Source organism: Streptomyces flavofungini, from assembly GCF_041028215.1.
GTDB lineage: Bacteria > Actinomycetota > Actinomycetes > Streptomycetales > Streptomycetaceae > Streptomyces > Streptomyces flavofungini_B.
Genome location: NZ_JASKYR010000001.1, coordinates 1 through 57,671, shown reverse-complemented (window position 1 = coordinate 57,671; position 57,671 = coordinate 1). Strand labels below are relative to the sequence as shown.

Genomic DNA, 57,671 nt, shown 5'->3' with positions numbered 1-57,671 from the left:
CGTTTGGCCAGCGCGGCCAGTTCACCGACCAGAGCGGGCGGCAGGTCGACGGGGACCGAGCCCCCCTTGAAGCCCTGGACGGGCGGGCGGGGACGGTCGGTGGGCAGGTCGAGCACGGCTGGAGCGCCGGCGAGGTGCTCGCGCCAGTAGGCAAGGCCCCGCTGCCAGTCGGCCTGACCGGTCTGCTGCTGCTGCCACGAGGCGAAGTCCCCGTACTGGATGGCGAGTTCGGGCAGGGAGGAGGGCCGGCCCGCGGCGAACGCCTCGTACAGCTCGGACAGTTCATTGAGGAAGACGGCTATGGACCAGCGATCCGAAACGAGATGGTGCATGGCGACGACGAGCACCGACCGGTCGGGACCGGTGCGCAGCAGCCGCACCCGCAGCAGGGGGCCGGTGTCGATGTCGAAAGGTTCGGCGAGGGCGTCGTCGATCCACTTCTGGTGATCGGCGTCCGTATGGCACGGGCCGCTGAGATCGGTCTCGGGGACATCGACGGCGAGGTGGTGGTGGACGATCTGGACCGGGGTTCCGGCACGCGGCTGGAAGGTGGTGCGCAGCGCCTCGTGACGGCGGACGATCTCTGCGACGGCGCGACGCAGCAGGCCGCTGTCGAGCGGGCCTTCCACACGCACCGCACCGGGCACGATGTAGCCGGGATTGCGGGGCCGGAGCTGTTCGAGGAACCAGGTGCCGCGCTGCAGGACGGCCAGCGGGAAGGTGACCTCGGCCGAGCGTTCGGCGAGCAGGGCGTCGAACCGGGCCCGCTCCTCAGGGGGGAGGGCGGCGAGGCGCCCGGCGAGATCGTCGCTCACGACTGCTTCTCCCGGGTCACAAGGGCCGCGGAACCGGTCAGCTCGTCGAGGAGTGCCGTGGCGGCATCGACGGCCCGGGGCAGGCGCTGGATCGCAGCCGGTGCCCCGGAGCCGTCGTGCCCTGTGCCCGTCAGGCCGCCGCCACCGGTCGTGGCGAGCTCCCTGACGATGCCCTCGGCGACGCTCGCGATGGTCGCGCCGCCGAGGAAGTCGGTGATCCGCAGGGTCAGGCCGAGCCTGCTCTGGATCTCGTTGCGCAGCTCGACGGCCATGAGGGAGTCCAGGCCGAAGCCGGTCAGCGGCTCGTCCACGCCGACGTCGGTGGAGACGGAGCCGAGGACGTCCTTGACGCTGAGCACGAACTGGGCGCGCAGGGTGTCCAGACGCTCGGATTCACTCAGCTCCAGCAGCTCGGCCGCCGTGGGGATACGGCTCGCCCGGCGCCGGCCGCGGGAGGAGCGGCGGGCACGGCGGTCGCCGGAGCCGCTCCCGGCCGACGGCTCGCCCGCCTCCCCGGCCGGCGCCGTCGCTGTGCCGTCCCACGGGCGCGGAGGCTGCCAGCACCGGACCGGATCGAAGGGGTAGGTGGGCACGGCCGTCCTGACGCGGGTGTAGTCGCGGTCGAAGCCCGTCCAGTCGATGGGGGCGCCGGCCGTGTACAGCTCGGCGACCGTGCCGAGCAGGACATCCCAGTCGTCCTGCTGGGGCCGCAGGCTGGGCAGGAGCAGGTCCTCGTGGCCGGGCGGAAGGGCGTCGCTGATCACCCCCAGCAGGGTGGGGGCGGGGCCCACCTCGACGAAGATGCGGTGCCCCATGGACCGCAGGGTCCGCACCCCGTCGGTGAACCGGACGGTTCCCCGGACGTGCCGGCACCAGTAGTCGGGATCCGGCGCCTCGTCCCAGGACCACAGCTCGCCGGTGACGTTGGAGACCAGGGGGATGCGCGGGGCGGTGAAGGAGATCCGCCGTGCGGCGCGGCGCAGCGGTTCGAGGACCGGGTCCATCAAGGGGGAATGTCCGGCCGAGGCGATGTGCAGCCGCTTGGTCTTGACCCCGCGGGCGCCGAACGCGGCGCACACGGCGTCGACGAGATCGCTGTCGCCGGAGACCGCTATGTTCGCGGGGCCGTTGACCGCGGCGATGGCGATCCGCCCCGGATGCGCGGCGAGCTCCGTGGCGACCTCCTCCTCGGAAGCGAAGACCGCGGCCATGCTGCCGGGGAGCGAGAACTCCTGGATGAGGCGCGCGCGCTCCACCGCGAAGGCCAGGCCGTCCCGCAGGGACATGGCACCCGCCACACAGGCCGCGACGCACTCGCCGAAGCTGTGACCGAGCACGGCGGCGGGCGTGATGCCCCAGGAACGCCACAGCTCGGCCATGGCGTACTCGACGACGAACGTCGCGGGCTGGGCGTAGGCGGTGTCGTTGATCCGCCGGTCGTCGGGGTCGTCGGGAAACAGGACGGACAGCAGCGGTAGATCCAGCAGCGGGCGCAGGATCTCGGCACACTCATCGACCGCACGCCGGAAGGTGGGTTGCGTGTCGTACAGTCCGCGGGCCATTCCGGGGCGCTGGGCTCCCTGGCCCGTGAAGACGAACACGACCTCGGGGCTGTCGCCCTCCCCGCGCACGAGGCCCGAAGGCTCCTCGCCGTCCACGAAGGCCCTGAGCCGGTCGGCGACCTCCTGCCGGCCGGTGCCGATGGCGGCGAGCCGGTGGCGGAAGTGGGAGCGGCCCGTGCCCGCCGCGTGGCACACGTCCGCCAGCGGGGTGTCGTCGGCGGTGAGGCGTTCGGCGTAGCGGCCGGCGAGCGCGGTCAGCGCGCTCTCGCTGCGGGCTGACAGCGCCAGCACCGAGGCGGGCCTGCGGTCGTCCGGGGCGGGCGGCGCCGGTGCCGCGGGCGCCTCTTCCAGAATCAGGTGGACGTTGGTGCCGCTGAGCCCGAAGCTGCTCACCGCGGCCGTCCGGCGGCCGTCGGTGTGCGGCCACGGCGTCACGGCGGTGGGCACCTGGAAGGTCGTGCCGTCGAAGGAGATGTTGGAGTTGAGCCGGTCGAAGTGGAGGTTCGGGGGGATCTCGCCGCGGTCCAGGCAGACGGCGGCCTTGATGAGGCCGGCGATGCCCGCCGCCGCCTCCAGGTGACCGATGTTGGTCTTGACGGCGCCGAGGTAGACCGGTGATCCGTGGTCACGGCCGTACACATCGGCGAGGGCCTCGGCCTCGATGGGGTCTCCGAGGCGGGTGCCGGTGCCGTGGGTCTCGATGTAGCCGACCTGATCGGCGGTCACCCCGGCCGCCCGCAGCGCACGCTCGAAGACATCACGCTGCGCGGCGCCGTTCGGTGCCGTGATGCCCGCGCTGCGGCCGTCCTGGTTGACCGCACTGCCGCGTACGACCGCGAGGACGCGGTCCTTGTCGCGCACGGCGTCGGACAGCCGCTTGAGCACGACCACACCGCAGCCCTCGCCGCGCACATAGCCGTCGGCGCTGTCGGAGAAGGTCCTGGCGCGGCCCTGCCGGGACACCGAGCCGAACTGTGACTGGGAGATCATCAGCATCGGCGAGAGCACCACGTTCACACCGCCGGCCAGGGCCATGTCGCATTCACCGAGCCGCAGGCTCTGACAGGCCTGGTGGACGGCCAGCAGCGAGGCGGAGCAGGCGGAGTCGACGGCGAGGTTCGGGCCGCGCAGGTCGAGGAGGTAGGCGATACGGGCCGGGATGAAGGACATCGCGGCCCCGGAACTCGTGTACGCGCTGACATCGTCGGGGTGGCGCAGCTGGGCGGTGATGTAGTCCCAGGAAGCCGCGCCCATGAACACTCCGGTGCGGCTGCCGGCCAGCCCCGACGGCGCCTGCCCGGCGTTCTCCAGGGCTTCCCAGCACACGCGCAGGCTCAGCCGCTGGGCCGGGTCCATCGCCACGGCCTCGCGCTGGGAGATGCCGAAGAAGTCGTGGTCGAAGTGGTCGAGATCGTCGAGAAACGCACCGGCCCGGGTGTAGATCTTCCCCGGCTTCCCGGCTTCCTCGTCGTAGAACGACTCGTGGTCCCACCGCCCGGCGGGTATCTCCCCCACCGCGTCGGTGGCCTGCGCCAGCATCTGCCAGTAGGAGGCGGTGTCGGTGACGCCGCCGGGGAGGCGGCAGCCGGTACCCACGATGGCGACGGGCTCGGCATGTGCCCGCTCGTACTGCGCCACCTGCTGCTGGATGCGCTCCATCGTCAGATAGGCGCGCTTGAGCGTGTCGGCCGCTGTCAGGTCCTGTCCCGGAGTCATCGCTGGGCCCCCTCGTCGATCTGTGTGGTCTTGGCCATCAGGAGTGCTTCAAGTTGTGCGGCGGACAGGGCATCGAGGTCCACGGACGTGTCCGGGGCGCTCCCGCCGGCGCTCCCGGTGCCCGGCCGGCCCTCGTCCGGGTGCCGGTCCGCCTCGAGCGCGATCTCCATCCGGTCGGCGAGGTAGGGCACAAGAGCGTCGAGGGTGGGGAAGCGCCAGGTGACGGTGGAGGGCAGCTTGACGCGCAGTGATGCCTCCAGCGACTTGCGCAGTTCCAGGGAGAGCAGCGAGTCGAATCCCATGCCGGTGAGGGGGGCGCTGGTGTCGATCCTGGCGGGGTCGGCCCCGAGGACGTGGGCGGCGACCGTCCGGCAGTGCTCGGTCAGTACGGCCCTGCGGCGGCGGCCCGGTTCGACCGCGAGCATCGAACGCCGTATCTCATCCCGTGGGTCCGCGGCGCTCTCCGCCTGCTCGGCGTGGTCCTCGACGAGCGTGCGCAGCAGGCCGCCGCCATGGTGGTCGCGGACCTTCGCGCGGTCCAGGGGCAGGACGCACACCTGGGCGGCGGAGCTGCTCAGCACACGGTCGAGGGCGGCGATGCCCTTCTCGGGACTGATGCTCTCGATGCCGCGGGCGGCCAGGGCCCCGCCGCGTTCGGGGCGGGCGGCGAGCCCGATCTCCGCCCAGGGCCCCCAGTCGATGCTCAGCGCGGGCAGGCCGAGGGAGCGCCGGTGGTGGGCCAGTGTGTCGACGAAGGCGCTCGCCGCGGCGTAGTTGCCCTGGCTGGCCGAGCCGAGTACGGCGGCGGCCGAGGAGTACAGCACGAAGAAGTCGAGGTCACGGCCGAGGGTGGCCTGGTGCAGATGCCAGGCCGCGGCCGATTTCGGACCGGAGACCGACCGGAACCGTTCCTGGTCCAGTCCGGTGAGCAGGCCGTCGTCGAGAACGCCCGCGGCGTGCACGACGCCCGCCAGCGGAGGCAGGGAGCGGTCCAGGCGGTCCAGTACGTCATCCACCGCACCGCGTACGGACAGGTCGGCGGCGACCACCACCACCTCGGCCCGGCCGCGCAGCGCGGCGAGGGCTTGTTCGGCCCGTGGCCCGGGGGCGCTGCGGCCGGCCAGGACCAGGTGCCGGGCCCCCCGCTCCACCAGGTAGCGCGCCGTCTCCAGACCGAGCGCGCCGAGCCCGCCGGTGATCAGATAGGTGCCCGAGGGACGTACGGGCGCGGCGCCCACCGCAGTGGTCACCGGTTCACGCGCCGCCGGCACCAGGACGAGCTTTCCGGTGTGACGGGCCTTGGCCATCGCGGTGAAGGCGGCGGGGGCGTCGCCGAAGGTGTGCGTGGTGACGGGCAGGGCCGTGAACTCGCCGCGGCCGAACCCCTCCAGGACGTCGGCGAACAGGTCCGCGACCCGGGTCGGGTCCTCACGGATGGTCTGTTCGAGGTCGACGGCGAGGAAGGCCCGGTTGTCCTTGAAGAACTCCAGGCCGATGGGGCTGTTGTCGTAGATATCGCGTTTGCCGATCTCCACGAAGCGCCCGCCGGGTGCCACCAGTTCCAGGGAGCGGACCAGTGTCTCGCCGGAGGCGGAGTTGAGGACCACATCGATCCCGCGGCCGTCGGTGAGCGCCCTGATCTCGTCGGCGAAATCGAGGGTGCGGGAGTCCATCACATGCTCGACACCCAGGCCGCGCAGCAGCTCGCGCTTGGGCGCCGTGCCGGCGGTGGCGAAGACCCGGGCACCGCGGCGGCGCGCGACCTGGAGTGCGGCCAGGCCGACACCGCCGGTCGCGGAGTGGATGAGGACGCTCTCACCCTCGCCCAGCCGTGCCAGCCGTTCCAGGCCGTGCACGGCGGTGAGGAAGGCGATCGGCAGAGCAGCGGCCTGCTCGTCGTCGAGGCCCGCGGGAGCCGCGGCGACCAGACGCGCGTCCAGGGTGATGAAGGCCGCCATGCTGCCGGGTGCGGCAGCGATGACGCGGTCGCCCACCCGGAGCTCGGTGACGCCGTCACCGACGGCGACGATCCGGCCGGCGCATTCGGCGCCGAGGGGGACGGTTCCTTCCGCGCCGGGGTAGGAATCGAGGGCCTTGAGTACGTCACTGAAGTTCAGGCCCGCGGCGGTGACCTCGACCTCGACCTGGCCCGGGGCCGGCGCGGTGCGGTGCCACCACGTGGGGCGCAGGCTCGTGAGGCTGCCGGGACGGGCGGCCAGCAGATGGTGATTGCCGTCGCGGGCGGCGTCGAAGTCCCATGCCGGGCGCGGGCGCTGGGCATCACCGGTGTGCTGCCAGGGCCGCAGGGCGGGTGTCAGCCGGGCGGTGCCCCGCAGGGCTGCCTGGTCGTCGTCGGATCCCAGCACCTCGGCGAGCAGCAGGCCGGCCTCCTCCGCGGGCCTGGCCGGGTCCAGGTCGATGACGGAGCCGCGCAGTTCGGTGTGTTCCAGTGCGATCACCCGGGCCAGGCCCCACAAGGGGGCGTGCCCGACGTTCAGCTCGTCCCCGTCGGCGACGTGCTGGGCGCCCCGGGTGAGCAGGACGAGGCGGGGGGCGGGGTCCTGTCCGGCCAGGGTGAGTTCCTGCACGAGATGGAGAACCGGCAGGCAGGCGTCCCCGGTCGCGCTCCCCGGGACCCCGTCGCCGCCGTCCTCGGGCGGGCCGGTGTCGAGGGACGAGGCGTGCACGATCCCGTCCGGGCGGATGCCCGAGGCGGCGAGATCAGCCAGCAGGGCGGCGATGTCCTCCCGGCTGCCGGGATCGAGTTCGTAGTGGTCGGCGCCGAGCTTTCGGTAGGCCGGTCCAGGGGTGACGGTCCGGCAGGTGGCGCCGTGCGCGCGCAGTGCGTCGGTGAGGTCGGCGATGGTGCGGCCCCGGTCGGCGAAGAGGAGCCAGTCGCCCGGCACCCGGCCGGGGGCGACAGGGGGCGCGGGGCGCCAGACGAGATCGAGCAGGGCCTCGTCACGCGGGTCCGGGGTCTCGGCGGGGTCCAGACGCCGCAGGGTGATGCCGGTGATCTCACCCACGACGACGCCCTCGGCGTCGTACAGCACCACGCGGGCACCGGTGATCGTATCGGCGGCGGGGTGCGGCGCGGTGACGGCGGCGTGCGCCCAGCGGGGGCCGGCCTGGTCGCCGAGGAGCGTGAAGCCACCGACGGCCACCGGCACGTACGTCGCGCTCAGGGGCTGGTCCTGGGCGTCGAGGGCGGCGCTGAGGACCTGCAGGGCACTGTCCAGGACGACCGGGTGCACGGGGTGCTTCCCGCGGTCGGCGGTCAGGGCGCTGCGCTCCCGCAGCCGGGCCACCGCCTCGGCCCGGCCCTGCCACAGCTCCTCGATGCCCTGGAATGCGGGCCCGTAGGCCAGCCCGGCGCGGCGCAGGGCGGTGTAGTGCTCCTCAGCCGGGACCGACGTGGCGCAGCGCGCGCGGAGGGCGGCGAGAGGCTCGGCGGTGCCGGCGGGAGCCGCGCGGCGCAGGCCCGCCGAGGCGGCTTCGGCCCACTCCTCCCCGGCACCGGACCGGGTGAACAGCTTCACCGAGGCGGTGTCGGCGGTCGCGGGCACCAGGGCCAGCTGCAACGTGGCCTCGTCGGCTTGTTCGGGCAGTACGGAGAGCCGGGTGAAGGCGACATCGTGCAGGACGGCGCCGTCGCCGAGGTGGGTGCGCGCGGCGGCGAGTGCCGCGTCCATCATGAGGGCGGCGGGCAGCACGGCGCTGCCGCCGACCTGGTGGTCCCGCAGGTAGGGGAAGTCCGCGAGGTCCACCGGGGCCGACCAGTGCACGGCGTGGGGTGTGAGCGCCGACTCGGTGCGTGCCCTGAGGACCGGGTGGCCCCGGTGGGCGGACCGGTGCGCCGGACGCTCCTCGCGCCAACTGCGGTGGTGCTGCCAGGGGTAGGTCGGCAAGTCGGCCATCGGCCCCGCGGGACCGTGCACCCGTGCCCAGTCGACCTGGTGGCCGGCGGTGTACAGGCGGCCGAGTTCGGCGAGCACCGTGGCCCGCCCCGGCTGGTCGCGGCGGAGGGACGACACCGCGACACCGCCCTCGTACGCGGCGAGGCGCTCGGTGACGGCGTCGGTGAGCATCGGGTGCGGTGACACCTCGACGAAGACGTTGTGGCCGGTGTCGGCAAGCGTGGTGACGGCGGTGTCGAAGAGCACGGGACGGGTGAGGTTGGCGGCCCAGTACCCGGCGTCGAGCCGGTCACCGGGGACGAATTCGCCGGTGCCCGTGGAGATCATCGGGATGGTGGTGGGCCCGGGCCGCAAGGGTGCGAGGACCCGCCCCAGTTCCGAGGCGACGGGCTCCATCAGGGGGCAGTGGGAGGCGAACCCCACGGACTCCAGGACCTTGCAGTAGAGACCGTCGTCGGCCAGCGACTTGGCGAACTCGACCAGGGCGTCGTTCGCACCCGAGAAGACCGTGGAGCCCGGGCTGTTGGCGGCGGCGATCCACACCGGCCCCGGGTCGCGCTCGGCCAGCAGGGTGCGGGCCTCCTCCAGGGAGACGCCCGCGACGGCCATCCGGCCCTTGCCGGTGGCGGCGTGCAGCACGGTGCCGCGGTGGAGGGCGATCAGCAGGGCGTCCTCCAGCGAGACCGCACCAGCCACATGAGCGGCGGCGATCTCACCCACACTGTGCCCGACCAGGGCGGCCGGCTCGACGCCCCAGGAGCGCCACAGGGCGGCGAGCGCGACCTGGACGGCGACGAGAGCGGGCTGGCCGACCGCGGTGTCCAGCAGCCGGGAGCGGGCCGGGTCCGCCGCGAGCTCCTCCAGCAGTGACCAGTCGGTGTGGCGGCGCAACAGGGTGTCGGCTCGTTCCAGAGCGGCGCGGAAGACCCGTTCTCCCGCGAGGTCGCCGGTGAGCAGCCCGGCGGCCAGCGGCCACCAGCGGGGCCCCTGTCCGGAGAAGACGAACACCGGTTTGGACTGCGTCCCGGCCCGGCGCACCCCGGTACTGAGCCCGGAGGCACCTTCCCCGCGGCCGAACGCGGCCAGGCCGGCCCGCAGTTCGGCGGCGTCGGCGCCCACACAGGCCAGCCGGTGCTCATGGTGGGTGCGGCGGACGGCGGCTGCGGCCGTGAAGGCCCGAACCGGCGTGCCGGCGGTGAGCCTGTCGGCGTAGCGGGCGGCGAGATCACGAAGGGCCTGCTCGTCCCGGGCGGAGACGGCCAGCAGTGTGGAGCCCCCGGTCGCGGAGCCGGTGGGCGCGGCCGGCGGCGGAGGTTCCTCCACCACCAGGTGGGCGTTGGTGCCGCCGAAACCGAAGGAGCTGACGCCGGCCAGCGCCGGACCGGCCGTGCCGGGCCACGGCTGACGGGTGTGGGCGACGCGGAGCGGGAGGTCGTCGAAGGGGATGTGCGGGTTGGGCACACGGTAGTGGAGGGTCGGCGGCACCGAGCGGTGGCGGACCATGAGGGCGGTCTTGATCAGCCCGCCGATCCCCGCGGCGGCCTCCATGTGGCCGAGGTTGGACTTCACCGAGCCGATCAGGCAGGGCCGGTCCGGGGCGCGGCCCTCGCCGAGCACTGCGCCCAGGGCCTTGGCCTCGATGGGGTCACCGAGGATGGTTCCGGTGCCGTGCGCCTCCACGTAATCGATGTCCGCGGCCCGCACCCCGGCCTTGGCGTGGGCGGCACGCACCACGGCCTCCTGGGCCTTGGGGTTGGGCGCCATCAGCCCGTTGCTCGCCCCGTCCTGGTTGACGGCACCGCCCCGGATCACGGCGTGTACCGGGTCGCCGTCGGCCAGGGCCCGGCTGAGCGGCTTGAGGATCACCACGCCGGCGCCCTCGGAGCGCACATAACCGTCGGCGCTCGCGTCGAACGGCTTGCAGCGGCCCTCGGCGGACATGACGCCCGCCTTGCTGAAGTTGATGGCGAACGCGGGGGAGAGCACCAGGTTGACGCCGCCGGCGACGGCCAGGTCGCAGTCGCCGCGGTGCAGGCTCGCGCACGCCTGGAGCACGGCGACGAGTGAGGAGGAGCAGGCGGAGTCGACGGCCATGCTGGGACCGCGCAGATCCAGCAGGTACGAGAGCCGGTTCGCGGCGATGCTCAGAGCGCTGCCGGTACCGGTGTAGGCGTTGATGGCGTCGAGCTCGCTCAGCTGGCCGGTGGCGTGGTCGAACGTGGAGATGCCGATGAACACGCCGGTCTGCGAGCCGGACAGCGACCCGGTGGGCACGCCCGCGTTCTCCAGTGCCTCGAAGGACACCTCCGCGAGCAGCCGCTGCTGGGGGTCCATGCGGGCGGCTTCCTGCTGCGAGATGCCGAAGAAGTCCGAGTCGAACAGGTCGACACCCTCCACGAATCCGCCCCAGCGGCTGGTGGTGCGCCCGGGGGCCTCGGGATCGTCGTCGGTGAACTCCTCGGTGCTCCACCGGTCGGCGGGCACCTCGGTGACCGCGTCGCGGCCCTCGCTCAGCAGTCGCCAGAAGCTGTCCGGTCCGTCCACGCCGCCGGGGAAGCGGCAGCCGATCCCGATGATGGCGACCGGCTCGTCCGCGCCCGGCCCGGTGGCCCCGGGGGAGGAGGTGGCGGATGCCGGCGCGGTGAGCGTGGTCGCGGGCTCGGTGGTGCCGGGCACCGGGGGGCCGGAGGCCGTGCCCGCCAGGTGGGCGGCGAGCTTGGCGGCGGTGGGGTGTTCCCAGACGACGCCGGGCTCCAGGGAGATGTCGAAGCGGCGCTCCAGCTCGCCCACCAGCGCGACGAGTTCGACGGAGCGCAGGCCGAATCCGGCGAAGGGCAGGTCGGGATCGATCAAGGCCGCCTTGCGGCCGGTCGCGGCGGCCAGTGCCTCGCGCAGCCATGCCGTGACCTCCGTGGCGTCCAGTGCGGGACGTGCCGGAACGCCCTCGTCCGCGCCCGGCGCCGCCCGGTCCGCCGGGCCCGGCTCCGCCTCGTCCGCGCGCCACAGCGTGAGCGGCTGCGCGTCGCCCGCCAGCAGGGCGTCGAGGCAGGCCGCGCGCTGCAGCTTGCCGCTGGAGGTCTTCGGAACCGTGCCGGTCCTGGCCAGCGCGACGATGTAGGGCTGCAGGCCGTGTTCGCGGACGACCTCGGTACGTATCGCCTCGATGACCCGCGCGCGGTCCTCGGGGGAGCGGCTGCCGCGGTACTCCTGCACGAGGATCAGCCGCTCCTCGCCGTCGATCTCGCGCGCGCCGGCCACACCGCAGCCTTCCCGCAGGCCCGGATCGGCGCTCTCGACGGTGCGCTCGATGTCCTGGGGGTAGTGGTTGCGGCCCGCGACGATCACGACGTCCTTGATGCGGCCGGTGACGTAGATCTGGTCGCCGTCGGCGAAACCGAGGTCACCGGTGCGCAGGAACGGCCCCTCCCCGGTGTCGAGACGGGCGCGGAAGGTCTCCTCGGTGGCTTCGGGCCGACGCCAGTAGCCTCGCGCGACGCTCGGTCCCGCGACCCACAGTTCGCCCACCCGCCCGGGGGGCAGCGCGGCACGGGTCCGCGGGTCCACGACGACGACCTGCTGGTCGCGGAACGAGATGCCGCAACTGGGCAGGTTGCGTGCCGCCTCGTCCGGCCCCGCGTTCTCGGCGGCGCCGGCCAGCAGCGGCTCGGGACGCAGGTCGCGGTGGACGGGTTCGGTGGCCGGGTCCCCGGTGGACACCACCAGGGTGGCCTCGGCCAGTCCGTAGGACGGGGCGTGGGTGGTGGGCCGGAAACCGCACTCGGCGAACGTGCGGGAGAACCGGTCCATGGTCTGCTTGCGCACCGGCTCGGCCCCGTTGAGGGCGACACGCCACGTACTCAAGTCCAGTGTCCGCCGGTCCTGTTCGGTCACCTTGGCCACGGCGAGGTCGTAGGCGAAGTTCGGGGCGGGGCTCGCGGTCGCGCCGGTGTCGGAGATCGCCCGAAGCCAGCGCAGCGGCCGTTTAAGGAACGAGTACGGGGACATGAAGGTGACCGGGTATCCGCCGTACGCCGGGGTGAGCAGGCCCATGATCAGCCCGAGGTCGTGGAAGGGCGGCAGCCAGCTCACCATGTGCTGGTCGGGGTCGTTGCCGAAGAACTGCCGGTTCATCTCCGAGATGTTGTGCATCAGGTTGCCGTGGCTGACCATGACGCCCTTGGGACTGCTGGTGGAGCCGGAGGTGTACTGCAGGAACGCCAGGTCGTCGCGGGTCGTGCCGGGGGCGCGCCAGCCGTCGGCGGCGGCGGTGTCGAGGTCGTCGACGGCGAGCCACACGATGTTCCGCAGCGCCGGGGCGTGTTCGGCGAAGCGGTCCACCAGGGCGATCGTCGCGGCTGGGGCGAGGACCACCGCCGTTTCGGCGTCCTGCACGATGGCGGTCAGGCGCGGCAGGGTGCGCATCGGGAACGCCGGGTCCGGCGGGTAGACGGGCACGGCGACGACATCGGCGTAGAGGCAGGCGAAGAACGAGGTGACATAGTCCAGCCCGGCCGGGCACATGATCAGGGCCCGCTCCCCGGCGGGGAAGCGTTCCTGCAGTGCCGCGGCGATCGTGCGGGCCCTCAGGTCCAGGTCGGCGTTGACGAGAGCCTGCGGCTCGCCCTCGCCGTCCACGAGAAAGCGGAAGATCTGCTCCTGTGCGTGCTCGCCCAAGACTGTGCGGAAATGGTCGACAAGCGATCGTGCGTCCCGGCCCGGCATTCCGACCGTCCTCTCCATGCTGAAAACCTGCGTGAGCTCTTACGGAAATGGGCGGACCGGCCGCGAATTTCGTGATGCGGATGCCGCGATTGAGGCGCTTCAAACGCCAGGCGTGGGACCGTGGCCCGGATGTGCGATCCGCCGCTGCCGGCGGAGGAGCCGTTCCGAGAAGGGAATCGAGAAGCGGGTTTCCGGCGTCCGGGGTGCGGTGGCCGGAGGGGTGGCGCGGAATTGATATCCAGAATTCCGGCTGATTTCCCGTTCGATTTCCGCTATTCGTCGGTCAGCATCCAACAGATTGCCTCGGACCGTCAAGAAACGTTCGGCGTGCGGAACCGGTTGATGGCCGGCTCGTGCCGGGACCGCAACACGGCGTCAGTGACGCCCAGGCCCTCCTCGGGAGCCAGGCACAGCACTCCGACCTTGCCCTGGTGCAGATTGTGGTGCACGTCGTGGACCGCTTGGGCCGTGCCGTCGAGAGGCACCACCTGCGAGAGGGTGGGGTGCACCTGCCCCTTGGCGATGAGGCGGTTGGCCTCCCACGCCTCGCGGTAGTTCGCGAAATGGGTGCCGACGATCCGCTTGAGGTGCATCCAGAGATACCGGTTGTCAAAGGTGTGCTCGTAACCGGAGGTGGAGGCGCAGGTGACGATCGTGCCGCCGCGGCGGGCCACGTACACGCTCGCGCCGAAGGTCTCGCGCCCCGGGTGTTCGAAGACGATGTCGGGATCCTCACCCCCGGTCAGCTCCCTGATGCGAGCCCCGAACCGGCGCCACTCACCCACGTCCTGTGTGTGCTCGTCCTTCCAGAAGCGGTAGCCCTCGGCGCTCCGGTCGATCACCAGCTCCGCGCCCATCCGGCGGCACACCTCGGCCTTCTGTGGGCTGGACACCACGCACACCGGTGTCGCCCCGCCGTTGAGGGCGAGCTGGGTGGCGTAGGAGCCGAGACCGCCGGAGGCACCCCAGATGAGCACGGTGTCCCCCTGTTTGAGCCGGGCGCCGTTGGCGGAGACCAGCTGCCGGTACGCGGTCGAGTTCACCAGCCCCGAGGCGGCCGCCTCCTCCCAGCTGAGGTGGCGCGGCTTGGGCATGAGCTGGTTGGCCTTGACCAGCGCCAGTTCGGCGAGTCCGCCGAAGTTGGTCTCGAATCCCCAGATCCGCTGCTCGGGGTCGAGCATGGTGTCGGAGTGTCCGTCGGGGTGGTCCAGTTCCACGGACAGGCAGTGCGCCACCACCTCGGCCCCGGGCTGCCAGCCCGTCACGCCCTCGCCGCAGCGCAGCACGACGCCGGACAGGTCCGACCCCAGCACGTGGTAGGGCAGGTCGTGCCGGGCCGCCTGGGGCGAGGTGCGGCCGTAGCGGGAGAGGAAGCCGAATGTCGGCAGCGGTTCGAAGATCGACGACCAGACCGTGTTGTGGTTGATCCCGCTGGCCATCACCGCCACCAGCACCTCGCCCGCGGCCGGTTCGGGGGTGGCCACCTCCTCCAGATGCAGCGACCTGCGCGGGTCCTTGTCCCGGCTCGCCAGCCCCTCGAACATCGCTGTCTCATCGGCGTGCAGCACCACTCCTCGGTAGAACTCGGGCACCGGCAAGTGCGCCACTTCATCGAGTTCACCCGCGCAGATCGCATCAAGGATCTTCTGCATTGTCTCCGGGCCTCTTTCCGGCTCAGTCCGTGAAAAATGGACGCGATGTGACTGGCATTTCCGCGCAGTAGAATCCAGGGCCGCCTTGCCGAGTCGTGGAGGCAAGTGCGGGGTGAATGCTGGCACTTGTCTCGTGACCTAGTCCAGCGGTGAACCGTTCGGTCGCGCGGCGCCCGAGGCAATTCGACGTCGGGATGTCCGGCCGCGTTCAACCGGATAATTCGGCCAGTTGAACGCCCGGAGTGGCTCAAAGGCGCTGACTGGAGCCCGGCTGGAGGAACGGACGAGACCGGCTCCAGGCGTGCCGCCAAGGCGTTTCCGGGCAGGGCACCCGGGAATCGGGGGCTGAGCGGGGACCGGACGCGCGAACAGGAAGCTGGGGTGATTCCGTGCCGTGTTCAAGTGGCCGAACAGGCCGGTTGAACTTCTGGGAGGGGTGCCATCTCCCGCCTGCCGCAGGGCATCAGGGATTTCCCCGAGCCGGGTCTCAGGGATGTCCCCGATGCCGGATGCCTTTCGTCCGCTTACCGTGAGCCACGCGGGCGGCCAGAAGTTCCGGCGGCGCCTCGCACTCATCGTCCGCACAGAAAACATAGCGCTCGCCCGCTTTCTCGGGCCGGGTGATCAGACCGAGGAGGAACTCGTGACCGACAGCGATACCAAAGGTTTTCTGCAGAGGGCGAACATGCGTACCACCGCCGGTGGCTGGACAACCCGCCGTGTCACGTCCGTCGTGGTCGGCGCGTTCCTCGCTCTCATCGCCCTGACGGTCGTCGGCGTCGGCGGCACGGCCGTGTACTACGCCTCGAAGGACGACGGCTACATCGACCTGGGAACCAGCAAGTACGCGCACCGCACCGATACGTACGCGATGACCAGCGAGAGCTGGCGCGCCGACAAGGAGCTGGGAGGTCTCTACGACGACCTCCGGATCACCTTCGAGCCGGACCGCGACTCCGACGCGGTGTTCATCGGCCTCGCCGACAAGCAGCAGATGCGCCAGTACCTGGACGGCGTGCAGCACGTGACCATCCATGACTCCAGCGACAAGGGCGACACCGAGAGCAAGCACCCGGGCGGCACCCCGAAGACGGAGCCCGCCCAGGCCGACGGATGGATCGCCAAGGCCAGCGGTGAAGGAGCCCAGACGCTGGACTGGCCGGTGAAGGCCGGTGACGTCACCGCGGTCGCCATGCGGGCCGATGGGTCGCGCGGACCGTCCGGCCACGTGACCGTGGCAGCGAAGATCGGATGGCTGCCCTGGATCGGCGCCGCGTCGCTGGTCGCCGGTCTGCTTCTGCTCGTCGGATCGGTGCTGCTGATCGTGCGGCCGCTGCGCAGGGCGCGGGGGCGGGCTGCCTGACCACGGCGGCGGATGGGCGTTCGAGGCGCAGGCACGGGCATCCCCCGGCCTGCGCCTCACTGTTGTCCGGGCCGGCCGCGACCGGGCGGGCCGACTCCGCGGCCCGTGAACGCGGTTGCCTCATCGCTGTCGCCGGGTGACCATCCTCTGGCGTGGCCCCGACCGGCCCACGCGCCCTGAGCACAGCCACCCCCTGATGCAGGTGGCGAACATGGACAGGCCCGGCGACGGTGGGTAGACAGGGCACCCGAAGCCCGGGAGCGAGGCCGATCGTGGCGGCCCCTCCCGGTCCTCGGCTCCCTCTCCCCGAAGGCCCCCGCCCGCACCGGCCGGCCGACGGACCGCACGCCGTGCGCCGCGACGCGACACGGCGTCACCAGACCGGCTGCCCGCTCCGGGGACCGCACATCCCCCGGACGGCGGGCACTGATCGTCGAGAGGCAGGGCGCCGCTCCACCGGACGTCGACACCGCAGCCCGCGCGGATGACAGCGCGGGTGCAACAACCTCCTCCCCGCCGAGTTCAACGATCAGGAGACTGGCGCATGACGGACATCGACCTGACCAGCCTCACGCCGGAGCAGAAGCGCGCGCTGCTGGCGGAGCGGTTGCGGCGCAAGAGCGCCCCACAGCCCCCGGCACGTGAGCGCCGGTTCTCCGCGTCGTTCCCCCAGCAGCGCATGTGGTTCCTGGACCGCCTCAACCCGGGCAGCGCCGCCTACAACATTCCGGCGGCCGTACGCATGCACGGCTCGCTCGACGTGGAGGTCTGGCGCCGCAGCCTCGCCGAGATCGTCCGCAGGCACGAGTCCCTGCGCACCACCTTCGAGGAGGTCGACGGCGAGCCCGTGCAGGTCGTGCACCCGACCGGCGAGCTGGAGCTGGCCGTCGAGGCGTGTGAGCACCTGCGCGGCCCCGGGGGTGAGGAGGGTATCCAGGAGCGCGCTCGCCGCGAGTTCGCCCGCCCCTTCGACCTGGGCTCCGGGCCCCTCATGCGGATGCGATTCCTCCGGCTTGCGCCCGACGAGCACGTACTGCTCCTGACCATGCACCACATCGTTGCCGACCTGTGGTCGACGTCGGTGCTCTTCGGCGAGCTGGTCGCCCTGTACCGGAGCCATCTGAACGGCACCGCGGCCGACCTGCCGAAGCTGTCCGTCCAGTACGCCGACTACGCCGCGTGGCAGCGCAAGCAGCTCGCGGGACCGGGTTTCACGGCCGAGCTCGACTACTGGGCGAAGACTCTCGACGGCGCCGCACCCATCCTCGAACTGCCCACCGACCGGCCCCGCCCCGCGGTGCTCGGCACCAGCGGCGGTTCACGGCCCTTCCGTCTGCCCGCCTCGGTGATGGATGGTGTGCGCGAACTGAGCAGGCGCGCGGGAGCCACCCCGTTCATGACGCTGCTCGCCGCCTACGTCGCCCTGCTGCACCGGTACAGCAGGCAGGAGGACGTCGTCGTCGGCGTGCCGGTGGCCAACCGCGGCCAGGCCCAGGTCGAGCAGCTCATCGGCTACTTCGTCAACACGCTCGCGATCCGCAGCGACGTCTCCGGCAACCCGTCCTTCACCGAACTGCTCGGACGCGTGCGCGGTGCCGCCCTCGGGGCCTTCGCCCACCAGGAACTGCCCTTCGAGCGCCTGGTGGAGGAACTGCGCCCGGAGCGGGACCTGTCCAGGTCACCCCTCTTCCAGGTGTCGTTCGTCTACCAGAACATTCCCGTACCGGAGTTCGGCGTGGGCGGTCTGCGCCTGGAGCTGATGGACGTGCCCAGTTCCACCGCCCGGTTCGACCTGGAACTCCAGGTCTTCGAGCAGGGAGACACGCTCGGCGGCTGGTTCGAGTACAACACCGACCTCTTCGACGCGGCGACGGTCGACCGCATGGGCAGCCACCTCAAAGTGCTGCTCGACAACGTGCTGCGCGACCCCGACCAGCCGATTCTGGACATCGCCCTGCTCACGGCGGACGAGCAGACGGCACAGGACCAGGAACGGGCCGACACCCGCTGCGAGTGGCCCGACGAACTGCTCACCCACCAGCGCATCGAGCGGCAGGCGGTACTGCGGCCCGACGCCGAGGCGGTCCACTGCCAGGGGAAGACCCTCACCTACGCCCAGCTCGACGAGGCCGCCAACCGGCTGGCCCGCAGGCTCCGCCGGCACGGCGTTACACGCGACGTACTGGTCGGGGTCTGTCTGGAGCGTTCGCCCGACATGGTCGTCGCGGTGCTGGCCGTGCTGAAGGCGGGCGGCGCCTACGTGCCCATCGACCCCAGGCTGCCCGGCGACCGGACGGCGTTCATGATCGAGGACGCCGGCCTGCCCGTCCTGATCACCCAGGCCTCGGTGGCACCGGGGCTGCCGCGGTCCGCGGCCACGACCCTGTGCGTGGACGAGCTGCGCGAGGAGCTCGCCGCCGAATCCGCCGAACCGCTCGACGCACCGGTCGACGGCGCGGACCTGGCCTACGTCATCTACACCTCCGGCTCGACCGGCCGCCCCAAGGGCGTCCAGCTCCCGCACCGGGCCCTGCGCAACCTCTTCTGGGCGATGAAGCAGTGGCCGGGCATCGACTCCGGCGACAGCCTGCTCGCCGTCACCACCCTCTCCTTCGACATCGCCACCCTGGAACTGCTGCTGCCGCTCGTCGAAGGCGCGCGCGTGGTGCTCGCCACGCGCGAGGTGGCCACCGACGGCAAGCTCCTGGCTGCGGAGATGGCCGCCACGGGGGCCACGATGATGCAGGCCACCCCCTCGACATGGCGGATGCTGCTCGACGCCGGATGGCCGGGCCGCCCGGGACTGCGCGGGCTGATATGCGGCGAGGCACTTCCCCCCGACGTGGCACGTCGCCTGCTGGACAGCGGCGTGGAGCTCTGGAACATGTACGGCCCGAGCGAGACCACCATCTACTCGCTGGGCACCCGGATCGTGGACGAGACGATCACGATCGGCCGGCCCATCGCCAACACCGGGATCCACATCCTCGACTCCGAGGGACGCCCGGTGCCCTCGGGCGTCCCCGGCGAACTGTGCATCGGCGGCAGCGGCCTCGCCCGCGGCTACCTCAACCGACCGGAACTGACGGAGCGCCAGTTCATCCCCGACCCGTTCGCATCCGATGCGGGCGCGCGGCTGTACCGCACCGGTGACCTGGTAAGGCGCCGGGTCGACGGCACCATCGACTACCTGGGACGCCTCGACCACCAGGTCAAACTGCGCGGCTACCGGATCGAGCTCGGCGAGATCGAATCGGTGCTCATGCGCCAGGACCAGGTGACGGACACCGTGGTCGTGGTCCGCGAGGACCAGCCGGGAGACCAGCGTCTGGTGGCCTACGCGGTGCCCGCCGCATCCGCCGGCACCGGCGACGAGCTGCGCCGCCGGCTGCGCTCGGCACTGGCCGAGAAACTGCCCGACTACATGGTCCCGTCGGCGTTCGTGTTCCTCGACGCGCTGCCGCTGACCGCCAGCGGCAAGACCGACCGCGGCGCGCTGCCCGCGCCCGAAGGGCAGGAGTCCCGCACAGCGGCGGCCTACGTCGCGCCCCGCGACGACGCGGAGGCGTCGCTGTGCGATCTGTTCGCCGAGGTGCTCGCGGTGCCCCAGGTCGGCATCGACGACAGCTTCTTCGCCCTGGGCGGACACTCGCTGCTCGCCACCCGGCTGGTGGCACGCATCCGTGCCGCCCTCGGGGTGGAGCTGCCCGTACGGGCCCTGTTCGAAAAGCAGAGCGTGGCCGGACTGGCGGAGCTGGTGCGCCGGGGCGGCGGCGCAGCGCGGCCCGCGCTGCGCCCGGCCGTCCGGCCCGACCCGCTGCCGCTGTCGTTCGCCCAGCGACGGCTGTGGTTCCTGCACGAGATGGAGGGCCCCTCACCCACGTACAACCTCCCCGTGGTGCTGCGCCTGACCGGGGCGCTGGACGTGGACTGCCTGCGGGCCGCGCTGGCCGATGTCGTAGCCCGTCACGAGTCGCTGCGCACCGTCTTCCCGGACACCGGCGGACCGGCGTGCCAGCACATCCTCGACCCGGCCCGGGCCCGCCCGACGCTGGAGGTGACCGGGATCGACGAGGCCGGCCTGGACGGCGCGGTGGCGGAGGCCGTCCGGTACTCCTTCGACCTGGCCCGGGAGATCCCGCTCCACGCGGAGCTGTTCACGACCGGTGCCGGCGCACACGTCCTGGTCGTCGTCGTGCACCACATCGCCGCGGACGGCTGGTCGCTGGCGCCCCTGCGGCACGACCTGGCCCTCGCCTACCGGGCACGCCGTGCGGGCCACGCCCCCGCGTGGGAAGCGCTGCCGGTGCAGTACGCCGACTACGCGCTGTGGCAGCGCCAGTATCTCGGAGAGCAGGACGACCCCGAGAGTGTCTGGTCACGGCAGACCGACTACTGGCGCGGGGCCCTGGAGGGCATGCCCGAACGGATCGCCCTGCCGGTCGACCGGCCGCATCCGGCCGAAGCATCGCACAAGGGGGACACGGTCACCTTCCAGTGGGGGCCGGACCTGCACGAAGGCCTCAGCCGCCTGGCCCGCGGCTGCGACGTGAGCATGTTCATGGTGCTGGACACGGCCCTGGCGGTGCTGCTGAACCGCCTGGGCGCCGGCCAGGACATCCCCATCGGCGTGGCGAACGCGGGCCGCGACGACGAGGCCACCGAGAATCTGGTCGGCTTCTTCGCCAACACCCTGGTCCTGCGCAACCGGCTCTCGCAGGGCCAGACGTTCAGGCAACTTCTCACCGAGGTGCGGGAACAGACCCTTGAGGCGCTCGCCCACCAGGACGTCCCCTTCGAGTCCCTCGTGGACAGCCTGCGGCCCTCCCGGTCCATGTCCCACCACCCGCTGGTCCAGGTCATGCTGTCCTGGCAGAGCGCGACCGACGAGACCCTTGACCTGCCGGGCGTCGAGGCCGCACCGATGGTGGTGAGCACCGGCACGGCACGCATGGACCTCGTCCTCCTGCTTCACGAGCGCCTCACGGGCGAGGGAGCCGCCCGCGGGATCGACGGCGGCATCGAGTACAACGCCGATGTCTTCGATCCGGAGACGGTGCGCACCATGCTCGGCAGGCTGCGCCAGGTGGTCCTCGCGATGATCACCGACCCGGACCAGCAGATCGGTGACGTCGATGTCCTCACCCCCGCCGAGCGGCACCGCGTGCTTGAGGAGTGGAACGGAACCGGCGGTACGGAGCAGACCGCTGGCCTGCCCGAGCTCTTCGAGGCCCAGGCCGCCCGCACCCCCGAGGCCGTCGCGGTCAGCGGCGGCGGCGAACGGCTGACCTACCGCGAGCTCTCCCGCACCACGGACCGGCTCGCCGCCCGGCTGCGTGCCCTGGGGGTGGGCGCCGACGGAGCCGAGGACGCGGTGTGCCTGCTGATGGAACGTTCGGTTCAGGTACCGGTGGCCATCCTGGCCGTACTGAAGGCCGGTGGCGTGTACGTGCCGCTGGACCCCCGCTACCCCGAATCCCGGATGCGGCTGATCATGGAGGAGGCAGGAGCGGGCGTACTCCTCGTTGACGGCGACGGACTGGAACACCCCGCCGTCGACGGGGTGCGGGTGCTCGACGTGAGTGCCGAGGAGTCCCCCGGCACCGCGGAGGGGCCCGGTGCCCCGCCGGCCCCGGGCGGCCCGGACCGGCTGGCCTACATCATGTTCACCTCCGGCTCCACCGGGCGCCCCAAGGGCGTCGCGGTCACCCAGCGCAACGTCGCGAACCTGGCCGCCGACCGCACCTGGCGCAACGGCAACCACGAGCGCGTCCTGATGCACGCTCCGAGCGCGTTCGACGCCTCCACCTACGAACTCTGGGTGCCGCTGCTGTCCGGCGCAGAGGTCGTCGTCGCGCCGGCCGGTGAGCTGGACCCGGACGTGCTGCTGCACACCATCCGTGAGCACGGCGTGACGTCGGCGTTCTTCACCGCGGCTCTCTTCAACCTGCTCGTCGAGTACGACGCCGCGGCCCTGGCGGGTATGCGCGAGGTCCTGGCCGGCGGCGAGGCTCTGTCGCCGCCCGTGGTCGCGAGGGCCCTGGCCGCCTGGCGCGGGACCGTACTCACCAACGGGTACGGTCCGACCGAGACGACGACGTTCGCCGTGCTGCACAGCATGAGCGAGATCACTGACGGCACCGTGCCGATCGGCACACCGATGGACGACACCCGTGCCTACGTCCTCGACGCCCGGCTCCGCCCGGCTCCTGTCGGTGTCCCCGGCGAGCTCTACCTCGCCGGGGAGGGCCTGGCCCGCGGCTACTTCGCCAGGCCAGGGCTGACCGCGCAACGCTTCGTCGCCTGCCCCTACGGAGCGGCGGGTGAACGCATGTACCGCACCGGCGACCTGGTCCGCTGGCGCGCCGACGGCACCATCGAGTACCTCGGCCGCACCGACGACCAGGTCAAGATTCGCGGTTTCCGCATCGAACCCGGTGAGATCGAGAACGCCCTCGGCGCCCATGAGGCCGTCGCGGACGCGGCCGTGCTCGTCCACGACAAGCCCTCCGGCGGCAAGGACCTCGTCGGCTACGTCGTACTCGCCGACGGTGCCACCGCCGACCCCGCCCACCTGCGCTCCTTCGTGGCCGAACGGCTGCCGCAGTACATGGTGCCGGTCGCGGTCCTGGTGCTCGACGCGTTCCCGGTGACGACGAACGGCAAGCTCGACCGCCGTGCGCTGCCCGTACCGGACCTGAGCGCGGCCTCCGGCTCCCGCGCGGCGCGTACGCCGGTCGAGCAGACCCTGTGCACGGTCTTCGCCCGCGTGCTCGGACTGCGCGAGGTCGGCGCCGAGGCCGGATTCTTCGACCTGGGAGGTGACAGCATCCAGGCCACCCAACTGGTGGCGCAGTCCCGCACGGCCGGTCTGGTGTTCACCGTCCGGGACGTCTTCACCCACCAGACGGCCGCCGGTATCGCGCAGGTGGCACGGCTGGCCGACGAGGAGGCCGCCGCGGCCGCCGCGGATGTCGGCACGGGCGCCATAGCGCCCCTGCCCGTACTGGAACGCCAGCGTCAACTGGGCGGGACCGCGATCGGCTTCGACCTCTCTGCCACCGTCGGCCTGCCGGCCGGCATCGACGAGGCGGAGCTGACCACGACGCTCCAGGCCGTCGTCGACACCCACGACGCCCTGCGCACCCGACTGGTGACCGGGGCTGACGGGCGGTGGTCGCTGCACGCGGCCGGAACCGGTGCGCCCCGCGTCGCCGACATCCTGCGCCGCGTGGACGTCACCGGACTCACCGAAGCGGACCGGCACAGCCTGATCACCGAGGAGACCACTGCCGCCAAGCGGCGCCTTGACCCGGCCGCGGGCGTCATGCTGCAACCGGTGTGGTTCGACGCCGGGCCCGGACGAGCGGGGCGGCTGCTGCTCGCGGTACACCACTTCGCCGTCGACGGTGTGTCCTGGCGGATCCTGCTGTCCGACCTCGCCGTGGCGTGGGAAGCGGTATCCGCCGGACGTGAGCCGGTCCTCGCGCCGGTCACGACGTCGCTGCGCGGCTGGGCGGAGCAGGTGGCCACCGGCTCCGCCATCGCCCGGCACCGGCCCGAACTACCGGTGTGGCAGGAGATCCTGCGGGACGCCGAACCCCTGGTCGCCGGAGAGCTCGACCCCGAGCGTGACGTCACCGGCACCGAGGGACGCCTGTCCGTGACGCTCTCCGCCGAGGACTGCGCCCCCCTGGTGGCACAGGTGCCCGCCGCGCTGCGCAGCAGCATCCAGGACGTGCTGATGACCGCTCTCGGCCTCGCCGTACGGCGCTGGCGGTCCTGCGATGAAGGCCCCGGCGCCCCGGGCACGGGTGAGGTGGTCATCGACGTGGAGAGCCACGGCAGGCACGAGCACCTGGCCGACGGCGTCGACTTGTCCCGCACGGTGGGCTGGTTCACCAGCGTCCACCCGGTGCGCCTCGACGCCGCCGCCCCGCCCTGGCGGCAGGTCATCGAAGGCGGCGACGGACTCGCCGCCGCGGTCGTCCGCACCAGTGAGCGTCTGCGGACCCTCCCCGGCAACGGCCTCGGCTTCGGTCTGCTGCGCTACCTCGACCCGCAGACCGCGCCGCTGCTCGCGGCCCTGCCCGCGCCGCACCTGCTGTTCAACTACCTGGGCCGGGTACCCGTCACCGACGAGGAGCTGCCCTGGCTCCCGCTGCGCGACGACATCGCCCCCGGCACCGCAGGGGCCCGGCCACTGTCCCACCCCCTGGAGGTGAACGCCGTCACCCAGGACGGCCCCGACGGGCCGCGACTGGTGGCCAACTGGAGCTGGGCCACTTCGCTGCTCAGCGAGGAAGAGGTCCGCCGGCTCGCCGACGCCTGGTTCGACGCGCTGCGCGCACTCACCCGCTGCGCGGCCGGCGTCGGCAACGGCACCGTCACCCTGCCCCGCCGCCAGGACGCGCCCGCCGCGGCCATCGGGGCGGCCGACCTCCTGACGGCCCCGATCCCCAGGGCCGACCGCAGCGAGGGAACCGGCCTCTCCTTCGGACAACTGGAGTTCCTGCTCCAGCCGGTGGGCCCCAACCACGCCCACCACGCCGTCATCACCGCCTTCCGGGTGCGCGGAGAGCTCGACACCGTGGCCCTGCGCCGCGCCCTGGACGACCTGGTGCGCCGCCACGACATTCTGCGCACCCGCTACGTCCAGCAGGGCTCGGCGACGCGGCAGTTCGCCGACGGCCGGCCCGTGTGGCCGCTCGACACCGTCGAACTGCGGGCTTACCAGGGAGCGGAACAGCGCGAGCGGCTGCGCGCCCTGCTCACCGAGGAGACCAGGAAGACGTTCCGCATCGAGGACGGCGACCTGGTGCGCGGTCTGCTCGTGCGGCTGGCCGACCGTGAACACGCGCTGGTCCTCGTCGCACACCACATCCTGGTGGACCACTGGGGATTCCTCGTGGTCTTCGACGAACTGGCGAAGCTGTACGAGGCCCACGCGGCGGGCCGCCCGCCGCGGCTGCCCGAGGTCATGGTCCAGCACCTGGACTATGCGGCGTGGGAGCAGGGGCTGCTGGCCGACGGCTCACTCGACGAGCACGTCGAGCACTGGCGCAACGAACTCGACGGAGCGGCGCGCACGCTGGACTTCGAGGCACCGCCCCACCAGCTCGACGACTTCATCGAGGGCTTCAGCTGCAGCGTCGTGGTCGAGGCCGAGGTCATGTCGGCGGTGAAGGAGGCCGCACGCCGTGAGGGCGTGACCCTGTTCATGATGCTGATGTCGGCGTTCCACGTGCTGCTGCACAGCTACTCGGGTGCGACGGACATCGCCGTCAGCCACCCGTTGGCCGGCCGTGAGCGGCCGGAGACCGAATCCATGGTCGGCCCGTTCATCAACATCATCCTCAACCGCTCGCGCATGGCGGACGACCCCACGTTCCACGAACTGGTCCAGCGCGTCCTGCAGGGCGAGCTCGACGCCTACTCGCACCAGAACGTACCGGTACGTGCGCTGGTGCACGACGGCGTCGTCGGCGACGGCAACCACCTGCCCCTGCGCGTCATGCTCAACCTGCTCGGCGTGCCCGCCAAGACGCTGACCCTGCCGGGTCTCGAGGTGGCACCGCTGGACGTGCGGGTCGGCGACGTGACACCGCTCCCCGAACTGATCACCGCCATCGAGCCGCACAACCTCGACCTGTACCTGGTGGCCCGCGACGTCGAGGGCGAACTGCACGGCCTGTGGGTGTACTCACCGGACTACATCGCGCCGCCCGTCATGGGGGCGCTGGTCCGGCAGTGGCCGCGCGTACTCGAACTGGTGGCGGCGCACCCCGGGCTGCGGGTGTCGGAACTGCGCGAGCGCCTGCGTGCCGAACGGGACGAAGCCACCGGCCCGGACAGCCACCGCTGAGCCGCGCCGTGCCCCCATCCATCACCACACCAGCCGTTTCCCACCCGACGGCGGAATGCAGAGAGCATGACTGAGACCACATGTCCCGTCACCAACGGACTGCCGACGCTCCGCGAGCGGCCCCTGGACCCGCCGGACGTCCTGCGCGCCCAGGGACCGATCAGCCGGATGACCTTCCCCGACGGATACCAGGGCTGGCTCGTCACCGGATACCGCCAGGGCCGGCAGATCCTGGCCGACAAGCGGTTCAGTTCGTCCCCTTCGCACAAACACCTGGCGTTCCCCTCCGACCGCCCCTCGGACCTCGAGGCAGGCATACCCGGCCTCTTCGAACACATGGACCCGCCGGACCACACCCGGTTCCGGCGCCGGCTGGCCGGACAGTTCACCGTCCGCAGGATGCGCCAGCTCGCCTCCCGCATCGAGGAGATCACCGCGCACTACGCCGACGCGATGCTGCGCAACGGCCCGCCCGCGGACCTGGTCGCGGATTACGCGGTGCCGGTGTCCTCGCAGGTGATCTGCGAACTCCTCGGGGTTCCGGTCGCCGACAGGGAGCGGTTCGTCGGTGACTCGGAGAGTCTGCTGCGCCTGGACATCGCCCCCGAGGAGGCGCAGGCCGCTCTGAAGGATCTGGTGGGCCTCACCGGTGAACTGCTCGCGCGCAAGAAGGCCGGACCGGCCGACGACGTACTCAGCGTGCTGGTGTCGAGCGATGACATCAGCATGGAGGAGTCCATCGGAGCCACGCTGCTGCTCCTGGTCGCCGGGCACGAGACCACGGCCAACATGCTCTCGCTCGGCACGTACGCGCTGCTGGCCAACCCCGGCCAGATGGCGCTGCTGCGCGCGGACGAGTCGCTGGTCGAGAGCGCGGTCGAGGAACTGCTGCGCTTCCTGACCATCGTGCATGTCGGCGTGCAGCGGACCCCGACCGAGGACGTGGAGATCGACGGGGTGACGTTCCGCGAGGGGGAGACGGTACTGATCCACCTGCCCAGCGCCAACCGCGACGCGACCCAGTTCCCCGATCCCGACCGGCTCGACGTCACACGGGGCGGCCACAGCCACCTCACCTTCAGCCACGGCATCCATCAGTGCCTCGGGCAGCAGCTGGCACGCCTGGAGCTGCGCATCGGCTACACCGCCCTGCTGCGACGCTTCCCCGGACTGCGCATCGCCGGGGACCCGCGGGAGATCCCGATGCGCTCCGACATGACCGTCTACGGCGTGCACCGGCTGCCGGTGACGTGGTGACCGCCCCGAACGACAAGGAGCACACGATGACGAACCCGTTCGACGCCCCCGACGCCGCGTACCGCGTCCTGGTCAACGAGGAGCGGCAGCACAGCCTGTGGCCCGAGGACCTGCCCGTGCCGGGCGGCTGGTCGCCGGTGTTCGGACCGGACACGCGGGACGCCTGCGTCGATCACGTGGACACGCACTGGAGCGACATGCGGCCACCCTCGATACGGACAGCGCCATGACGACCGCGCCGCAAGCCCGGTCACCTCTGCGGAGCTGGCGTTTCCGCAGAGTCATCGCCGCGGAGTTCACCTCGTCGGTGGGCACGCAGATGACCACCCTCGCCCTGCCGTGGTTCGTCCTGATGACCAGCGGCTCCCCGGCCCGGATGGGGCTGGTCTTCCTGGTCCAGATCCTGCCGGTGCCCCTGCTCGCCATGCCGGCGGGGCTCCTGGTGGCCCGCTGGGGGGCCCGCCGCGTCACGATAGCCGGAGACCTGTCCAGCGCCCTGCTGACGGCGGCGGTACCCACCCTGTACATGGCGGGCCTGCTGCCGTTCTGGGCTCTCCTGGTGATCGTGGCGCTCATCGGCTGCGTCACCTCGGCCTACCTGTCCGCACAGCGCCTGCTCCTGACCGAGTCCATCGGACTGGACGAGGCGGTCGTCACCGCGGGCAACGCCCTGTTCGAGACGGCGACCTCGACGGCGAGACTGGTCGGTCCGGCGGTCGCCGGCTTCCTGATCGCGCGATTCGGCGCGCTCAACGTGCTGTGGATCGACGCGGTGTCGTTCGCCGTCTCGGCCACACTGCTGGTCGGATTACCCCGCACACCGCCGGCCGAGCAGCCGCCGTCCTCGCACCACATGGCCGAAGGCGTCCGCTACCTGCTCAGGGACCGGGTGCTGCGCACCCTCGCGCTCGCCGCGCTCGGCTACGGGATGCTCATGCCCGTCGTGATGCTCGCCCTGCCCGTGCTGGCCAAGGACCGCTACGACGCCGACCCCCATGCCGCCGGATGGCTGCTGGCGGCCTGGGGCGGCGGCACGGCACTGGGCACCGTCGTCGTCGCCCGGCTCGCCCACCGGTTCACCCCGGTCGCACTGGCGGCCGCGGGCGGAGCGGGGGCGGCGGCCGGACTGTGGTTCCTGCCGTGGGACCAGCCGGTCACCACCCTGGCGGTCGCTGTGGCGGCCGGCTGCATGTTCCTGCCCGCGGTGACCGCGCCGGCCGTCGCGCTGATGATGCTGCGCCCACCGGAGCACTTGCGCCCCCACGTGGTCCCCGTGTTCGGCGCCGCCGTCTTCGTCGCGAGCCCCATCGCCTACGGAGTGGCCGGGGTGCTGTTCGAACATCTCGCCGTGAGCACCGTGCTCACGGCGGTCGCGGTGGGGGCGAGCCTCAGCGCGCTGCTCCTGCTCAGCCTGGCCCGCCGCCCCCGCCCGGGGCCGATGACGGCCGCCGCGCACCCCGACCGGCACTCAGCCGGATCGATCTGACATCTACTCACCCACGGGAGCAGTCATGGCGCATCAGCACGACAGCGGAGGCGGACGGAGAGCGAGACCGAACCTGCCGTCGCTCACCGGCGTGCGGTTCATCGCCGCGGCACTCGTCTTCTTCTACCACGCCTCCATCCCCGAGACCCTCGGTGTGTTCGAGGACCCGGACGTCGCCGAGGGCTACGCGCAGGCGTTCAGCAGAGTCGGCTTCGCGGGAGTCTCCTTCTTCTTCATCCTCAGCGGATTCGTGCTGGCCTGGTCGGCACGGGCCCAGGACACCCTGACGGGCTTCTACCGGCGCCGGTTGCTGAAGATCTTCCCCAACCACATCGTCACGTGGGCCGCGGCACTCGTCTTCTTCGCGACGGTGGCCGCCGTGCGGCCAGGCGTGTGGCTCTCCAACCTTCTTCTCGTGCACTCCTGGATACCGCGCCTCGACACGGCCGTCTCCCTGAACCAGCCCAACTGGTCGCTCTGCAGCGAACTCCTCTTCTACCTTCTCTTCCCCCTGTTGTGGCGCTGGGTCCGCACCATCAGAAGCAACCGCCTGTGGGCGTGGTTCGGCATCACCTTCACCGGCCTGCTGAGCGCTCAGATCATGATCGACATGTGGGCACCCGCCTCCCAGGATCTCGCGGACTGGCCGCTGACCCTGATGGAGGCCTGGCTGGGCTACAACTTCCCGCCCCTGCGTCTCTTCGAGTTCGTCCTCGGCATGCTCGTCGCCCGGCTCCTGGCGGAGGGCCACCGGGTTTCCCCGGGCCTCGTGCCCGCACTGGCCCTGACCGGTGCGGGGTACGCGCTCGTCCTGGCCCTGCCCTGGCAGTACGGGTTCAACGTGGTCCTGGCCGTGCCGCTGTCCCTGCTGGTCGCGGCGCTCGCGGACGCCGATCTCAGCGGACGCCGCACCGGGCTGCGGGGTCGCTTCCTCACCCTGCTCGGGGAGGTGTCGTTCGCCTTCTATCTCGTGCACTTCATGGTGCTGGTCGTCGTCCAGGACGTGCTGCGGGGGAGGCAGTACGGCACGGGCACCGCTCTCGCCGTCATCGCGCTCGTCTTCGTCGTCGCCCAGTTGCTCGGCTGGGTGCTCTACGCAGGGGTGGAACGCCCGGTCATGCGGCGGTGGGCCGGCACTCCCCGCAAGACGGTGAACGTTCCCGGACCACACCGTCCGCAGCTCGTGGACCAGCAGGGCTGAGCCGGACCGGAGTGAGCCGAGGTGGTGCGCCGTGCCGCCCGGGCGGCACGGCGCACCACCTCATCCCAGGGCGTCCAGAGCCTGGGCAACCGCGTTGCTCACCGTGATCCCGGCGTGGTGCAGCAGATACTCCTCCCCGCCCACCAGGTCGTAGTGGATGTCCGGCACGCCGATCCGCCGCACCGGGGGGCCGCCGACCTCGGCCACCACCTCGCACACCGCCGCTCCCAGGCCGCCCAGGGCCCGGTGGTCCTCGATGGTCACCACGGCGTCCGCGTTGGCGCCGGCGTGCAGTACGGCCTCCCGGTCGAGCGGCTTGACGGTGTGCATGTTCAGATGCCCGGCGCTCACCCCCTGGGCGGCGAGCTCCCGCGCCGCCTCGGCCGCGACCAGGTTGGGATGCGGTCCGGTGGCGATGAACAGCACCCGACCGGGGTCCCGCAGCACCCGCGCCCTGCCGAGCACGAACGCCTCACGCTCCTGGTACAGCGGGGCCGTGGCCTGGCGCCCGAGCCGCAGGTACGCCGGTCCCGGGTCGTCGGCGATCGCCACGGTCGCCTGAGCCGCCTCCCAGGAGTCGGCGGGAACCACCACCGTCATGTTCGGCAGCATCCGGATCACACCGATGTCCTCGAGCGAATGATGCGTGGGGCCGTAATGGCCCGAGGCGAGCCCCGCATGCGTGCCCACGATCTTGACCGGCACATTCGCGCCCGCCACGTCGATCTTGATCTGCTCGAAGGCACGGGCGACCGCGAAGGGGCTCATGCCGTTGGCGAACACCGGGCGGGCGGACACCGTCAGGCCGGCGGCCACGCCGATCATGTTCTGCTCCGCGATACCGAGGTCGACGTGCTGCCGCGGCAGTTCGAGGGCGAAGTGGTCCTCGAAGTTCATGTCGGCGGTCAGACACGCCAGCCTCGGGTTCTCCCGCGCGAGCGCGAGCAGCATCATGGCGTACGCGTTGCGGCTCTCCATGATCGCGCGGTTCTCCCAGACGTGGTCCAGTACCTGCGCCACGGTACGGTGCGCCGCGATGTCGGTGCTCATGCCCGGTGACCCTCCAGGAGCGCCGACGCCGCTCGCCGGGCCGACGTGCCAAGGGTCGCCGAATGGCTCTGCTTGGTGTTCTCCAGCCCCGGGACCCCGCGCGCCTTGATCGTGTGGGCGATGACGACCGTCGGGCGGCCCGGCTCGACGGGACGGGTCAGTGCCGCACGGATCTCGTCGTGATCGTGCCCGTCGACACTGAGCACGCGCCAGCCGAAGGCCGCCCACTTGTCGGCCAGCGGCTCCAGGGACATGCAGTCGTCGGTGCGGCCGCTGATCTGCCAGCCGTTGCGGTCGACGATCGCGATGAGGTTGTCGGCACCGTGATGCGCCGCGGCCATGGCCGCCTCCCAGTTGGAGCCCTCCTGCAGTTCGCCGTCGCCGAGGATCACGAAGGCACGCTTGTCGTGGCCGTAGCGCTGCCCGGCCAGCGCGACCCCCAGGCCCAGGGGGAGCCCGTGGCCCAGGGCGCCCGTGGAGAAGTCCACGCCCGGAAGACGCTTCATGGGGTGACCGCCCAGCCGGCTGCCCTCCTCCGCGTAGGTGGCGCACTCCGACTCGGGGATGACCCCGGTGGCGGCGAGCACCGCGTAGAGCGCCGCGGAAGCCTGCCCCTTGCTCAGGATCAGATGATCACGATCGCCGGAGCCGCCCTCGCCCGCCGGGTCACGCAGCACTTCGGCGTACAGCACGGCCAGGAGGTCGGCGATCGACATGCTGCCGCCGATGTGCACTCCGTTCGGGGAGGCGCTCATCTCGATGACCTTGCGCCTGATCTCCAGGGAGAGTCCCCGTGCCGTGGTCCGCGGGGGCGACTGAGTAAGCATGGGAGTTGCATCCTTCCGAAAGCCGACCGGTGCCTTGACCAGCGGTATCCAGCAGAAGTGAGAGAGCGGGACGGGCACCGCCGGGTCGCGGGGCGCCCGGAGTTCACACCAGGCCGCAGACGGCCCGGGGGCCGGCCGGCCGGATCCGGAAGACCGATTCACGGACGGACTCGATGAATCGGTAGTCGATCTCCAGCGTGACGGGGTCCGGATGCGTCAGGAACACCCGCAGCGGACTGGTCAGCAGGTCATGAGTGGGCACGATGGTGTCGCCGGGGCCCCGCTTGACCACGAGGTCCACCACCGACGGGCGGCTGCGGATCTCCTTGACCAGAGCCTCGTCGACCGAGACGACGGTGCCCGACAGCAGCGTCGGAGCGTTGTAGACGGCGGCGGGCTGGCGCCGCTCGTACACCCCGTCCGCGTAGCGGGCGAGGAAGTCCCGGGGCCGCAGGTAGGCCAACGCCGTCAGGTCGGCGCTGTTGACGCCCATGGCCCGGTCGTGGAAGGCGGGGTGCAGATGACCGTTGACCCGGGCACCGACCTCGACCAGCGCCGGGCCGTCCTCGGTCACGATCAGTTCGGTGTGTGCGGGGCCGTGCCGGATGTGCAGGACGTCGAGGACGCGACGCGTGTAGTCGACCAGGTCCGCGACGACCGGAGTGTCGGACGGCAGCAGGATGTCCCGGTTGTAGATGGGCTTGCCGTTGGCCAGCAGACGCTTTTCGTACCGCCACACACCGCAGACGTAGGAGTGGCCGTCGGCACTGACGGTGTCGACGATGTACTCGGTGCCCTCCAGGTAGCTCTGCACGAGGACCTCGGTATTGGTGCCGTTGAACACGGTGGTGCTGGACAGCACATCGTGGAACGCGGAGCGCAGCGCCTCGGCGTTACGGCACACGGTGACCCCGTCGGTGGAGGCGGACGCCAGCGGCTTCGCCACACAGGGCCAGTGCCCGCCCGCGTCGGCCCAGGCAACCGCCTCCTCGGCGTCGGAGGTGCGCAGCTGCCGCGCCGTGCGCAGCCCCGCCGCCGAAACCGTCTCGATCATCTTGTACTTGTCGCGGCGCGCGTCGGAGCGTGTCGTCCCGTTGCTGCGCACGCCCAGCGCCTCACTCAGCCGGTCCGCGAGCAGGACGCCCGGTTCCTGGCCCGGCAGCACGAAACGCACTCCGGCCTCGGCGAGGGCACGCTCGGTGGCACCGTCCGGGTCGTACACCAGCGAATCCAGATAGGCGGACCGGTCCCACGGCTGCATGCGCGCGATCGGTTCGGCGGCACTTTGCACATGGACCACGTCGACGCCCAGCCGGTTGAACGCTGCGGGCAGGTAGTTGCCCGTCCCGTACGCGTCGACCAGGACACCGATCGCGCGGCCCCCGGACCTGCGCACTGCTTGCACGGAGCTGTCCAGCAGCTCCTCGGCGCCCCTGCCCACCATCAGCTCAGTCATCAACTTCTCCCGCCTCGGGTCATCGCGGTCTGAGCTCAGCACCGTAGGAGCCGGGAAGCACGGGGCACGCGGCCATACGACTTGAGACACATGGGGTCACCCCCAAAGGCACATGGCCGGGGCCGGGGTCCGGCACACTCGGCACCGTGATCCCGTCGGCCGCTCCGGCCGAACCCGTCGAGGAGGCGCAGGATGAACCACTTGGCCGACGAGGGCCGTTACGACCGCCCGCACTACCGGCGCGCGGGGCGCAGCGGGCTGCGTCTGCCGGCTCTGTCGCTGGGGCTCTGGCACAACTTCGGCCCCGACCGTCCGGCTGACGTCCAGCGGGACCTGCTGCTGCGCGCCTTCGACCTGGGCGTCACGCACTTCGACCTCGCCAACAACTACGGCCGGCCGGTGTTCGGATACGCCGAGACCCGCTTCGGAGAGGTTCTGCGGAGTGACCTCGGCCGCTACCGGCACGAGATCATCATCTCCACCAAAGCCGGCTACGAGAGCTGGCCGGGGCCCTACGGCATCGGCGGTTCCCGCGCCTACCTGCTGGCATCGCTCGACCGCAGCCTGCGTCGGCTGGGCGTGGATCACGTCGATGTCTTCTACTCGCACCGGCCGGACGCGGACACGCCGGTCGAGGAGACCATGGGAGCCCTCGCCGATGCCGTGCGACAGGGCAAGGCCCTGTACGCGGGCATCTCCAACTACTCCCCGGACGCGACGCGACGGGCCGCCGGGGCGCTCACCGGCACCGGGGTGCCCCTCACCCTTCACCAGCACCGGTACTCGATGTTCGACAGAACCCCCGAGCAGGGTCTGTTCGCGGAACTCTCCCGGCTCGGCACCGGCGGCACGGTCTTCTCGCCGCTCGCCCAAGGACTGCTGACCGACCGCTACCTGGGCGGCACCGTGCTGCCCGGCACCCGCGCGGCCGCCGGGATGTTCCTGTCCGCGCGGGACATCACCGATGCCTATCTGCGGCGGGCCGAGGCACTCGACAAGATCGCGAACCAACGAGGCCAGAGCCTCGCCCAGCTGGCCCTCAGCTGGGTGCTGCGGCGGCCGGAAGTCACCTCCGCCGTGATCGGGGCCAGCAGTGTCGCGCAGCTGGAGGCCAACGTGGCCGCGCTGGACGCGCCGCCGCTCACCGAACGGGAGCTGGCCGCCATCGAACCGTACGCGGTGAACCCGGAGGCGCTGTGATCCCGCAGGGTGCGAAGCCGTTCACGTCGCGACACGCAACCGCGGCGCGCCCTGTGCGTTGCCGGGGTGGATGAGCCGCATCGAAGAGGCCTTGTTGACGGCATCCAGGCGGCTGACCGCGTCGAGCTTCTCGAAGATGTTGCTCAGGTGCCGCTTCACGGTGCCTTCCGCGATCCCCAGGCGCGCCGCGATCTGCCGGTTGCTCAGGGCCGCCGCCGCGTGGGTGAGCACCTCCAACTCGCGGGCCGACAGCTCCGTACCGGTGACCGGCCCACTGCCCGCCAGGTGCGGGGCCGGCCGGTGCAGCGGCAGCGTCACCGTCTGATGGGAGCGGGCCCCGTGCTGTGCCCGCACGGCGTCGGCGACGGTGCCGTAACCCACCCCCTTGTGCAGATAGCCGTGCACGCCCAGGTCCAGCAGACTCTGCACGAGACGTGGCTGCTCCAGTTCGGACAGCACGAGCACACGGCAGCGCGGGACACCGTGCAGCAGCCGGGTGGCGATCGCCACCCGGTCGTCGGCCGGCACCATCTGGACATCGATCATCACGAGGTCCGGACGGACCCGCGTGACCAGCGTGAACAGGTCCGCCAGGTCACCGGTCTGCCCCACGATCTCGATGCCGGGCTCCGTGTCCAGCAGCGCGCAGAGCGACTCGCGCAACAGCCTCTGCTCGTCCGCGACCACGACGTGTACGGGTGCGTGGGACATGGCAGGCAGTACTCCTGTTCTCCGGGCCGAGTTGAGGGGTGGCGCGCCGGACCATCGAACGTCAGGGAAACGGGGTGCGTGTCGACCGCGCGGAGCGGCGGAAAGGGACGGGGGCCGGATACCGCTTCCGGCACCGCATCGCGCCGACATGTCCGCCCGCTGCCGCGGATTGCTGTACCGAGATCACGGTAGCGACCGTCCTTCGCCCGGGCCTATATGCACTCCTCACAACTACCGGTGAACGAACGCCCCGTGGGCCCGACGACCCCGCTTGCATGTGCCTTTGAGCGCGCCGGCATGTGACAGAAGTCGTAGCGCCACAGGCCGGGCGGCCCTGCGCTGCCTACGTTTCTGGCGTTCCGGGCCGGCGAGGCCCCCTACGCCACAGGGAGGAACGCCGATGGCGCCCTTGACTTCACCACCCACGACGCGAGGACACGTCGACTACGACTTCAGCAAGGTCGCACCGGAGGTACGCAAGAAACTTCGGCCGCTGAGCGCGGTCGACAACTGGCACGCCGTGCTCGCCATCCTCACCGACTACGCGGGCATCGCCGTCGCGGTCCTGGCGTGCCTGCACATCACCTGGTGGCTGTACCCGCTCGCGCTGCTGTTCATCGGCTCGACCCAGCGCGCGATGGTCAACCTCCTGCATGAGTCGTCGCACAAGGTCCTCAGCCGCAACCCGGCACTCAACCTGGTGCTCGGGACGGTGTTCTCCGGATACCTGGTCTTCCACCTGTACTCGCCCTACCGGACCAGCCACATCGGCTTCCACCACCGCTACCTGGGAGACCCGCAGAAGGACCCCGACTACCAGTTCCACCGCGATCTCGGTCTGTACGACGCGGGGAAGTCGGATACCCGGTTCTTCCTGGAGAACATCGCGCTCGCCATCCTGGGTCTGCGTACCGCCGCCTACATCCGGTACATCGTCCGGGACCGCCTCTTCTACCGAGGGCCGCAGACCAACGTCTCCATGCCGGTCCGCCTGGCCACGGAACGCGTGGTCTTCATCGCGCAGTGGCTGCTGATCACGGCGGTCTGCTTCGCCACCGGAACGCTCCACCTCCTGCTGCTCTTCTGGTTCGTCCCGCTGTTCACCAGCGCGGTCGCGGTGGGGTGGCTGTCGGAACTCGCCGAGCACTACCCGATGCCCGAGAGCGAGCGCGCCCAGCTGCTCATGACGCGCAACCGCCACGGGTGGGCCCTGGAGAACTACCTGCTGGGCCGGCACCACGACAACTACCACCTGGTGCACCACCTCAACATGAGCATTCCGTTCTGGAACATGAAGCGTGCCCACCGCATCCTGCTGGACGATCCGACCTACGCCCGCTGGGACGCGCTGTGGGGCGGCATCGTCACCCGCGCCCGGGACCGGGACGGCGCCGAGACGGTCGTGACGTACGCCGCGAAGTACCGCGCCTGGCGCCGGGCCGGCGGCTCCCCCGGGGCAGCCTCGCCCACCTTCGCCGAGGTCCTCGCCCTCGCACGCACCCAGCCCGAGCGGCAGCCATGAGGAGGCTCCCATGACCGATCGGACGTACACCGAGCGGTGGCGCTCGTACCTCAACACGGCCGGCTCCGGGCTGCAGAGCCGCGAAACCCGAAAGGCGGTGGCCGACTACCTCACCCTGGAGGGGACGGTCGGCTCCTACTTCGCCGAACGCGCCTACGCGGAACTGATCGAAGAGGGCGTCTACCGCAGTCTCGCGGAACTGTTCAACTGCGACCGTGACGATGTGGCGATGTCGGACTCGGCGACCCGGGCCTGGCACAGCGCCGTGGCCGGCCTGACCCTCACCGCACGCGACATCGTATGGACGACACCCTATGAATGGGCCGGCAATCTTCTCCTTCTCAGGAACCTGCAGAGAACCGCTGGATTCTCGCTCCAGGAAATCCCCTGCACCCCGCGCGGAGACGTCGACATCGACTGGTGCCACCGGCACATCAGCGACCGCGTCGCCCTCATCTCGCTGACGCACATGCCCTCCTGCACGGGGGCCGTCACCCCTCTGGGCCCGTTCTCCGAACTCGTCCGCGACCGGCGCACCCTGCTCGTGGTCGACGCCTGCCAGTCGGCCGGGAACGTGCCCATCGACCTGACGGCCACCCCCGTCGACCTTCTGACGGCGAACGGCAAGAAATCGCTGCTGGCGCCGCGCGGCACGGGCTTCGCGGTGATGTCGTCCCGGTTCCGCGCAGGGGCCGAACCGGTCAGCGTCGACGTGCACACGCACGCCTTCGCCCCCGGTGGCGGCATCCGCCGCCTCACCGAAAGCGCCCGCAGGTTTGAGCTCGGCGAGAAGAGCGTGCCGGCCTTCGTCGGGTTCGACACCGCCCTGCGGCAGGCCCGCGGCAACGACTGGGACCGGACGGCCGCCCTGTCACGGGAGCTGCGCGAGCGGGCCGGCCGGATCCCGGGGCTGCGCGTGCACGCGCCCGGTACTCAGCACACCGGCATCATGTGCGTCACCCACGACCGCCTCACGCCCGAGCGGCTGTGGCACGCACTGTGCCGGGCAGGCGTCGCCTGCTGGCTCATCGACGGCGCGCACACCCCCAACTACCTCCTGCGGGCCGGCATTGACCACGCGGTACGGCTGGCTGTGGGACCCCGCACCACACGCGGGGAGATCGACTATGCCATCGGCGTCCTGGAGGAGGCGGGCGGCCCCAGGGCCACCGTGCCTGCCCTGGCCCAGCGGAAGAGGGAGTGGTCGGCGTGAAGAAGGTCATCATCCTCGGCGTCAATGCCACCAGCGCCAAATACGTCCCCCGGGCGCTGCGCTCGGCGGGGCTGGAGCCCGTGTTCCTCGCGGACCCCGGGAAATTCGCCGGCCAGGCCGCGGACAGTCTGCGGGACTGCGTCTGCTTTCCGGCCGACATCGAGGACCGCGCCGCGATCCTGCGCCTGCTGGCCGACGAGCCGTCGATCACCGAGGACGCGTTCGCCATCACCGGCCTGTATGACGAGAAGTTCCCGCTCATCGCGGAGATCGCCGCCCGCTACGATCTGCACGGGCCGGAGCCGATCGCGGTGCGGCTGGCCTCCAAGGCCGTGGTCGCGGAGCTCATACCCGAGTTCAGCCCGCCGACCCTGCACTTCACCGGAGGCGACGCGGCCCGGCTGGCGGTTGACCCGGCCACTCTCCTCCCGGCACCCGACGGCTACATCGTGAAGCCCGCCGAGCAGGCCGGGGCGCGCGGCGCGGCGCGTCTGCCCAAGGGTGCCGGGCCCGTGGACCTGTGGAATGCGGTGGCCGCCACCGGCCTCTCCCAGGACGTCACTCACCCCTGGGTGCTGCAGGCGGACATCCGCGGCCCGCTGTTCAGCCTGGAGGGCTACGTCACCGGCGGGCGGACGGTCTTCATCGACTTCTCCCAGCGTGGGCGCATCTCCTGGACGGAGGTGAGCAACCTGCTTCCTGCCGACCGCCGGCTGCCGCGCGGCACCGAGGCCCTCTGCAAGAGCGCCGTCACCACGCTCGTCGAACGGTCCGGCCTGTCCCAGGGGTACTTCCACTGCGAGTTCCTGGTCGATGCGGGACGCCCGTACCTCATCGACGCCAACATCGGACGCGTGGGCGGCGGCGCCATCGTCGAGCAACTCGCACTCGTCCACGCCCTGGACCCCGCGGAGATCCTCGCCCACGTCCTCACGCTGGGCCTGCCGGCAGCGGGAACCAGCCCGCAGCCCGCCTACCGTGCCCAGGGCAGCGGCGCGTCCACTCTGTCGTACTACTACGGCATCGAGGGCGGAGGGCAGGTCCTGTCGGTGACCGGACCGGACGGAGGGCGTTGCCTGCATACCCAGGTCACGCCGGACGGCGGCCGGGTCGATCCGGTGGGAGCGGGCGATTCCGCGTGGGTGGGGATGCTCACCGGCCCCACGAGTGAGGTGGCACGCGAGATAGGGAGTGTCGTGGTGCACACCTCCGACGGCCCGCGCCGCCCCGCCTGGGTGGCACCGTCGTGAACGGTGGGCGTGCCACGCCTCCAGGCGGCTGGACGATCTACGCCGTCCGCTTCCTCACCTACAGCACCTGGGGCGTGCTGTATCCGTTCTTCACCGTGTGGCTGCTCGACCAGAAGCTCTTCTCGGCCGCGGACTGCGGGCTGATCACGGGTGCGGCGGTCCTCGCCAACCGGCTCGGCTCCCTCGCGTTCGTCCGCGTCCTGCCACCGGGCCGCGAGCGAAGCGCCATCATCGGCTCACAGATCGCGATGGCGGCGGCAGCGGGTCTTCTGTGCGCCATGGTGTCGACGGAGGTCGCTTCGCTCCTCGCCTGGATGCTGGTCTCGGCGGCCTTCGGACTCGCCGGGTCACTGGCCACCCTCGCGCAACTGACCCTGATCGTGCACCAGTTCGGACCGGAGGAGACTCGCCGGGCCTTCTCCTACGAGAACGTCGCACTCAACGCGGCCGGCGGCCTGGCCCCCTTCGTGTCCTCCCTCGCCTACGCCGCCACGGGCCGGTTCTACGTGCTGGCCCCGATCGGGTTCGCGGTGCTGGCGGGAGTGCTGGCGACGCGTCTGGCCACGGGCCGCGTGCCGGTGCGGCGGCCGGCGGCCAAGGGGTCGGAGCCCGGCATCCTGCCCCCGGGGATGCCCGTCCTGCTCGGGGTCAACTTCCTGACCCACATCACCTACGCGCAGTTCTACGGCGTGTTCGCCGCCTACGCCACGTCGAGCCTCGGAGCACGCGACGTCGGCCTGCTCTTCGCCTTCGCCAGTGTCGCCATCGTGGTGACCCAGTCATGGGTGACCCGGCTGTGCCGGGACAGGGGTGAGCCGGTCATCATCGTGACCGCCAACCTGGCGCTGGGGGCGGGAACCGCCCTGCTCGTGGCGCCGGGAGGAGGCATGGCGCTGATGCTCTGTGCCGTCCTCGCCATCACGGTCGGCGAGATGCTCTACGGCCCGGTGTACCAGACGCTGGCCGTCGCCGTCGCGGGGGGACGCACGAGTCTGGCCGTCGGCGCCCTGACCTTCGTCTGGGGGCTGGCCGAGTCCCTCGCCGTGGCGGCGGGCCTGTGGCTCATCGGGGCCGGCCTCGGCCCCGTGACGTTCCTGCTCGGAGCCGCCGCGGCCGTGGCGGCCGTAGTGATCGTCGCCGTGTTCCACCGCCGGTTCGCCGCCATGGCGGCCAGTGCCACGGCGGACAGTGCCGAGGCGAGTGGCGCCGTGTCCGCGGTACGGCCCACCGCCGACTCCACCTCGTGACGGAAAGAGACATCGTGGCTTCCGCATCATCCAGCGCCCTGTGCTCCGCCGCCCAACGGCCGGTCTCCGTACTCAAGTTCGGCGGCACCTCGATGGGGACCTCCCCCGAAGCGCTCACGCGGATCGCGCGCATCGTCGCCGCGGCCCATGACCGCGGCGGCGATGTCGTGGTGGTCGTCTCCGCCCGCGGCGACTGCACCGACCGGCTCATCGACGAGGCCCGGTCGGCGGGCACCGCTCCGCCGGGCCGTGAACTCGATCAGCTGCTGGCCACGGGGGAGGCCCGCTCGGCCGCCCTCTTGGCCATCGCCCTGCACGAGCTGCGCGTGCCCGCGGTCTCGCTACTGGGGTCGCAGGCCGGCTTCACCGTGTCCGGCCGGCACGAGAACGGGCGCATCCAGGCTCTGGACACCTCTCGGCTGCGCCAGGTCCTGGCTCGCGGGGAAGTGGCCGTCGTGGCCGGCTTCCAGGGTGTGAACGCGGTCGGCGACGTCGTCACGCTGGGCAGGGGGGGCTCGGACACGTCGGCCGTGGCGCTGGCAGTCGCGCTCGGCGCCGCCCACTGCGAGATATACACCGACGTCGACGGCGTCTTCTCGGCGGACCCGCGCATCGTGCCGCGGGCGCGGCCGATCCCGCTCGTCCGCGGCGGCGTCATGTCGGAGATGGCCCATGCCGGGGCCCGGGTCCTGCACGCGCGGTCGGTGGAACTGGCCGGCCGAGCGGGCGTCACCCTGCACGTACGGAGCACCTTCAGCCGCAATCCGGGGACCGTCGTGGTCTCCGAACAGGAAGGAGCGGATTTCGCCATGCTGGAAACCGAGGAGCGCGTCACAGCCGTGTCGCACGAGCAGCACAGCGCCCGCATCACGGCCGTCGGCACATCCCCCGGCGCCCCGCTGCTGGGTACCGAAGTCCTCGCCCTGCTGGCCGACGCGTCGGTGCAGATCGACGTGCTGACCAGGTACACCGACACATCGCACGGGCACGGCTGGGACTTCACGGTGCCGGCCGCAGACGCCGACACCGTGACCAGCCTGCTCACGAGCCTGCCCTGCCGCGTCGTCGTCGACCCGGCCGTGGCCAAGGTGTCGCTGGTCGGCTCCGGCCTGATGAGCGACACCCACACCCTGGCCCGCATGCTGAACACGCTGCTCGCCGTGGGGATCGACCCCCTCTCGCTGTCCACCTCCCAGAGCCGGATCTCCGCCACGGTCGCCGAAGCGGACTGCTCCCGTGCGGTGGCCACCCTGCACGCGGAGTTCATGCCCGCCCCCGGCTTGCGCGAGGAGACCGGAAGGGCGACGACCGCGGTCGGCGCACCCGTCTGAGCCGCCCACCCAGCGCCGGGCAGGCGAGCCGGCGACACGGCCACAAGCTCCAGCGCGCCAGCCGCCCGTCACAGAAAGGGGCCCCGCATGACCGAGCCGGATCCGCTTCACCCCGGGCACCGCCCGCGGGCACCGCGGCAGGCGCGTACGACGGAGATCGCCGACGGTGTGTTCGCCTACATTCCGTCCGAGGACGGCTGGTGTCCGGCCAACGCGGGCATCATCACCGGCCCTGAGGGTGTCACGGTCGTCGATACGGTCACGACCGAGGCGCGTACGCGGGCCCTGCGCGCCGCGGTGGCGTCCCTGCGCTCGGGGCCGGTCCGCAGGATCGTCCACACCCACCACCACGGCGGCCATACCCGCGGTGACCGCGACGCCTTTCCCGAAGCGACCGTCATCGCGCACTCGCTGGCGCGCAGTGAGATGGCCGAGACAGCCATCCGGCCCGCCCTGCCGTCAGTCACCTTCGACGAACGGCTCACCCTGCACAGCGGCGACCGGCGCATCGAACTGGTCTACTGCGGGCCCGCCCACACCACCAACGACGTGGTGGTGTGGGTGCCGGGCGACCGGGTGCTCTTCACCGGGGACGTGGTGCTCGCGGGGGCGACGCCCTGCACCCTGATGGGCTCCGTGGAGGGGGCGCTGCGCGCCATCAGGACGCTGCGGGCGTTCGGTGCCCGAACGGTCGTCTGCGGCCGGGGGCCCCTTCGGGACGCGGGGGTCCTCGATGAGACGGAGGCCTACCTGCGCTGGGTCCAGGCCGTCGCGATGAGGGGATGGCAGCGGGGCCTGACGCCGCTGGAGATGGCCGGGGAAGCCTGGGCGGGACCCTTCGGCCACCTGAGCGGTGGCGAGTGTCTGGTGGGAAATCTCCACCGGGCCTGTGCCGAACTGGACGGCGGCCCGCTGGGGCGGCCCCTGGCACTGCCGTGAGGAGGCCCCGCCCAACGGTGTTCAGGCCGACACCGAACACGTTGACAGAACCGCTCGGTTGGTTTTTTCTGGCTGTGAGTGTGCAGCCAGAACCGTGCGAGCCCCGCCCCACAGCATTTTCGTCAGCACATTCAGCCATGCGAAGGAAGTAACAGACGTGTCTGTTGAAACGATTGCGGATGCACAGGCCGGGATCCCCGATGTGGTCCGGCTGACGCGGGACTTCGACGTGGCCTCCCTGGTACGCGACGTCGAGGCGTTGCGCGCACGGCAGGCCGCCGACTGGAGACTGCAGAAGACCTTCGTCACGGACGACCAGCTGGTCGAGACCGAACTCGACTGGCACATCATGCCCCTGCGCAGCACGGGCGGTGACAAGGCGCGTACCGACCCGGGCGGGCCGGGCCTGCTGCCCTTCGCCGACACCTCCCACACCGAACTCGCCCCGTATCTCCACGCGGTGATGCGGTCGATCCCGTCGCCGCTGCGCTCCGTCCGTCTGATGGCGCTGGGACCGGACACATACGGCCCTGACCACTTCGACAACAAGTACGCGCTCACCTGGGGCATCGCCAGACTGCACATACCGGTGATCACCCTGCCGGAGGCGAAGCTGTTCTTCGGGGAGACGCCGTACGTGTGGGAAGCGGGCTCCCTCTGGTTCGGCAACTTCGCCCGCACCCACCGGATCGAGAACAGCGGTGACTCCCACCGCGTGCACTTCGTGCTGGATGTGCAGGTGACCGAGGCGCTGTTCGACCTGTTCCCGGCGGAGGTCCGGGCCGGGCTGCCGTTCGACAGGATCATGGTCAACCGCGACGAGAGGCCGCTGCGGCCATCGCCCCGGCACCAGGTCGCCTTCGAGGTGCCGAAGTCCTTCACGGACTGGGAGGAGGCCGACGGCGAGTTCCTCACCGACCAGCCGAGGGTGCCGGCCGAGATCAGGACGCAGGGGGACGGCCTGGTGCTGTCCTACGACGGCGCTCCCTACGCGGGTCTGGTCCACGTCGGGGACGACGAGTTCCGCTTCCAGGGCTGGACCGACGAGCGCACCATCCAGGTCGTCGACGACGGTGGACTGCCGCGGGCCGTGCTGCGCACCAGGACCGGCAAGCAGGTCCGGGAACTGTCGGTGCCGACGACGCCCCAGGGCGCGTGACCCGCCGAGGTGGAGGCCGACATGAGCATGACCGTAAAGCGGAGCCGGACCGCCGGCTTCGGCACACCGACCGAGGGGCTGGGCACGAAGGAGTGGGACCGGCTGGCGGGCGATCACCTCTACGCCAGCAGCGGGTGGCTGGACTTCTGCGTCCGTGATCCCGGCGGACGCACCCTGACGGGCAACGTACATGCCCGGCTGCCCGGCGGTACCGCGGCCGTTCCCGTGACCGCGGTCTGGGAGGAGAACAACGGGTTCTACCAGTGGAGCCGGCTGCTGGCCGAGGCCGGCCTTCCCGCGGCGGCCCCGCAGGGCCTTCTCGTCGGCCCGCGCCGTGGCTACCAGACGAATCTCCTGATCAGCGAGGGGCTGGACCGTGCCGAAGCGGCATCGGCCCTGCTCGACGAACTCGCCGACCTGCGCGTCCGGGCCGTGGCGGACCGGATGTTCGACTACGACCGCGCCGGACAACTGCCCTGCCGCGCCATGTTCTTGAACAGCACTGACGTCCGGGCCCTGCGCGCCGCCGGGGTCAGGGCCGAACCCGTCCTGTGTGCCGCCGACGCGTGGATCCGCACCGAGGGCGAGGACTGGCACGGCTGGATGCGCACGCTGCCGTCCAAGCGCCGCGGCGAGCTGATCCGGCGGGATCAGCGGCGCTTCGACTCCGCGGGGTACCACTTCACCGAGCTGCCGCTGTCGGAGTGCTACGAAGAGGCCGCTCTGATGTCGCAGGGCACACAGGCCCGCTACGGGCAGCCCGCCGATGTCGCGGTACTCGCCGAGTCGCTGCGCGTCCAGGCCGAGACGATGGGCGACGCGGCACGCGTGCTGATGTGCGGCCGGGCGGACGAGCCCCCCGTCGGATTCCTGCTGTTCTACCGGTGGGGCGACGCGACCTTCCTCAAGGGCGCCGGCTTCCACTACGACCGGCTGGTCGACGTCGCCGAGTACTTCAACCTCGTCTACTACGAGCCGGTCCGCGACGCGCTGCGCCACGGCCGGCGCTGGATGCACGCGGGTATCGCGTCCACCGACACCAAGGCCATGCGCGGCGCCGAGGTCCGCCCCCTGTGGATGCTCGACGTGTTCGGCGACGCCACCGGCAACGACACGATCCGCGCCTACAACGCCGCGCGGTTGAGGGAGCTCACCGAGTCCTCGACCGCGGTGGCCAAGGCAGTCGTCGACGACGAGTGGCTGGAGTTCTGTTGACGTCCCGCCTGCTGCTCAACGGGGATTTCGGACGCTTCTGGCTGAGCCAGGTACTGACCGGCGTCGCCTCGAAGAGCATGACGATGGTGTTCCCCCTGCTGGCGACGGTCTCGTTCGCGGCAACCCCCTTCGAAGTGGGTGTGGTCGCCGCGGCCCAGTACGTTCCGGTGCTGGTGGTCACCCTGTTCATCGGTGTGTGGCTTGACCGGCGGCCACGGCGGCCCACGCTGCTGTTCACCGACGTGGCGGGCGGCCTCGCGCTGCTCGTCGTCCCGGTTCTCAGCGGGCTCGACGCATTCCATCTCGGCGTGCTGTACGCGGTCGCGTTCGGGTTCGGCTCGCTCGTCGCCATCGCCGAGGTCTGTGCGCAGGCATACCTGCCGAGCCTGGTCCGCGGATCGGAGATGGTCGCCGCGGTCGGGCGGCTCGAAGCGGTGTTCACGCTGGTCGTGGTCGCCGCGCCGGGACTCGGCGGGCTGCTCATGAACTGGCTGGGCGGCTCCGGAGCGGTGCTGACGGGCGCGGTCTGCTATCTGCTCGCCGCGCTCGTCCTGTGCAGCGTGACCCGCCGCGAGCCCCCGGTCCTCGCACCGGTCACCCCCACACGCGTAGGGAGCGAGATCGCGGTGGGAGCCCGTTTCCTGCTGTCCGTACCCGTGCTGCGCACGCTGATCGGCCAGGCCGCGCTGTTCAACTTCTTCGAGCAGGCGATGCTGACCCTGTACACCGTCTACGCGGCTTCCGTCGTCGGTGTCACACCTGCTCTGCTGGGTCTGACCGTGACGCTCGGCGCCCTAGGTTCCATGCTGGGTGCGGTCGCCGCCGAACAGGCCGAACGCAGGTGGGGACTGAAACGGGTCGTCGTGACGAGCATGGCCATCGCCTCGTTCGCGCCGGTGCTGATCCCGCTCGCCACGGAACCCACCGCGTTCACCGTGGCGATCTGGTCCGTGTCCTTCGTTCTCTACGGATTCGGCCTGACCGTCTACAACGTCTTCAGCACCTCGACCCGCCAGCGGCTCACCCCGGACCGGTTGCGCGGACGCGTGGCGGCGACCACCCGCCTCGTCGCGTACGGGCCGCTCAGTGCCGGCACGCTGCTCGGGGGCGGCCTCGGGTCGCTGTTCGGGGCGCGCAGCGGGCTGTGGATATCGGTTTCCCTGCTGGCGGCGGCTTTCCTGCACTTCGCCGTGGCGATGCGACGCACCCGGATTCCGGACCTGCGCTCCGAGCCGGAGCAGGCGCAGGAGCCGGCGCGGTGAGGTCCGGGGCCCCTCCGGCCCCGGAGCCTCACCGGCCGCTCTCAGCCGCCCCGGTGAGGCGGCTCGGTCTGCCAGAACCACGGCTCGTCGAACGCCGGCTTCAGGTCGTCGAACCACACCGCGTGTTCGTCATGCTTGGCGAAGAACGGCCGCCCCACCCAGCGCGGATCGCGGGCCTGCAGGAAGCGGCAGCAGAACACGTCCTGGCCGGCGACGCGGGCGGTACCGTCGACCACCACCTTTCCGGGCGAGGCGGACATGACCGGTCCGCGTGCCGTGCGCTCCAGGCCCGAGACCGACGCGAGCGCGTCCCGGTAGATGGACACGGCCCGGTGCAGTGGGAGCTCGAAGTACTGGCTGGCACCGGTGTCACGCTCCACGAACATGTAGTACGGCGCCACACCGAGACGCGTCATCGACCGCCACATGCCGGCCCAGACGGCCGGGTCGTCATTCACATGGCGCACGAGAGGCGCCTGCGCACGGATGACGGCGCCGGTGTCCCTGATCCGCCGTACGGCCTCCTGGCAGGCGGCTGTCTCCAACTCACGGACGTGGGAGAAGTGCGCCATCACGGCCACATGCCGGCCCGCCGCCGTCGCCTCTTCCAGGAGCCGCAGCAGGTCGGTCGCGTCGGCGTCGGTGGTGAAGCGGTAAGGCCAGTAGGACAGGGCCTTCGTACCGATACGGATGTTGCGGATGTGTGCGAAGCGGGGCTCGAGCAGCGGCGCGAGATAGGCCCGGAGCCGATCGGTGGACATGATCATCGGGTCTCCGCCGGTGAACAGCACATCCGAGACCTCGTGATGGCCCGCGAGGTACTGAAGGGCCCTCTCCGGCCCCGAGACGGCCTGCTTCAGCTCCGCCACGCCAATGAACTGGGCCCAGCGGAAGCAGTACCCGCAGTAGGCGTGGCAGGTCTGGCCCTGTCCGGGGAAGACCAGCACCGTCTCCCGGTACTTGTGCTGCAGACCGACGAGTGACTCCGTCCCGTCCTGGGGGACGTTGGCCTGCAACTGATCGCCCGGATGGGGGTTGAGCAGCAGACGGGCTCTTCTGACCGCCTCGCGCAGTTCGTCGCGGGGTGCCTTCCGGTCGATCAGTCCGGCGACCTCGTCGAAGACCGCTTCGGGCAGCATGCCGCGGTCGGGAAAGGTCAGCCGGTAGATCGGGTCGTGGGGCGCCCTGTCCCAGTCGATGAGCTCGTCGAGCACGTAGTTGTTGACCTTGAACGGCAGGATCGAGCTCACCACTTCGATGTCCCGGCGGACGGTGGGATCCATCCGCCGCACCTGAGGCAGGCGGGCCAGCCGCGCCCCGGGCACGGCGCGCATCTTCATCGGGCGGGCGGAGGTGGACGGCCCCATCACGAATGCTCCTTCGTCCGGCCGGTACGGGAGAGCCCGGTGGCCGAGGCGACGGCCCGGGACAGCGCGCCGACCGCCTGGTCGACCTGGGCCTCGTTCACCACCAGCGCGGGCAGCAGCCGCAGGACGTTTCTCAGTGGTCCGCCGATCTGGAGCAGCAAACCCTCCTCGATCGCCTCCTGCTGGACACGGAGCGCCATCGCCGCGTCCGGCCGGCCCTCCGAGGCGGTGAACTCCCAGCCGAGCATCAGACCGAGCCCACGGACTTCCCCCGTGACGGAGTGGTCCTCGGCGATCCGCTTCAGCCCTTCGGCCAGCCGCGCCCCCTGGAGCGCGGCGTTGGCCACCAGCCCCTCCTCCGCGATGACGTCGAGTGTGGCCAGTGCGGCGGCGCACGCCACCGCGTTCCCGCCGTAGGTCCCACCCTGGGAGCCCGCGGGGGCCGTGGCCATCAGCTTCTCCGGGGCGGCCATGACCGACAGGGGCAGACCACTGGTCAATCCCTTCGCGGCCACCAGGATGTCGGGCTCGACACCGGAGTGCTGGTGCCCCCAGAAGCGCCCGGTCCGTCCGAATCCGGTCTGGACCTCGTCCATCACCAGAAGAAATCCGTGGTGGTCGGCACGTTCGCGCAGACCCTGCACGAAGGTGGCGGGGGCGGGAATGAACCCGCCCTCACCCAGCACCGGCTCCACGACGAGGGCCGCGGTGTCCTCGGGGGCGGTCACGGTGGCCAGCAGGAAGTCGAGCTCCCGCAGTGCGAACCGGGTGGCCTCCTCCTCGCTCCAGCCGTACCGGTAGGCGGAGGGGAACGGCGCGATGTGCACGCCGGCCATCAGCGGCGCGTACCCGGTACGGAAGCGTGGGCTCGATGTGGTCATCGAAGCGGCGCCCACGGTCCGGCCGTGGAAGCCGCCGTGGAAGACGATGACGTTGGGGCGCCTCGTGGCCTGCCGGACCAGGCGCAGTGCGGCCTCCATGGCCTCGCTGCCGGAGTTGGCGAAGAACAGGGACTCAAGTTCGGCCGGGAGCATCTGCCCCAGGCGGTCGCAGAGGTCGAGCAGGGGCCGGTGCCGCACGGTCACGTACTGACCGTGGATCAGCCGGCCGGCCTGGCCCGCGATGGCGCTGACCACTCTCGGATGGCAGTGGCCGGTGCTGGTGACCCCGATTCCGGCGGTGAAGTCCAGGTACCGCTGCCCGTCCTCCCCGTACACGTCGAGGCCGCGGGCATGGCTGACAGTGACCGGAGTCGCTGGTTTCAGTACGGGCGATAAGCGTGCCATGGGTTGTCCCTTCCAGTGGTTGCACCCCTGAGGCGCTGCGCCGACCCGACGAAGGTAGCCAGGCCCGGGAAAAAAGACAACCGGACAGTCGGTTTATTGCTCGCGAGGCGACTGGGGAAGATTGACTCTCTTTTCTCCCTTTTGCACCCATCTTTTAGCGGAGGAGCGCCGCTCCGCCCCAGAACCTGGGACCTTGACAAAACCAGACGGTCGGTTTTTGATGCTTCGGTCGGCCGTCCCGCCCACGCGTGGCACGGCATCAGGCGCCACCAGTTATTGATCACCTGCCGTCAGGGCAGGGGAATCCGAGGAGACCGATGACTGCGCCGCTCTTCGAACTGACCGACCCAGAACGCTCCGCCCTGCGGCGGCAGGCGGAAGAGACCGTGCACCAAGGCCCGCAGTCCGTCGCTGCGAACGCCCTGCCCGTACGGATGCAAGACGCGATACGGAGCTTCGGCCGGGACTCCGGCAAGACCGGCTACCTGCTGCTGCGCGGTCTCGAGATCGGCCCGCTGCCCCCCACCCACACCGACGGTGAACCAGCGGCCCTGCCGGACCACGCCACGGCAGGCCTCGGCATGCTCATCGCCGAAACGCTCGGCACAATGATCGGCTACGCCGACGAGAAGAGCGGCGACCTGGTCCACAACGTACAGCCGCTGCCCGGCGAAGAGACGCGCGTCGAGGGCTCCGGAGCCGTGGCCTTCGACTTCCACATCGAGAACGTCCATCACGCGCTGCGCCCGGACTTCATCGGCCTGATCTGCCTGCGCCAGGACCACGACCGCATCGCCTCGACCCGCATCGCCTCGTGCCGCGAAGCGCTGGAACTGCTCAAACCCGAGACGGTCCGGACCCTGCGCCAGTGCCAGTTCTACAGCAACTACCCCGGTTCCTTCACCAGGGACACCACCGTGGAACCCGCTCCATCGGGCCCGCACCCCGTCCTGTTCGGCAGCGTCGGCAAACCGTTCATCCGCTACAACTCCCACAACACCACCTCGCTGAACAAGGCGGGCCGCGCCGCTCTGCGCGAGCTCGCCGAGGCACTGGAGCACGTCTGCCACGAGGTGATCCTCCAGCCAGGAGACTGCGCGATCCTGGACAACAACGTCGCCACGCACGGCCGGTCGGCATTCACGCCTCGCTACGACGGACAGGACCGGTGGCTGCGGCGCTTCTACGCGATCGAGTCCATCCCGCGCTCCGTGCGTCAGATGATGGACGGCTCGCGGGTCATCCCGCCGATCCCTGACATCGAAGGCCTCTGGTGAAAGGCCGGGACAAGCACGTGAGGGACCTCGACGCGCTCCTCTCGCTCGACGAGTTCGAGCAGCACTGGATGGCGCACGCGGCCCGGCCCGTCGCACAGTACGTGGCCGGGGGAGCGGGCTTTGACGGGGTGGTCGCCACCAACACAGCCGCGTTCGACGATGTATGGCTGCGCCCGCGCGGGCTGCATGACGGCCCCGCCGATCTCGACACGTCGGTCACCGTGCTGGGCCACACGCTCTCCATGCCGCTGATGCTGGCGCCCACGAGCCCGCAGCGACTGGTGCATCCGGACGCCGAACTGGCCACCGCGCGAGCCGCGGCCCGGCACGGCCTGCTCTCGATCGTCAGCACCGACTCGCACTTCCCCTACTCCGAGATCGCGAAGTCGGCACCGGAGCGCACGTGGTTCCAACTCTTCCCCTACCACTCCCGCGCCGTCGTCGACGCCACCGTGGCATATGCCGAGGAGTGCGGTGCCTCGGCGCTCGTCGTCACGGTCGACGCGTCCTTCGCGGCACGGCGGCTGAGCACGGTGCGGGCGGGATACCGGCTGCCTCCCGGCGTCGACTACGGAACGCTCCGCGCCCTGGGGATTCTGCGAGGTGAACCGCCGGCCGGCGGACGGCACGAGAAGATCCCCGTCACCTGGAACGACCTCGAACGCATCCGTTCCCGGACCTCGCTGCCGCTCCTGGTCAAGGGCGTGCTGCGGCCCGCCGACGCCCGGCGCTGCGTCGATCTGGGCGTGAACGCGTCCATCGTCTCCAACCACGGCGGCCGCCAGCTCGAAGGCGTCCTGCCGGCGCTCTTCGCCCTCCGTTCGGTCGTCGCGGCGGTGCCACGCGGCCACCCGGTGCTCTTCGACGGCGGGATCCGCTCCGGCGTCGACCTGGCCAAAGCCATCGCGCTCGGGGCCCGAGCGGTGTGCATCGGCAGGCCCTACCTGTGGGGGCTCGGTCTCGGCGGCCAGCACGGCGTGGAGCGCGTACTTGACCTGTTGCGCACCGAGTTCAGCGACGCCCTGCTCCAGATGGGCATCACCACGGTCGCGGAGCTGGACGACACATTCGTCACCAGGTCGTGCCGCCACGCGCGCTGCTGATGCCTGGCCACGCGCCCGCGAGCGCACCAGAGGACCCTACGAGGACGAGGAAGCAGCCGTACGGTGGCTACCCTGAAACAGCGTGGTGGCGAAGCGCCGCCGTGTGCCCCCGCCCGTGGCAGCCGACGGACCGGCAGCCTCCTGCCAGGACTCGGCCTGGCCGTCGGAGCCGCCGTCGCCATGGGCGGAGCGGCCCCGGCACTGAAAGCCCTGGGAACGACGGAACTCACGGCCGTTCAGATCATCCAGGCCCGGGCGCTGGTGGGAGCCGCGCTGCTGATGCTCCTCGCCGCGACCGTGCACCGCGGGCACCTGCGCGTACGGGCGCGCGACGCGTGGCTGGTCCTGCTGTACGGCGCCGTCAGCCTCGCTCTCAACCAGGTCGCCTTCACGATGTCCCTGGCCCGGCTCCCGGTAGGCGTGGCCCTGTTGGTGGAGTACCTGTCCCCGCTGCTGGTCGCTCTGTGGGTCCGGCTCGTCCAGCGAAAGCAGGTCTCCGGACTGGTGTGGGCGGGGATCGCACTCACCCTCCTCGGCCTGTCCCTCACCGGCAGGGTGTGGTCCGGGGGCGGACTCGACGGGCCCGGACTGGGACTGGCGCTGCTGGCCGCGCTGACCCTGGCGGGCCGCTTCCTGCTCGCCGAGCGGGGACTGCGCAGTTACGAGCCGCTCGTCATGTCGGCCTGGGGCGCCACGGTGGGCGCCGCGACGCTGACACTCGTCAACCTGGTGGAACCCTTCCCCCTCGACGCGCTCGGGCGCGACACCGTGCTCAACGGCTGGACCGTCCCGGTCTGGGTCCTGCTGCTCTGGGTGGGTGTGGTCGGCATGGCCGGTGGCCTGGCACTCGGGGCCGCCGCCCAGCGTCGGCTCCCGCCCACCTCCGCCAGCCTCATGCTGACCCTTGAGGTGGTGGCGGGAGCCGGACTGGCCTACCTGGTCCTGGGAGAAGTGCTGTCCGCGGAACAACTGGCCGGATCAAGCATGATGCTCGCGGGAATCGTGCTGGCGCAGCTCGCCGTCCTGAGGCGTCGTCCGCCACCCGGGAGCCGGTGAGCCGACGGCCGGCCCGAACCCGTCCCGGGCCGGCCGTCACTTCGCACTACCCGGTGGGCAGACCGGTCACCTCGAACACGGGGTGGTCCGCGGCGATACGCTCGAAATGGCTGACCGGCGCTTCGGGGTCCACCGGTATGTGCGGCCGCGCGCCAGGAGCTGCCTGGAGGTACTTCTTCAGGATCGGGGGACGGCTCTCCACCGCAATCTCACAGAGCCGGACATCGAAGGTCCGGCCTCGTCTGATCGCGGCCCGCCCGTCAGCGGCACGCACATTGCGGACCCAGTTCGCGTGCGCCCCCAGCATGGAGACCACGTACCACTTGTCCCCTGAGGACACCATCATGACCGGGAAGGCGATCGTCTTGCCGCTCGACCGTCCGCGTACGCACAGCGTGACACCGCCCGTGCGCCCATGTGCGGCGGCGTACTTCCGCCGCCAGTAGCGATTGAGCAGGCGAACCACGGGACCGGGCCGGTCACCGCGGTATATCCACCGCTTCAACCCGTACAGAAACTGCAAGTTCGCTCCATTGCGGAGTACCGGACACCCACACAGCAGGCCTGCACCACGTGCTTCTGCCCGCCGTCGCCCTCGGGGGATGTGGGGCGACGACGGGCGTTCGGTGTGCCCCGAGGGTTCGTGACCCTGCCTGTGCGGCTCACGAGCACGAGTATGCTCCTCCACTCTTGAGAATCACTCGTGAGCCGGTGGAGAACCGGGACCCGCGCCGGTGCGCACGGCGAGGGCGGTCTCTTTCGCACCTACACTCGGCGGTAGCCCTTCGTACCCAAGCGAGGGGCACCGCTCGGCGAGTTGACGGGAAGGCACAGTGCAGCGCATCGGGATCATCGGTGTCGGTGAGATCGGCCGGGCCCTCGTGGATGGCCTGTGCGACGGCGTCGAGGAGCCGCCGGAGATCTGCCTCTCACCACGAGGCGCCCGTACGGCAGCCGAACTGGCCCAGCGCTATCCGGGCCATGTGCGGGTGTGCGCCGACAACCAGGACGTGGTGGACCGGTCCGAGTTGGTGATCCTCGCCGTCCGCCCCCACGACCGGGCCGAGGCCCTCGCCGGGCTCCGTGTCGGCGGTGGCAGGGTCGTGGTCAGCGTCCTGACCGGCGTCGCCATCAGCGAGCTGCGCCGCACGTTGGGCACGGACTCTCCTGTGGTGCGAGCGATCCCGCTCCCCTCCGCACGCGAACGCCGCTCCGTGACCGTGACCTGCCCCTCCCACCCGGCCGTGGACGACCTCTTCGACGGCCTCGGAGGATCCCTCCCCGTCACGGACGAGGCGACCCTCAACACTTTCCAGGTACTGACGGGCACGCTGACCACCCATTACCGTTACCTGGCCACGCTCGCCGACTGGGCCGCCAGGCAGGGTATTCCCGCTGAAGGCGCAGACCGCTACCTCCGCGGCCTCTTCCAGGGCGTCGGCCGGGCACTGGGCGACGACACGCGCTCGCTGCAGCAGCTGGCGGGCGACCACGAGACGCCCAGGGGACTCAATGAGCGCCTTCGCACCACCTGGTTCGACCCGGCCAATGCCGAGGCCCTGACCAAGGCGCTCGACGCGCTCCTCGCCGACCTCGAGTAGCCACGAGCCTGTCGTAGCAGAACCTCCCGGTCGGCACCCCGCCTCCCACGTGGAGAGCGTGGACGTGGCCTTCGAAGAACGCCTCCTGGCCTGCCGGGGCGAAGATCCGGTGGACGGCCTTGCCCGAGTAGGACAGCCGGGCTCATTAGCATTGGCCAGCCGGACAGCTCAACGACCGGCCTGGCGACCTGCGGATGCGCGGTCACCTCGTACAAGCCGAGAATGCCGTCGATCATGACCACCAGGGGCCCCTGCTGGTCAGTGAGAGGACTGACTGCATCGGGAGCTCGCAGGGGCTGGGCGGGTGTGCATCAGCTGGTCATGCTGTGGATGAGGGTGTAGCCGACGTAGAGGCCGTACACGGCGAGAGCGGCGCCGAGCAGCCGTGTCCATGCGGGCAGGGCGTGGCGTCGGTGGGTGTGCCACATGCGCCGCAGTCGTACGACGGTTGAGGCGGCGCCGAGCGCGGCGAGGGCCGCGAAGAGCCAGAACAGCACGGGCCGGTCGTCGGCCGGCGCTCTGTGTAGCCCGGCGTTGGCGACGACGAGCAGCAGGTAGGGGGCGATGTACTGAGCGGGGCTGAAGTCCCGGACGTGCTCGGGGGCGCTGGATTCGACCATGGGGGGATACCTCCGCGGTGCGGTGTGCCGGTACGGGGTGCGCCCCACGGCGGTGGGACGGCCGTGGGGCGCATGTGCGTGATCAAGCCCCTGCGGGGGGCTTCACGGCATCGGGCGGGTCACAGGATGATGTCGATGAGCCAGTCGATGACGTTGCTGACGGAGATCGAGCCGCCCACGGTGAGGGTCTTCTTCACCCAGCCGGGAAGGGAGTTCCACTTCCCCTTGAAGTAGCTCTTGCCGTGCTTGGCCCAGTCGGACATCTTGTCGCGCCACTGCTTGGGCAGCGCCTTGTAGGCCTTCTTCAGGGCCTTCTTCTTCAGCCCGTCCAGCCAGCCGCTGGCGCTGCGGTCACCGGTGGATTCGGTGACCTGTGCCTTGGTGAGGCCTTCTTCGCTCAGGAGCTCCTGGCCCTCGGCGGAGTCGAGGTAGGCGAGGAACGACGCGTCCGAGCCGAGTTCGAACTCGGGCTCGAAGTCCGTGGTGATCGAGGCGGCGGGAGCCGCCTCGCGGGGTGTGGCGGCCTGGGCCGCTGTGGTGCCAGTGACACCGAGCGTGAGAGCGGTCAGTGCGGTGATCGCACCCATGCGGATGTGCCGACGATTCACTATCGTGGTCCTTTGGATAACCGGTGCGGGCATTGCCTCCCTGATGCACTGATGGCCTGGAAACCGTGTGCGTCAAGATTGGCGGTGCCCGCACCCCCGTGCCTTGGTGCCGGGGGCGGGTCAAACCGTAGATCTTCATTGATCTTCAGATCTACAGGCTTGTTGGGTACATGTCCTGAAATGTTCGCTATAGCAGGCCTGGCATTCAGGGCTTGATTGCCCATACCGGGCGGCCATTAGGGACGATTCACATCGACCGGCGTGAAGGAACGGAAAAGCGGACTGTCCGCTACCGCTACCCCGAAACCTCAGATTCCCCTCAACTGGCCAGAAGGCATGACTAAGCACTCCCGTCGGCAACAGCGTGCGGGAGCCCGAAAGCGTCACACCGAGCAGTTCCTCGGCCGGGGAACGGGAGAGCCGTGAGCGGGCTGGCTCATGGCGGGTGAACAAGGAAGGCGAGGGCACCGGGACCCTCAAGCCGTACATCCTGAGGCTGACCAACCGCTCATGCTGCGGTCGGAGATCTGTGCCGGGCCCCGCTGCAATGCTGTTGATCATGACAACTGCGTTCCCGCGCCGCTCCGGCGTCCCCTATCACCGCATGGCTCACTGCACCGACCGTCACCGCTGGTGGCGGCCCTTGCTGGGAGCCCTGCTGCTCCTCGGCCTCTGGCTCGTGCTCTTCCTCCTCCTGTACACCGTCGCCTACGGCCTCGGAGCCGCAGCCGGACGTCGGCAATTACCCGACGGCAGCGTCGACTTAGGGCCTCTGCGCAACACGGCACTGGATCTGACGTCCATCGCGATCGCCCTGCCGCTGGTCTTCCTGGTCGTACGGTGGACAGGGCGCCGACCGGCCGGCACGGTGTCCTCGGTCACCGGGCGGCTGCGATGGCGGTGGCTGGCCCGATGCCTGCTGGCCGCGGTGCCTGCCGTGCTCCTGCTGACGGCAATCACCCTCGTCCTGCCCGACGGCGCAACCGGCTCGAAGGACTCCGGCCCGTGGGCGGGCTGGCAGTCCTTCCTCACCTCGCTGGCCGTGCTGGCCTGCTTCGTCCCCCTTCAGGCCGCGGCCGAGGAGTACCTCTTCCGAGGCTGGCTGGCCCAGACAGCCGGCGCCTACCTGCGCTCTCCCTGGCTGGCGGTAGTGCCCCAGGCCGTGCTTTTCGCCGCCGCCCACGGCTGGGGCACTACCTGGGGCTTCACCGACCTGCTGCTGTTCGGCCTCACCGCGGGATGGCTGACCCTGCGCACCGGCGGCCTGGAGGCTGCCATCGCCCTGCACGCCTTGAACAACATGCTGGCCTTCGGCCTGTCCGCCGCAGTAGTCAACGGACTCTCCTCGGAAGACACCGCGGCCGACGCCTCCTGGCTCCTCGCCGCCGCCGACATCGCGACCACGCTGCTCTATGCCGCGATCGTGCTGCGGCTGGCACACCGTCATGCGCCGCAGACCTCTCGGCTCCCGTGATCACATCAGCCAGCTAACCTGCCGTGCGCCGTCAAGGGCGGCGTTCCCGGCCGCGCTTGTCTTTTCGAAAGTCGGCCGCACGGAGGTGCAGCAGGTGCTCGATCTGGCGCGTTGTCCCGGCTTGAGAACGCCTGCTGTGCCTCTCAGGCAATGGCGGGACCGCCCAAATCAGTTGCCCGACGGCATGGTGGGTGGCGCATCCGCTGAGGATGCGCCACCTGGTGGGCGCCGCGCTGGAGTGATCCGGCGGGAACCTGCCGGGCCGCTGATGTGTCGTGATGCACGTGAACGAACTACTCAACACGGCGATTGGTGCTGGCAGTGCCGTCGTGCTGGTGTTCATCGGTGCATGGGAGAACGGGCGGTGGACCCGAAAGACGGAAGCCCTGAAGGATGCCGCGGCGGACCGCTCGGCTCTCGAGATGCAGGCTGGCGCTTACGCCAGGGTTGATGGAGGAGGAGCGATGGCCATCCTGGCGGCCTCAGGGGGAGTTGCCGAGGCCGTTGATGATTGGAGCCGGGACAGCGCGATATCCGAGGCGGCGCTCGCTGCCCCCCTGGGCCGACTCGGGACTGCCGTGGCGCCCCTCCTCAGGCATCAGGAGCCTGGCCTGGCAGAAACAGCGGAAGGGGTTCTGACTGCGGCAGTGGAGCACCACGGCGACGATGACCGGACGGAGAGGGCGCTCACGGCCTTCCACACTGCGCTGCGCGCTGCCCTTGCGCCACCCGCCCCCGCGCGCCCCTGGTGGGCCCTGCGGCGCCGCAGGCGCGCGCTGAGCGAGTAGCCCCCGGAGTTGCGCCCGGTGCTAATCCTGCTGGCTCGTTCTGTGCCCGGCGGGGCTCATCCCCTCGACCGCATCCGCGTTTAGCCAGCTTGCCCGCCTCAGCATCTCCCTCACGGCGTGGGTGGATAAGCCAGCAGGATCGTCACCAGTCGCAAACGATGGTGACCAGTCCTCTGACCTGGAGGGTCTGGGCAGTTCTGCCGTTTTGGTCGCCTCGCCGAGCGCGAGACGGCCGCCCTTCGGTCCGGGGACGTAGTTGTCGATGGTGTCGATGGTGTCGCGGGAGACGCTGAGGAGTCGCGCACTGCCGTTTGCCGATCTTGCTCATCAACCGGTCCGATAGATCAACAGTCACCTTCCCCCCGCCAGTGGGCGAGCTCATGCCGGGCGGCCAGGGTGTCGGGGTGGTCCTGGCCCAGTACCCGCATCAGGTCGGCCAGCAGATGCTCCAACGCGGCGGCGGCACCGGCCGCATCCCCCGCCTCCCCCCGCCAGCGGGCGAGGTTGCTGCGGGAGGCCAGAGTGTGGGGGTGGTCCGGGCCCAGTACCCGCA

At 70.9% G+C, this 57,671-nt stretch carries 35 protein-coding genes (1 of these 35 running past the window's edge); 21 read left to right on the top strand and 14 right to left on the bottom strand.

What is annotated here, in order from left to right; genetic code table 11:
• The 4 genes from AB8Z36_RS00175 to ccrA form a co-directional block, all read right to left on the bottom strand.
• A protein-coding gene (locus AB8Z36_RS00175; protein ID WP_369211092.1) for a non-ribosomal peptide synthetase crosses the window boundary here: on the bottom strand, window positions 1–815 show its start. It extends 2,509 nt beyond the left edge of the window; 815 of the gene's 3,324 nt are visible here — the first part of the coding sequence; the start codon lies at window positions 813–815; its stop codon lies beyond the left edge, outside the window.
• On the bottom strand, window positions 812–4,093 hold the full coding sequence (locus tag AB8Z36_RS00170; protein ID WP_369211091.1) for a type I polyketide synthase: 3,282 nt from the start codon (window positions 4,091–4,093) through the stop codon (window positions 812–814). Before AB8Z36_RS00170 ends, AB8Z36_RS00175 begins: the two co-directional genes overlap by 4 nt.
• Entirely contained in the window at window positions 4,090–12,684 is an 8,595-nt protein-coding gene (locus tag AB8Z36_RS00165; RefSeq protein ID WP_369211090.1) for an SDR family NAD(P)-dependent oxidoreductase, read from the bottom strand. Before AB8Z36_RS00165 ends, AB8Z36_RS00170 begins: the two co-directional genes overlap by 4 nt.
• A gap of 359 nt (window positions 12,685–13,043) precedes the next feature.
• Window positions 13,044–14,384, bottom strand: a complete 1,341-nt coding sequence (gene ccrA, locus AB8Z36_RS00160; protein ID WP_369211089.1) for a crotonyl-CoA carboxylase/reductase — start codon at window positions 14,382–14,384, stop codon at window positions 13,044–13,046.
• Window positions 14,385–15,069: 685 nt separating this feature from the next.
• Between ccrA and AB8Z36_RS00155 the strand changes: the two genes are divergently transcribed.
• The 6 genes from AB8Z36_RS00155 to AB8Z36_RS00130 all read left to right on the top strand — a co-directional run bounded on the left by AB8Z36_RS00155 (window position 15,070) and on the right by AB8Z36_RS00130 (window position 29,556).
• Entirely contained in the window at window positions 15,070–15,747 is a 678-nt protein-coding gene (locus tag AB8Z36_RS00155) for a hypothetical protein (RefSeq protein WP_369211088.1), read from the top strand.
• Between the two features lie 544 nt (window positions 15,748–16,291).
• Window positions 16,292–25,612 carry an amino acid adenylation domain-containing protein gene (locus AB8Z36_RS00150; RefSeq protein ID WP_369211087.1) on the top strand — a complete coding sequence of 3,107 codons (9,321 nt, stop codon included), beginning with the start codon at window positions 16,292–16,294 and terminating at the stop codon, window positions 25,610–25,612.
• Window positions 25,613–25,678: 66 nt separating this feature from the next.
• Window positions 25,679–26,869, top strand: a complete 1,191-nt coding sequence (locus AB8Z36_RS00145; protein WP_369211086.1) for a cytochrome P450 — start codon at window positions 25,679–25,681, stop codon at window positions 26,867–26,869.
• A 26-nt stretch (window positions 26,870–26,895) separates the two neighbouring features.
• Window positions 26,896–27,099, top strand: coding sequence for an MbtH family protein (locus AB8Z36_RS00140; protein WP_369211085.1), 204 nt, complete (start codon window positions 26,896–26,898; stop codon window positions 27,097–27,099).
• Window positions 27,096–28,355 (top strand): MFS transporter, encoded by a 1,260-nt coding sequence (locus AB8Z36_RS00135; protein WP_369211084.1) that lies wholly within the window; start codon window positions 27,096–27,098, stop codon window positions 28,353–28,355. Before AB8Z36_RS00140 ends, AB8Z36_RS00135 begins: the two co-directional genes overlap by 4 nt.
• A gap of 25 nt (window positions 28,356–28,380) precedes the next feature.
• Window positions 28,381–29,556, top strand: coding sequence for an acyltransferase family protein (locus AB8Z36_RS00130; protein ID WP_369211083.1), 1,176 nt, complete (start codon window positions 28,381–28,383; stop codon window positions 29,554–29,556).
• A gap of 60 nt (window positions 29,557–29,616) precedes the next feature.
• On the opposite strand, the gene AB8Z36_RS00125 is transcribed toward AB8Z36_RS00130, so the two are convergent.
• The 3 genes from AB8Z36_RS00125 to AB8Z36_RS00115 form a co-directional block, all read right to left on the bottom strand.
• Window positions 29,617–30,606, bottom strand: a complete 990-nt coding sequence (locus tag AB8Z36_RS00125) for a transketolase family protein (protein ID WP_369211082.1) — start codon at window positions 30,604–30,606, stop codon at window positions 29,617–29,619.
• Window positions 30,603–31,433 (bottom strand): transketolase, encoded by an 831-nt coding sequence (locus AB8Z36_RS00120; RefSeq protein ID WP_369211081.1) that lies wholly within the window; start codon window positions 31,431–31,433, stop codon window positions 30,603–30,605. The genes AB8Z36_RS00125 and AB8Z36_RS00120 overlap by 4 nt, the downstream gene beginning before the upstream one ends.
• 103 nt (window positions 31,434–31,536) lie before the next feature.
• Window positions 31,537–32,889: an ATP-grasp domain-containing protein gene (locus AB8Z36_RS00115; protein WP_369211080.1), complete on the bottom strand. Its 1,353-nt coding sequence runs from the start codon at window positions 32,887–32,889 to the stop codon at window positions 31,537–31,539.
• Between the two features lie 192 nt (window positions 32,890–33,081).
• Between AB8Z36_RS00115 and AB8Z36_RS00110 the strand changes: the two genes are divergently transcribed.
• On the top strand, window positions 33,082–34,089 hold the full coding sequence (locus tag AB8Z36_RS00110; protein ID WP_369211079.1) for an aldo/keto reductase: 1,008 nt from the start codon (window positions 33,082–33,084) through the stop codon (window positions 34,087–34,089).
• A 21-nt stretch (window positions 34,090–34,110) separates the two neighbouring features.
• Here AB8Z36_RS00110 and AB8Z36_RS00105 read toward each other — a convergent pair whose 3' ends face one another.
• Window positions 34,111–34,800: a response regulator transcription factor gene (locus tag AB8Z36_RS00105; protein WP_369211078.1), complete on the bottom strand. Its 690-nt coding sequence runs from the start codon at window positions 34,798–34,800 to the stop codon at window positions 34,111–34,113.
• A 400-nt stretch (window positions 34,801–35,200) separates the two neighbouring features.
• Here AB8Z36_RS00105 and AB8Z36_RS00100 point away from each other — a divergent pair, with 400 nt between their 5' ends.
• The 9 genes from AB8Z36_RS00100 (at window position 35,201) to AB8Z36_RS00060 (ending at window position 45,938) form a co-directional block, all read left to right on the top strand.
• Window positions 35,201–36,322, top strand: coding sequence for a fatty acid desaturase (locus tag AB8Z36_RS00100; protein WP_369211077.1), 1,122 nt, complete (start codon window positions 35,201–35,203; stop codon window positions 36,320–36,322).
• 10 nt (window positions 36,323–36,332) lie between these two features.
• Entirely contained in the window at window positions 36,333–37,535 is a 1,203-nt protein-coding gene (locus tag AB8Z36_RS00095) for an aminotransferase class V-fold PLP-dependent enzyme (RefSeq protein ID WP_369211076.1), read from the top strand.
• Window positions 37,532–38,785 (top strand): ATP-grasp domain-containing protein, encoded by a 1,254-nt coding sequence (locus AB8Z36_RS00090; RefSeq protein WP_369211075.1) that lies wholly within the window; start codon window positions 37,532–37,534, stop codon window positions 38,783–38,785. Before AB8Z36_RS00095 ends, AB8Z36_RS00090 begins: the two co-directional genes overlap by 4 nt.
• On the top strand, window positions 38,782–40,032 hold the full coding sequence (locus AB8Z36_RS00085; RefSeq protein WP_369211074.1) for an MFS transporter: 1,251 nt from the start codon (window positions 38,782–38,784) through the stop codon (window positions 40,030–40,032). The genes AB8Z36_RS00090 and AB8Z36_RS00085 overlap by 4 nt, the downstream gene beginning before the upstream one ends.
• 14 nt (window positions 40,033–40,046) lie before the next feature.
• Window positions 40,047–41,363 (top strand): aspartate kinase, encoded by a 1,317-nt coding sequence (locus tag AB8Z36_RS00080; RefSeq protein ID WP_369211073.1) that lies wholly within the window; start codon window positions 40,047–40,049, stop codon window positions 41,361–41,363.
• An 87-nt stretch (window positions 41,364–41,450) separates the two neighbouring features.
• Window positions 41,451–42,302, top strand: coding sequence for an MBL fold metallo-hydrolase (locus tag AB8Z36_RS00075; protein WP_369211072.1), 852 nt, complete (start codon window positions 41,451–41,453; stop codon window positions 42,300–42,302).
• Between the two features lie 157 nt (window positions 42,303–42,459).
• Window positions 42,460–43,461 carry an aspartyl/asparaginyl beta-hydroxylase domain-containing protein gene (locus AB8Z36_RS00070; protein ID WP_369211071.1) on the top strand — a complete coding sequence of 334 codons (1,002 nt, stop codon included), beginning with the start codon at window positions 42,460–42,462 and terminating at the stop codon, window positions 43,459–43,461.
• Between the two features lie 21 nt (window positions 43,462–43,482).
• Window positions 43,483–44,676 (top strand): peptidogalycan biosysnthesis protein, encoded by a 1,194-nt coding sequence (locus AB8Z36_RS00065; RefSeq protein ID WP_369211070.1) that lies wholly within the window; start codon window positions 43,483–43,485, stop codon window positions 44,674–44,676.
• A complete protein-coding gene (locus AB8Z36_RS00060; protein WP_369211069.1) occupies window positions 44,673–45,938 on the top strand; it encodes an MFS transporter in 1,266 nt (421 codons plus the stop codon). Before AB8Z36_RS00065 ends, AB8Z36_RS00060 begins: the two co-directional genes overlap by 4 nt.
• 41 nt (window positions 45,939–45,979) lie before the next feature.
• Here AB8Z36_RS00060 and AB8Z36_RS00055 read toward each other — a convergent pair whose 3' ends face one another.
• Both AB8Z36_RS00055 and AB8Z36_RS00050 read right to left on the bottom strand, forming a co-directional pair.
• A complete protein-coding gene (locus tag AB8Z36_RS00055; RefSeq protein WP_369211068.1) occupies window positions 45,980–47,305 on the bottom strand; it encodes a KamA family radical SAM protein in 1,326 nt (441 codons plus the stop codon).
• Entirely contained in the window at window positions 47,305–48,591 is a 1,287-nt protein-coding gene (locus tag AB8Z36_RS00050) for an aspartate aminotransferase family protein (protein WP_369211067.1), read from the bottom strand. The genes AB8Z36_RS00055 and AB8Z36_RS00050 overlap by 1 nt, the downstream gene beginning before the upstream one ends.
• 317 nt (window positions 48,592–48,908) lie before the next feature.
• On the opposite strand from AB8Z36_RS00050, the gene AB8Z36_RS00045 reads away from it, so the two are divergent.
• The 3 genes from AB8Z36_RS00045 to AB8Z36_RS00035 all read left to right on the top strand — a co-directional run bounded on the left by AB8Z36_RS00045 (window position 48,909) and on the right by AB8Z36_RS00035 (window position 52,027).
• Entirely contained in the window at window positions 48,909–49,868 is a 960-nt protein-coding gene (locus tag AB8Z36_RS00045; protein WP_369211066.1) for a TauD/TfdA family dioxygenase, read from the top strand.
• A gap of 17 nt (window positions 49,869–49,885) precedes the next feature.
• On the top strand, window positions 49,886–50,971 hold the full coding sequence (locus tag AB8Z36_RS00040; protein WP_369211065.1) for an alpha-hydroxy acid oxidase: 1,086 nt from the start codon (window positions 49,886–49,888) through the stop codon (window positions 50,969–50,971).
• Between the two features lie 63 nt (window positions 50,972–51,034).
• Entirely contained in the window at window positions 51,035–52,027 is a 993-nt protein-coding gene (locus AB8Z36_RS00035; protein ID WP_369211064.1) for a DMT family transporter, read from the top strand.
• Window positions 52,028–52,073: 46 nt separating this feature from the next.
• Here AB8Z36_RS00035 and AB8Z36_RS00030 read toward each other — a convergent pair whose 3' ends face one another.
• Entirely contained in the window at window positions 52,074–52,550 is a 477-nt protein-coding gene (locus tag AB8Z36_RS00030; RefSeq protein ID WP_369211063.1) for a nitroreductase/quinone reductase family protein, read from the bottom strand.
• Window positions 52,551–52,860: 310 nt separating this feature from the next.
• Here AB8Z36_RS00030 and AB8Z36_RS00025 point away from each other — a divergent pair, with 310 nt between their 5' ends.
• The gene (locus AB8Z36_RS00025) at window positions 52,861–53,628 is read left to right on the top strand and encodes an NAD(P)-binding domain-containing protein (protein WP_369211062.1); all 768 of its coding nucleotides are present in this window, start codon (window positions 52,861–52,863) and stop codon (window positions 53,626–53,628) included.
• A gap of 311 nt (window positions 53,629–53,939) precedes the next feature.
• Here the strand turns inward: AB8Z36_RS00025 and AB8Z36_RS00020 are convergent, their stop codons facing one another.
• Window positions 53,940–54,248, bottom strand: a complete 309-nt coding sequence (locus AB8Z36_RS00020) for a hypothetical protein (RefSeq protein WP_369211061.1) — start codon at window positions 54,246–54,248, stop codon at window positions 53,940–53,942.
• 119 nt (window positions 54,249–54,367) lie between these two features.
• Complete coding sequence (locus AB8Z36_RS00015) at window positions 54,368–54,856, bottom strand: hypothetical protein (protein ID WP_369211060.1); 489 nt, start codon at window positions 54,854–54,856, stop codon at window positions 54,368–54,370.
• A gap of 559 nt (window positions 54,857–55,415) precedes the next feature.
• On the opposite strand from AB8Z36_RS00015, the gene AB8Z36_RS00010 reads away from it, so the two are divergent.
• Window positions 55,416–56,330 carry a CPBP family intramembrane glutamic endopeptidase gene (locus AB8Z36_RS00010; RefSeq protein ID WP_369211059.1) on the top strand — a complete coding sequence of 305 codons (915 nt, stop codon included), beginning with the start codon at window positions 55,416–55,418 and terminating at the stop codon, window positions 56,328–56,330.
• 1,132 nt (window positions 56,331–57,462) lie between these two features.
• Here the strand turns inward: AB8Z36_RS00010 and AB8Z36_RS00005 are convergent.
• Window positions 57,463–57,671 (bottom strand): tetratricopeptide repeat protein (locus tag AB8Z36_RS00005; protein WP_369211058.1); only part of this gene is annotated, 209 nt, incomplete at its 5' end.

What these genes read in the sequence shown, in the direction of transcription:
- AB8Z36_RS00170 (WP_369211091.1), bottom strand. Translation starts at nt 4,093, where the DNA reads ATGACTCCGGGACAGGACCTGACAGCGGCCGACACGCTCAAGCGCGCC.
- ccrA (WP_369211089.1), bottom strand. Translation starts at nt 14,384, where the DNA reads ATGCAGAAGATCCTTGATGCGATCTGCGCGGGTGAACTCGATGAAGTG.
- AB8Z36_RS00155 (WP_369211088.1), top strand. Translation starts at nt 15,070, where the DNA reads ATGCGTACCACCGCCGGTGGCTGGACAACCCGCCGTGTCACGTCCGTC.
- AB8Z36_RS00150 (WP_369211087.1), top strand. Translation starts at nt 16,292, where the DNA reads ATGACGGACATCGACCTGACCAGCCTCACGCCGGAGCAGAAGCGCGCG.
- AB8Z36_RS00145 (WP_369211086.1), top strand. Translation starts at nt 25,679, where the DNA reads ATGACTGAGACCACATGTCCCGTCACCAACGGACTGCCGACGCTCCGC.
- AB8Z36_RS00140 (WP_369211085.1), top strand. Translation starts at nt 26,896, where the DNA reads ATGACGAACCCGTTCGACGCCCCCGACGCCGCGTACCGCGTCCTGGTC.
- AB8Z36_RS00135 (WP_369211084.1), top strand. Translation starts at nt 27,096, where the DNA reads ATGACGACCGCGCCGCAAGCCCGGTCACCTCTGCGGAGCTGGCGTTTC.
- AB8Z36_RS00130 (WP_369211083.1), top strand. Translation starts at nt 28,381, where the DNA reads ATGGCGCATCAGCACGACAGCGGAGGCGGACGGAGAGCGAGACCGAAC.
- AB8Z36_RS00125 (WP_369211082.1), bottom strand. Translation starts at nt 30,606, where the DNA reads ATGAGCACCGACATCGCGGCGCACCGTACCGTGGCGCAGGTACTGGAC.
- AB8Z36_RS00120 (WP_369211081.1), bottom strand. Translation starts at nt 31,433, where the DNA reads ATGCTTACTCAGTCGCCCCCGCGGACCACGGCACGGGGACTCTCCCTG.
- AB8Z36_RS00115 (WP_369211080.1), bottom strand. Translation starts at nt 32,889, where the DNA reads ATGACTGAGCTGATGGTGGGCAGGGGCGCCGAGGAGCTGCTGGACAGC.
- AB8Z36_RS00110 (WP_369211079.1), top strand. Translation starts at nt 33,082, where the DNA reads ATGAACCACTTGGCCGACGAGGGCCGTTACGACCGCCCGCACTACCGG.
- AB8Z36_RS00105 (WP_369211078.1), bottom strand. Translation starts at nt 34,800, where the DNA reads ATGTCCCACGCACCCGTACACGTCGTGGTCGCGGACGAGCAGAGGCTG.
- AB8Z36_RS00100 (WP_369211077.1), top strand. Translation starts at nt 35,201, where the DNA reads ATGGCGCCCTTGACTTCACCACCCACGACGCGAGGACACGTCGACTAC.
- AB8Z36_RS00095 (WP_369211076.1), top strand. Translation starts at nt 36,333, where the DNA reads ATGACCGATCGGACGTACACCGAGCGGTGGCGCTCGTACCTCAACACG.
- AB8Z36_RS00075 (WP_369211072.1), top strand. Translation starts at nt 41,451, where the DNA reads ATGACCGAGCCGGATCCGCTTCACCCCGGGCACCGCCCGCGGGCACCG.
- AB8Z36_RS00065 (WP_369211070.1), top strand. Translation starts at nt 43,483, where the DNA reads ATGAGCATGACCGTAAAGCGGAGCCGGACCGCCGGCTTCGGCACACCG.
- AB8Z36_RS00055 (WP_369211068.1), bottom strand. Translation starts at nt 47,305, where the DNA reads ATGGGGCCGTCCACCTCCGCCCGCCCGATGAAGATGCGCGCCGTGCCC.
- AB8Z36_RS00050 (WP_369211067.1), bottom strand. Translation starts at nt 48,591, where the DNA reads ATGGCACGCTTATCGCCCGTACTGAAACCAGCGACTCCGGTCACTGTC.
- AB8Z36_RS00045 (WP_369211066.1), top strand. Translation starts at nt 48,909, where the DNA reads ATGACTGCGCCGCTCTTCGAACTGACCGACCCAGAACGCTCCGCCCTG.
- AB8Z36_RS00020 (WP_369211061.1), bottom strand. Translation starts at nt 54,248, where the DNA reads ATGGTCGAATCCAGCGCCCCCGAGCACGTCCGGGACTTCAGCCCCGCT.
- AB8Z36_RS00010 (WP_369211059.1), top strand. Translation starts at nt 55,416, where the DNA reads ATGACAACTGCGTTCCCGCGCCGCTCCGGCGTCCCCTATCACCGCATG.